This window comes from Pseudomonas flavocrustae (genome assembly GCF_029872515.1).
Classification (GTDB): domain Bacteria; phylum Pseudomonadota; class Gammaproteobacteria; order Pseudomonadales; family Pseudomonadaceae; genus Chryseomonas; species Chryseomonas aestiva.
In genome coordinates this window covers 591,271-647,514 of record NZ_JAPDIQ010000002.1, presented here as the reverse complement: position 1 = coordinate 647,514, position 56,244 = coordinate 591,271, and the positions used below count along the sequence as shown (strand labels likewise).

Annotated in this window: 50 protein-coding genes and 1 pseudogene (2 of these 51 cut by a window edge); 18 read left to right on the top strand and 33 right to left on the bottom strand. The window is 66.1% G+C overall.

What is annotated here, in order from left to right:
- Positions 1-948, top strand: the 3' portion of a protein-coding gene (locus OMP44_RS07760; protein WP_280307242.1) for a glutathione S-transferase family protein. The gene continues 54 nt to the left of window position 1, outside the view; only the last 948 of its 1,002 coding nucleotides appear in the window; its start codon lies beyond the left edge, outside the window; it ends in the stop codon at positions 946-948.
- Positions 949-950: 2 nt separating this feature from the next.
- Here OMP44_RS07760 and cysG read toward each other — a convergent pair whose 3' ends face one another.
- The 5 genes from cysG to OMP44_RS07735 are packed head-to-tail and all read right to left on the bottom strand — an operon-like array spanning position 951 to position 8,132.
- Positions 951-2,345, bottom strand: coding sequence for a siroheme synthase CysG (gene cysG / locus OMP44_RS07755; RefSeq protein WP_280307240.1), 1,395 nt, complete (start codon positions 2,343-2,345; stop codon positions 951-953).
- Positions 2,345-3,622, bottom strand: coding sequence for a serine--tRNA ligase (gene serS, locus OMP44_RS07750; RefSeq protein ID WP_187979147.1), 1,278 nt, complete (start codon positions 3,620-3,622; stop codon positions 2,345-2,347). Before serS ends, cysG begins: the two co-directional genes overlap by 1 nt.
- A 47-nt stretch (positions 3,623-3,669) precedes the next feature.
- A complete protein-coding gene (locus OMP44_RS07745; RefSeq protein ID WP_280307239.1) occupies positions 3,670-4,998 on the bottom strand; it encodes a replication-associated recombination protein A in 1,329 nt (442 codons plus the stop codon).
- Between the two features lie 9 nt (positions 4,999-5,007).
- The gene (gene lolA, locus OMP44_RS07740; RefSeq protein ID WP_007162303.1) at positions 5,008-5,631 is read right to left on the bottom strand and encodes an outer membrane lipoprotein periplasmic chaperone LolA; all 624 of its coding nucleotides are present in this window, start codon (positions 5,629-5,631) and stop codon (positions 5,008-5,010) included.
- 17 nt (positions 5,632-5,648) lie between these two features.
- Positions 5,649-8,132 (bottom strand): DNA translocase FtsK, encoded by a 2,484-nt coding sequence (locus OMP44_RS07735; protein WP_187979144.1) that lies wholly within the window; start codon positions 8,130-8,132, stop codon positions 5,649-5,651.
- Positions 8,133-8,388: 256 nt separating this feature from the next.
- Here OMP44_RS07735 and aat point away from each other — a divergent pair, with 256 nt between their 5' ends.
- From aat to infA, 3 genes are all read left to right on the top strand, one after another.
- A complete protein-coding gene (gene aat, locus OMP44_RS07730; RefSeq protein ID WP_158895064.1) occupies positions 8,389-9,078 on the top strand; it encodes a leucyl/phenylalanyl-tRNA--protein transferase in 690 nt (229 codons plus the stop codon).
- Between the two features lie 35 nt (positions 9,079-9,113).
- Complete coding sequence (locus tag OMP44_RS07725; RefSeq protein WP_133859225.1) at positions 9,114-9,821, top strand: arginyltransferase; 708 nt, start codon at positions 9,114-9,116, stop codon at positions 9,819-9,821.
- Positions 9,822-9,915: 94 nt separating this feature from the next.
- Positions 9,916-10,134, top strand: a complete 219-nt coding sequence (gene infA, locus OMP44_RS07720; protein WP_002553999.1) for a translation initiation factor IF-1 — start codon at positions 9,916-9,918, stop codon at positions 10,132-10,134.
- Between the two features lie 71 nt (positions 10,135-10,205).
- On the opposite strand, the gene clpA is transcribed toward infA, so the two are convergent.
- Positions 10,206-12,476 (bottom strand): ATP-dependent Clp protease ATP-binding subunit ClpA, encoded by a 2,271-nt coding sequence (gene clpA, locus OMP44_RS07715; RefSeq protein WP_133859226.1) that lies wholly within the window; start codon positions 12,474-12,476, stop codon positions 10,206-10,208.
- Positions 12,477-12,524: 48 nt separating this feature from the next.
- Complete coding sequence (clpS, locus tag OMP44_RS07710) at positions 12,525-12,881, bottom strand: ATP-dependent Clp protease adapter ClpS (RefSeq protein ID WP_007162298.1); 357 nt, start codon at positions 12,879-12,881, stop codon at positions 12,525-12,527.
- 221 nt (positions 12,882-13,102) lie between these two features.
- Between clpS and cspD the strand changes: the two genes are divergently transcribed.
- Positions 13,103-13,378, top strand: coding sequence for a cold shock domain-containing protein CspD (cspD, locus tag OMP44_RS07705; RefSeq protein WP_133859227.1), 276 nt, complete (start codon positions 13,103-13,105; stop codon positions 13,376-13,378).
- A 2-nt stretch (positions 13,379-13,380) separates the two neighbouring features.
- On the opposite strand, the gene OMP44_RS07700 is transcribed toward cspD, so the two are convergent.
- On the bottom strand, positions 13,381-13,701 hold the full coding sequence (locus tag OMP44_RS07700; RefSeq protein ID WP_280307237.1) for an Rdx family protein: 321 nt from the start codon (positions 13,699-13,701) through the stop codon (positions 13,381-13,383).
- 71 nt (positions 13,702-13,772) lie between these two features.
- Here OMP44_RS07700 and OMP44_RS07695 point away from each other — a divergent pair, with 71 nt between their 5' ends.
- Positions 13,773-15,971, top strand: coding sequence for a patatin-like phospholipase family protein (locus OMP44_RS07695; RefSeq protein WP_273861727.1), 2,199 nt, complete (start codon positions 13,773-13,775; stop codon positions 15,969-15,971).
- On the opposite strand, the gene OMP44_RS07690 is transcribed toward OMP44_RS07695, so the two are convergent.
- The 3 genes from OMP44_RS07690 to recQ all read right to left on the bottom strand — a co-directional run bounded on the left by OMP44_RS07690 (position 15,972) and on the right by recQ (position 21,063).
- Entirely contained in the window at positions 15,972-18,173 is a 2,202-nt protein-coding gene (locus tag OMP44_RS07690; protein ID WP_280307235.1) for a FimV/HubP family polar landmark protein, read from the bottom strand.
- Between the two features lie 240 nt (positions 18,174-18,413).
- On the bottom strand, positions 18,414-18,851 hold the full coding sequence (locus tag OMP44_RS07685) for a MarR family transcriptional regulator (protein ID WP_007162293.1): 438 nt from the start codon (positions 18,849-18,851) through the stop codon (positions 18,414-18,416).
- A 73-nt stretch (positions 18,852-18,924) separates the two neighbouring features.
- Entirely contained in the window at positions 18,925-21,063 is a 2,139-nt protein-coding gene (gene recQ, locus OMP44_RS07680) for a DNA helicase RecQ (RefSeq protein WP_273861725.1), read from the bottom strand.
- Between the two features lie 162 nt (positions 21,064-21,225).
- On the opposite strand from recQ, the gene OMP44_RS07675 reads away from it, so the two are divergent.
- Together OMP44_RS07675 and OMP44_RS07670 are read left to right on the top strand one after the other, a co-directional pair.
- Positions 21,226-21,810, top strand: coding sequence for a UPF0149 family protein (locus OMP44_RS07675; protein ID WP_133859232.1), 585 nt, complete (start codon positions 21,226-21,228; stop codon positions 21,808-21,810).
- A 3-nt stretch (positions 21,811-21,813) separates the two neighbouring features.
- Positions 21,814-22,212, top strand: coding sequence for a YbaN family protein (locus OMP44_RS07670; protein WP_133859233.1), 399 nt, complete (start codon positions 21,814-21,816; stop codon positions 22,210-22,212).
- Positions 22,213-22,279: 67 nt separating this feature from the next.
- Here OMP44_RS07670 and OMP44_RS07665 read toward each other — a convergent pair whose 3' ends face one another.
- From OMP44_RS07665 to OMP44_RS07650, 5 genes and pseudogenes are all read right to left on the bottom strand, one after another.
- Positions 22,280-22,456, bottom strand: coding sequence for a hypothetical protein (locus OMP44_RS07665; RefSeq protein ID WP_187979140.1), 177 nt, complete (start codon positions 22,454-22,456; stop codon positions 22,280-22,282).
- A 57-nt stretch (positions 22,457-22,513) separates the two neighbouring features.
- Positions 22,514-23,125: a tRNA-uridine aminocarboxypropyltransferase gene (locus tag OMP44_RS07660; protein ID WP_187979139.1), complete on the bottom strand. Its 612-nt coding sequence runs from the start codon at positions 23,123-23,125 to the stop codon at positions 22,514-22,516.
- A gap of 60 nt (positions 23,126-23,185) precedes the next feature.
- Positions 23,186-24,328, bottom strand: a complete 1,143-nt coding sequence (locus OMP44_RS07655) for a methyl-accepting chemotaxis protein (RefSeq protein WP_405046469.1) — start codon at positions 24,326-24,328, stop codon at positions 23,186-23,188.
- A gap of 93 nt (positions 24,329-24,421) precedes the next feature.
- Positions 24,422-24,751, bottom strand: a pseudogene (locus OMP44_RS24910) (PAS domain-containing protein); the annotation flags it as partial.
- Positions 24,752-25,098: 347 nt separating this feature from the next.
- Positions 25,099-26,796: a dihydroxyacetone kinase family protein gene (locus OMP44_RS07650; RefSeq protein ID WP_280307232.1), complete on the bottom strand. Its 1,698-nt coding sequence runs from the start codon at positions 26,794-26,796 to the stop codon at positions 25,099-25,101.
- Positions 26,797-27,009: 213 nt separating this feature from the next.
- Between OMP44_RS07650 and msrP the strand changes: the two genes are divergently transcribed.
- Both msrP and msrQ read left to right on the top strand, forming a co-directional pair.
- The gene (gene msrP / locus OMP44_RS07645) at positions 27,010-28,020 is read left to right on the top strand and encodes a protein-methionine-sulfoxide reductase catalytic subunit MsrP (protein WP_183630263.1); all 1,011 of its coding nucleotides are present in this window, start codon (positions 27,010-27,012) and stop codon (positions 28,018-28,020) included.
- Positions 28,020-28,631 (top strand): protein-methionine-sulfoxide reductase heme-binding subunit MsrQ, encoded by a 612-nt coding sequence (gene msrQ, locus OMP44_RS07640; RefSeq protein ID WP_280307230.1) that lies wholly within the window; start codon positions 28,020-28,022, stop codon positions 28,629-28,631. The genes msrP and msrQ overlap by 1 nt, the downstream gene beginning before the upstream one ends.
- Before the next feature lie 170 nt (positions 28,632-28,801).
- Here msrQ and OMP44_RS07635 read toward each other — a convergent pair whose 3' ends face one another.
- On the bottom strand, positions 28,802-29,401 hold the full coding sequence (locus OMP44_RS07635) for an START domain-containing protein (RefSeq protein WP_280307228.1): 600 nt from the start codon (positions 29,399-29,401) through the stop codon (positions 28,802-28,804).
- Between the two features lie 50 nt (positions 29,402-29,451).
- Positions 29,452-29,706 carry a YkgJ family cysteine cluster protein gene (locus OMP44_RS07630; protein ID WP_027597778.1) on the bottom strand — a complete coding sequence of 85 codons (255 nt, stop codon included), beginning with the start codon at positions 29,704-29,706 and terminating at the stop codon, positions 29,452-29,454.
- A gap of 186 nt (positions 29,707-29,892) precedes the next feature.
- On the opposite strand from OMP44_RS07630, the gene OMP44_RS07625 reads away from it, so the two are divergent.
- Together OMP44_RS07625 and ppnP are read left to right on the top strand one after the other, a co-directional pair.
- Positions 29,893-30,444 carry a 3'-5' exonuclease gene (locus OMP44_RS07625; protein ID WP_273861721.1) on the top strand — a complete coding sequence of 184 codons (552 nt, stop codon included), beginning with the start codon at positions 29,893-29,895 and terminating at the stop codon, positions 30,442-30,444.
- Positions 30,445-30,526: 82 nt separating this feature from the next.
- Positions 30,527-30,808, top strand: a complete 282-nt coding sequence (gene ppnP, locus OMP44_RS07620) for a pyrimidine/purine nucleoside phosphorylase (protein WP_027597776.1) — start codon at positions 30,527-30,529, stop codon at positions 30,806-30,808.
- A 108-nt stretch (positions 30,809-30,916) separates the two neighbouring features.
- On the opposite strand, the gene pdxB is transcribed toward ppnP, so the two are convergent.
- Positions 30,917-32,080, bottom strand: a complete 1,164-nt coding sequence (gene pdxB, locus OMP44_RS07615) for a 4-phosphoerythronate dehydrogenase PdxB (RefSeq protein WP_280307225.1) — start codon at positions 32,078-32,080, stop codon at positions 30,917-30,919.
- A gap of 130 nt (positions 32,081-32,210) precedes the next feature.
- Here pdxB and OMP44_RS07610 point away from each other — a divergent pair, with 130 nt between their 5' ends.
- The 3 genes from OMP44_RS07610 to OMP44_RS07600 all read left to right on the top strand — a co-directional run bounded on the left by OMP44_RS07610 (position 32,211) and on the right by OMP44_RS07600 (position 36,547).
- Complete coding sequence (locus OMP44_RS07610; protein WP_273861720.1) at positions 32,211-33,587, top strand: MATE family efflux transporter; 1,377 nt, start codon at positions 32,211-32,213, stop codon at positions 33,585-33,587.
- A gap of 70 nt (positions 33,588-33,657) precedes the next feature.
- The gene (locus OMP44_RS07605) at positions 33,658-35,811 is read left to right on the top strand and encodes a mechanosensitive ion channel family protein (protein WP_273861719.1); all 2,154 of its coding nucleotides are present in this window, start codon (positions 33,658-33,660) and stop codon (positions 35,809-35,811) included.
- An 85-nt stretch (positions 35,812-35,896) separates the two neighbouring features.
- Positions 35,897-36,547, top strand: coding sequence for an SGNH/GDSL hydrolase family protein (locus tag OMP44_RS07600; RefSeq protein ID WP_187979131.1), 651 nt, complete (start codon positions 35,897-35,899; stop codon positions 36,545-36,547).
- A gap of 267 nt (positions 36,548-36,814) precedes the next feature.
- Here OMP44_RS07600 and tusA read toward each other — a convergent pair whose 3' ends face one another.
- Both tusA and rlmM read right to left on the bottom strand, forming a co-directional pair.
- The gene (tusA, locus tag OMP44_RS07595; RefSeq protein ID WP_027597771.1) at positions 36,815-37,054 is read right to left on the bottom strand and encodes a sulfurtransferase TusA; all 240 of its coding nucleotides are present in this window, start codon (positions 37,052-37,054) and stop codon (positions 36,815-36,817) included.
- 56 nt (positions 37,055-37,110) lie between these two features.
- A complete protein-coding gene (gene rlmM / locus OMP44_RS07590) occupies positions 37,111-38,172 on the bottom strand; it encodes a 23S rRNA (cytidine(2498)-2'-O)-methyltransferase RlmM (protein ID WP_133859245.1) in 1,062 nt (353 codons plus the stop codon).
- A 197-nt stretch (positions 38,173-38,369) separates the two neighbouring features.
- Here rlmM and acnA (OMP44_RS07585) point away from each other — a divergent pair, with 197 nt between their 5' ends.
- Entirely contained in the window at positions 38,370-41,069 is a 2,700-nt protein-coding gene (acnA, locus tag OMP44_RS07585) for an aconitate hydratase AcnA (protein ID WP_273861715.1), read from the top strand.
- 48 nt (positions 41,070-41,117) lie between these two features.
- Here acnA (OMP44_RS07585) and OMP44_RS07580 read toward each other — a convergent pair whose 3' ends face one another.
- From OMP44_RS07580 to OMP44_RS07525, 12 genes are all read right to left on the bottom strand, one after another.
- Positions 41,118-42,011 carry a LysR family transcriptional regulator gene (locus tag OMP44_RS07580; RefSeq protein ID WP_280307219.1) on the bottom strand — a complete coding sequence of 298 codons (894 nt, stop codon included), beginning with the start codon at positions 42,009-42,011 and terminating at the stop codon, positions 41,118-41,120.
- A 121-nt stretch (positions 42,012-42,132) separates the two neighbouring features.
- On the bottom strand, positions 42,133-43,314 hold the full coding sequence (locus OMP44_RS07575) for an acyl-CoA dehydrogenase family protein (RefSeq protein ID WP_280307218.1): 1,182 nt from the start codon (positions 43,312-43,314) through the stop codon (positions 42,133-42,135).
- Positions 43,315-44,640, bottom strand: coding sequence for an LLM class flavin-dependent oxidoreductase (locus OMP44_RS07570; protein ID WP_280307216.1), 1,326 nt, complete (start codon positions 44,638-44,640; stop codon positions 43,315-43,317).
- Entirely contained in the window at positions 44,637-45,584 is a 948-nt protein-coding gene (locus OMP44_RS07565) for an ABC transporter substrate-binding protein (RefSeq protein WP_280307215.1), read from the bottom strand. Before OMP44_RS07565 ends, OMP44_RS07570 begins: the two co-directional genes overlap by 4 nt.
- 70 nt (positions 45,585-45,654) lie before the next feature.
- Positions 45,655-46,743 (bottom strand): LLM class flavin-dependent oxidoreductase, encoded by a 1,089-nt coding sequence (locus tag OMP44_RS07560; RefSeq protein WP_280307214.1) that lies wholly within the window; start codon positions 46,741-46,743, stop codon positions 45,655-45,657.
- Positions 46,744-47,275: 532 nt separating this feature from the next.
- Positions 47,276-48,142 carry an ABC transporter permease gene (locus tag OMP44_RS07555; protein WP_158896882.1) on the bottom strand — a complete coding sequence of 289 codons (867 nt, stop codon included), beginning with the start codon at positions 48,140-48,142 and terminating at the stop codon, positions 47,276-47,278.
- Positions 48,143-48,157: 15 nt separating this feature from the next.
- Positions 48,158-49,039 (bottom strand): ABC transporter ATP-binding protein, encoded by an 882-nt coding sequence (locus tag OMP44_RS07550; protein WP_187979124.1) that lies wholly within the window; start codon positions 49,037-49,039, stop codon positions 48,158-48,160.
- Between the two features lie 158 nt (positions 49,040-49,197).
- The gene (locus OMP44_RS07545; protein WP_273861709.1) at positions 49,198-50,079 is read right to left on the bottom strand and encodes a TauD/TfdA dioxygenase family protein; all 882 of its coding nucleotides are present in this window, start codon (positions 50,077-50,079) and stop codon (positions 49,198-49,200) included.
- A gap of 26 nt (positions 50,080-50,105) precedes the next feature.
- Positions 50,106-51,113 carry an ABC transporter substrate-binding protein gene (locus tag OMP44_RS07540; protein WP_280307211.1) on the bottom strand — a complete coding sequence of 336 codons (1,008 nt, stop codon included), beginning with the start codon at positions 51,111-51,113 and terminating at the stop codon, positions 50,106-50,108.
- 136 nt (positions 51,114-51,249) lie between these two features.
- Entirely contained in the window at positions 51,250-51,915 is a 666-nt protein-coding gene (locus OMP44_RS07535) for an aspartate/glutamate racemase family protein (RefSeq protein ID WP_187979121.1), read from the bottom strand.
- A gap of 57 nt (positions 51,916-51,972) precedes the next feature.
- Positions 51,973-52,446 carry a ribonuclease E activity regulator RraA gene (gene rraA, locus OMP44_RS07530; RefSeq protein ID WP_187979120.1) on the bottom strand — a complete coding sequence of 158 codons (474 nt, stop codon included), beginning with the start codon at positions 52,444-52,446 and terminating at the stop codon, positions 51,973-51,975.
- 30 nt (positions 52,447-52,476) lie between these two features.
- Complete coding sequence (locus OMP44_RS07525; RefSeq protein WP_187979119.1) at positions 52,477-53,160, bottom strand: TerC family protein; 684 nt, start codon at positions 53,158-53,160, stop codon at positions 52,477-52,479.
- Positions 53,161-53,392: 232 nt separating this feature from the next.
- On the opposite strand from OMP44_RS07525, the gene acnA (OMP44_RS07520) reads away from it, so the two are divergent.
- Both acnA (OMP44_RS07520) and phbB read left to right on the top strand, forming a co-directional pair.
- Complete coding sequence (acnA, locus tag OMP44_RS07520) at positions 53,393-56,080, top strand: aconitate hydratase AcnA (protein WP_280307210.1); 2,688 nt, start codon at positions 53,393-53,395, stop codon at positions 56,078-56,080.
- A gap of 159 nt (positions 56,081-56,239) precedes the next feature.
- On the top strand, positions 56,240-56,244 hold the 5' portion of the coding sequence (phbB, locus tag OMP44_RS07515) for an acetoacetyl-CoA reductase (protein WP_187979117.1). The gene runs 739 nt beyond the window's last position; the window shows 5 of its 744 coding nt (coding positions 1-5); the start codon lies at positions 56,240-56,242; its stop codon lies beyond the right edge, outside the window.

Genomic DNA, 56,244 nt, shown 5'->3' with positions numbered 1-56,244 from the left:
GATGGCCATTTCAAACGGGAAGAAGCCCAGCGTCGCGACTGGATCGCCCGCCCCGAGCAAGCCATTCCGCAAGGCGCTGCACGCCATGCCCCGGAAGCCGGTCGCTACCACCTCTATGTGTCCCTGGCCTGCCCCTGGGCGCACCGCACCCTGATCTATCGCCAGCTCAAGGGCCTCAGAGATCTGATCGGCGTCTCGGTGGTCAGCTGGCTGATGCGTGAGGAAGGCTGGACCTTCGACCTGGCCAGGGGCGCCAGTGGTGACGATCTCTATCACCTCGACCGCCTCTACCAGCTCTATCAGCGCGACCAGGCCGACTACACCGGGCGGGTTACCGTCCCGGTGCTCTGGGATCGCCAGCAAGAGCGCATCGTCAGCAATGAATCCGCCGAGATCATCCGCATGTTCAATGGCGCCTTCGATGACCTGACCGGCAATCGCCTGGATCTGTACCCAGAGGCCCTGCGCGGTCGCATCGATACCCTCAACGACCGTATCTATCCAACGGTCAACAATGGTGTCTACCGGGCCGGTTTCGCCACCACCCAGGAGGCCTACGAAGAGGCCTTCGACGAGGTCTTCGCCACCCTGGACAACCTGGAAAAGCTGCTGCAGACCCAGCGCTATCTCACCGGCGAATGGCTGACCGAAGCCGATTGGCGCCTGTTCACCACCCTGATCCGCTTCGACGCCGTCTATCACGGCCACTTCAAGTGCAACCTGCGGCGCATTCGGGATTATCCGGCGCTACAGGGATGGCTGCGAGAGTTGTATCAGTGGCCGGGTATCGCCGAGACCGTGGACTTCCAGCACATCAAGCACCACTACTACGGCAGTCATGCGCAGATCAACCCGACCGCTATCGTGCCCAAGGGGCCGGCCCTGGAGCTGGACCTTCCCCATGGCCGCGAGGCCCTGAGCAGTGCCGGCATCCAGGGCGCAGCCTGAGATCAGACCGCCGCCTGGTCGCCTTCGAACCAGGCCAGCTTCTCGCGTAGCGCGACCACCTCGCCGACGATCACCAGGGTCGGCGCGTGGACCTCGTGCTCGGCCACCAGTTGCGGCAGATCCTGCAGGGTACCGGTGAACACCCGCTGATTGAGCGTGGTGCCCTGTTGCACTAGCGCCGCCGGCGTCGCCGGATCCTTGCCATGGGCAGTGAGTTGCGCGCAGATGGTCGGCAGCCCCACCAGGCCCATGTAGAACACCAGGGTCTGCCCCGGCGCCACGAGATCGGTCCAGGGCAAATCGGCCGAGCCGTCCTTGAGATGGCCGGTAACGAAGCGCACCGACTGGGCATGGTCTCTGTGGGTCAGGGGAATGCCGGCATAGGCGGCACAACCACTGGCCGCGGTGATGCCCGGCACCACCTGGAAGGGAATGCCTTCGGCTGCCAGTTCTTCGATTTCTTCGCCACCGCGGCCGAAGATGAAGGGATCACCTCCCTTCAGCCGTAGCACCCGCTTGCCCTCCCGGGCCAGCTTGACCAGCAGGCGATTGAGATCGTCCTGGGGCACCGCATGTTCGGCGCGCCGCTTGCCGACATAGATGCGATCGGCATCGCGCCGGCACATGTCGAGGATGGTCGGCGCCACCAGGCGATCGTAGAGCACCACGTCAGCCTGCTGCATCAGCCGCAGGGCGCGGAAGGTCAGCAGGTCCGGATCACCGGGACCGGCGCCGACCAGATAGACCTCGCCGCGAAAACTGGCCGTTTCGCTGCTCAGCTTGGCTTCCAGCAGTTGCTCGGCAGCCTGGGGCTGGCCGGAAAAGACCTTTTCCGCGACCTCGCCCTGGAACACCTCTTCCCAGAAGATCCGCCGCGCCTGCAGATCGGCGAAGCGGGTCTTCACCCGGGCGCGAAAGCGCTGGGCCAGTTGTGCCAGCTCGCCATAGGTCGCTGGAATCCAGCTCTCCAGCTTGGCGCGCACCAGGCGCGCCAGCACCGGGGCGTCACCGCCGCTGGAAATGGCGATCACCAGGGGCGAGCGATCGACGATGGCCGGGAAGATCACGGTGCACAGCTTGGGCGCATCCACCACGTTGACCGGCAGGCCCAGGGCCTGGGCGTCGTGGGACACGGTCTCGTTGACCTCGTCATCGTCGGTGGCCGCAATCACCAGGCAATGCCCGGCGAGATGGCCAGCCGCATAGCGCTCGACCCGGCAACTGCCGCCCCGCGCCTCGACGAAGGCACGTACCTCCGGCTCGATTTCCGGCGCCACCAGGGTGATGCGTGCGCCGGCTTCGGCCAGCAGCACGCTCTTGCGCAAGGCGATATCGCCCCCGCCGATCACCAGTACCGGACGACCATCGAGCTTGTGGAAGAGCGGCAGGTAATCCATCAGCCGATGACCTCGAGGCCACCCATGTAGGGCTTGAGCACCTCGGGGACGCGGATGCTGCCGTCGGCCTGCTGATAGTTCTCCAGCACGGCGACCAGCGTACGACCCACGGCCAGGCCGGAGCCGTTGAGGGTGTGCACCAACTCGGGCTTGCCCTCGGCGTTGCGGTAGCGGGCCTGCATGCGGCGCGCCTGGAAGTCACCGCAGTTGGAGCAGGACGAGATCTCGCGATACTTGCCTTGGCTCGGCACCCAGACTTCCAGGTCGTAGGTCTTGGTGGCGCCGAAACCCATGTCGCCGGTGCACAGTGACAGCACCCGGTAGGGCAGTTCCAGCCGCTGCAGCACGGTCTCGGCGTGGCCGGTCAGCTCTTCCAGGGCCTGGAAGGAGGTGCTCGGCTCGACGATATGGACCATCTCCACCTTATCGAACTGGTGCTGACGGATCATGCCGCGGGTGTCGCGACCCGAGGCCCCGGCTTCGCTGCGGAAGCACGGGGTATGGGCGGTGAACTTCAGCGGCAAGCGCTTGGCATCGAGGATCTGGCCGGCGACCAGATTGGTCAGGGTCACCTCGGCGGTGGGGATCAGGTAGAGATCGCTCTCGCCTTCGCGGCCGATCTTGAACAGATCTTCCTCGAACTTGGGCAGCTGACCGGTGCCCTGCAGGGTCTCGGCCTGCACCAGATAGGGGGTATAGGTCTCTTCGTAGCCATGCTCACCGGTGTGCAGGTTGAGCATGAACTGCGCCAGGGCACGGTGCAGGCGGGCAATGGGGCCGCGCATCACGGCGAAGCGGGCGCCGGAGAACCGTGCAGCGGTCTCGAAATCCAGCCAGCCGTGGGTCTCGCCCAGGGCAACGTGGTCCTTGATCTCGAAATCGAAGTCGCGCGGGGCGCCCCAGCGACGGACCTCGACATTGTCGTCTTCGTCCTTGCCGACCGGCACCGAGGCATCGGGCAGGTTGGGCAGGCCCAGCAGCAGGGCATCCAGTTCGCCCTGGACCAGATCCAGCTCGCGCTTGGCTTCTTCCAGTTCACTGCCCATGCGATCGACCTCGGCCAGCAGCGGCGCGATGTCCTCACCACGCGCCTTGGCCTGGCCGATCCCCTTGGAGCGGGCATTACGCTCGGCCTGCAGGGTCTCGGTGCGGGTCTGCACGGCCTTACGACGGGCTTCCAGCGACTCCACCAGGCTGACGTCGAGAACGTAGCCACGGGTCGCCAGACGTGCGGCCACCTCCTCGGTTTGGGTGCGAACCAGTTTCGAATCAAGCATGTCCGTGTCTCTTGCTTAGGAATGGGGGCAGCCGCGCGGGCGGGGCGTCAGGAACGCGGTCGGCGCTGGCGCGGGCTGGACCGGTCGAGGTCCGCCAAGTGCTGCAGTTTATCGCGGATCTTCAGCTCCAGCCCACGGGGAACCGGCTCATAGTAGCGGCGCGGCTCGAGTTCTTCGGGAAAGTAGTCCTCACCCGCGGCATAGGCTTCGGGCTCATCGTGGGCATAGCGGTATTCGTCGCCATAGCCGAGGTTCTTCATCAGCTTGGTCGGCGCATTGCGCAGGTGCAGTGGCACCTCGCGCGAGCCGTTCTGGCGCACGTCGGCCAGGGCGGCCTTGTAGCCCATATAGACGGCGTTACTCTTGGGCGCGCAGGCCAGATAGACGATCGCCTGGGCGATGGCCAGCTCGCCTTCCGGACTGCCCAGGCGCTCCTGGACATCCCAGGCCTCCAGGCACAGGCTCAGGGCGCGCGGATCGGCGTTGCCGATGTCTTCGCTGGCCATCCGCACCACGCGCCGGGCGATGTACAGCGCATCGCAGCCGCCGTCGATCATCCGGGCGAACCAGTAGAGGGCGCCATCGGGATTGGAGCCGCGCACCGACTTGTGCAACGCGGAGATCTGGTCGTAGAAGGCTTCACCGCCCTTGTCGAAGCGGCGGCGCTGATCGCCCAGCAGACTCTGGAACAGTTCGGCGTCCAGGACGCCACCGTCCTCGGCCAGGTCCGCGGCATTCTCCAGCAGATTGAGCAGCCGCCGGCCATCGCCGTCGGCGGCGGCCAGCAGCAGCGCCAGGGCGTCGTCCGGCAGACTCAGCCGTCGCTCACCCAGCCCCTTGGCACTGGTCAGAGCCCGGCGTGCCAGGCCGCCGAGGGCCTCGTCGTCCAGACTCTTGAGCACATAGACCCGCGCCCGCGAGAGCAGCGCGTTATTGAGCTCGAAGGAGGGATTTTCAGTGGTCGCCCCGATGAAGATCAGGGTGCCGTCTTCGACATAGGGCAGGAAGGCATCCTGCTGCGACTTGTTGAAGCGATGCACCTCGTCGACGAAGAGGATGGTGCGGCGGCGATACTGGGCGGCCTGCTGCTTGGCCACCTCCACCGCATGGCGGATCTCCTTGACCCCGGAAAGCACCGCCGAGAGCGTTTCGAAATGGGCATCGGAAACCTGGGCCAGCAGCCGCGCCAGGGTGGTCTTGCCCACCCCTGGCGGCCCCCAGAAGATCATCGAATGCAGCGCGCCCTGCTCCAGCGCCTCGCGCAGAGGTTTGCCCCGCGCCAGCAGGTGTTGCTGACCCGCGTATTCATCGAGGCTCGCGGGACGCATGCGGGCAGCCAAGGGCTGCCCGACGGGTGCGCTGCTGAAGAGATCCATGGGGTGCGATCACTCCTGGATGACGTCGGCTCCCTTGGGCACCTGGAAGGTGAACTGGGACGCGGCCACCGGCTCGTTGAGCTTGACGTTGAAGAAAAGGATGTTGGTTCTCTGACCGGCACCGTCGATCAACTGCATGTCGTTGATCACGCCGTTGCGGAACGACAGCCGCAGGCTGTCGAACAGGGTGTCCTTGGTCTTGGGCTTGAGCACGAAGTCGACGACGTTGCCGGCATCCTTGCTGGTGACGTCGAAGCTGCTTTCGATCTTGGAAATGTCACCCGACAAGAGCAACGCCGGCGTCTGGGTCAGGCGCAGGTCCAGCTTGCGGATGGTGACCTGTTCCAGGTCCGGATCGTACAGCCAGACCTGCTTGCCGTCGGACACCAGCAGCTGCTCCTGGGGCGCATCGGAATGCCAGCGGAACAACCCGGGACGCTTGAGGCTCATGTTGCCGGCGGTTTCCTGCAGGCGAGTACCCGAACCATCCAGGGTCAGCTGCGAGAAGCGCGCGGTCAGGGTCTGGGCCTTGTCCAGCAGTTGCGACAGGCGACCCACCGACGCCTGGTCGGCATGGGCGGAAAAGCTTACGGCGGCCAGGGCGGCCAGGGCGAAGCAACGCAGCTTGTGCATCGAGGTCCTCATGGATGTCAGTCTCTCACCGGGGCAGGCGCTGTGACCTCGCGCGAGCCGTTGGTGTTCATGGGCGATACGACACCGGCCATTTCCATGGTTTCGATCATCCGTGCCGCCCGGTTGTAACCGATCTTGAGCTTGCGCTGGACCGCGGAGATCGAGGCCCGACGACTCTCGGTGACGAAGCGCACGGCCTCGTCATAGAGCGGATCGTCCTCGTCGCTGTCGCCACCCTCGCCGCTGCCGCCGTCGAAGCCCGCACCACCGCCCTCGTCCGGACCGCTGAGGATGTCTTCGATGTAGTCGGGGGCGCCGCGCTCCTTCCAGGCCTCGACGACGCGATGGACCTCGTCGTCGGACACGAAGGCGCCATGGACGCGGATCGGCAGGCCGGTACCCGGCGGCAGATAGAGCATGTCACCGTGCCCGAGCAACTGTTCGGCGCCGCCCTGGTCGAGAATGGTCCGGGAGTCGATCTTGCTCGACACCTGGAAGGCCATCCGCGTCGGGATGTTGGCCTTGATCAGACCGGTGATGACGTCCACCGAGGGCCGCTGGGTGGCCAGGATCAGGTGGATGCCGGCCGCCCGCGCCTTCTGCGCGATCCGCGCGATCAGCTCTTCGACCTTCTTGCCGACGATCATCATCATGTCGGCGAATTCGTCCACCACCACCACGATGGTCGGCAGCGTCTTCAGCAGCGGTGCCTCGTCGTCCATGCTCTCGCGACGATAGAGCGGATCGGTCAGCGGCGTACCCGCGTCCTCGGCGTCCTTCACCTTGCGGTTGAAGCCGGCCAGGTTACGTACGCCCATGGCCGCCATCAGCTTGTAGCGCCGCTCCATCTCCGCCACGCTCCAGCGCAGGGCGTTGGCGGCCTCCTTCATGTCGGTGACCACCGGACACAGCAGGTGTGGAATGCCCTCGTAGATCGAGAGCTCCAGCATCTTGGGATCGATCATGATCAGGCGAGCGTCTTCCGGGCTCGACTTGAACAGGATCGACAGGAGCATGGCGTTCACGCCCACCGACTTACCGGAACCCGTGGTACCGGCCACCAGCAGGTGCGGCATCTTCGCCAGGTCGGTGATAACCGGCTTGCCACCGATGTCATGACCCAGGGCCAGGGTGACGGGCGACTTGGCCGCCGCGTACTCGGGCGATTCGAGGACCTCGGAGAAGCGCACCATCTGGCGATCCTCGTTGGGGATCTCGATACCCACGGTGGTCTTGCCGGGAATGACTTCCACCACCCGGACACTGAACACGGCGAGCGAACGCGCCAGGTCCTTGGCCAGGTTGGAAATGCGGCTGACCTTGACGCCGGCCGCCGGCTGAATCTCGAAGCGGGTGATCACCGGACCGGGATGCACGCTCTCCACGATGACCTCGACACCAAACTCCTTGAGCTTGACCTCGAGCAGGCGCGACATGTTCTCGAGGAATTCCGGCGAATAGCTCTGCTGTTTCTTCTCCGCGCGATCCAGGATCGACAGCGGCGGCAGGGTACCTTCCAGATCCGCGTCGACCCGGACCACGACAGCCGCGGGCGAATAGGACGCCGCAGCCGGTACAGGCGCCGCCTTGCGCGGCGGCGGCGTGGGCATGGCGACACTGGCCGGCGCTGGGACAGGCGCGGCAGCCACAGGCGCGGACTCGGGTGCTTCGGCGACAAAGCGACTGGGCGCGGGCATCTCGATGCGCGGCGCAGCACGCTCCACCCGTGGCGGCGGCGCGACATCGAGCAGATCGTCGAGGTCTTCATCGGCGACGGGAATCGGTACCTCGCGGGCCTTGCTCTTGCGCGCAACCGGCGGCGACACCGGCTCGTCGAAGACGTCAAGTTCCGGAGCCTGACGGCGACCGCCGGCCAGGCGGCTGAAGCCACCCTGCACCAGGTCCAGCAAGTCGAGTACGACCTTGCCGGTGAAATCCATCACCTTGAACCAGGACAGATCGGTGAAGACCGTCAATCCCAGCAGGAAGAGCGCGAGGAACAGCAGCGTGCTGCCCTGGACATTGAGGGCGGCGACCGACAGCTGCCCCAGGCTCTCGCCCAGCGCGCCGCCAGCGGACGCCGGCAGCGCCGAGACCGCATGGAAATGGATATAGGCCAGTACCGAACCCGAGATCACCAGCAGGACCAGACCGGTCAGCCGCCAGGAAAACAGCCAGCCGCTCCACTCCCAGGGCAGGTGCCGTTTGCGGAAGATCTGCCAGGTCTTGACGGCGAGCAGGACGGGGAACACGAAGGCAAAGTAGCCGAGTGCCATGAACAGCACGTCGGCCAGCCAGGCGCCGGCGCGGCCTGCGGTGTTATGGACCTGATCGATGCGGCTGGTGTGGGTCCAGCCCGGATCGGAGGGGTCGTAGCTCAGCAGAGCCATGAGCAGATACAGGCACAAGGCGGCCAGTGCGATGAGCACCACCTCCTTGAGACGATAATGCAGATGCTCACGCCATTGGTTGACGTGGCTGACAGAACTGGATTGCTTCAAGCGCGCTTTTCCCGCACACGGAACGTGTGACCGTGAATCAAAAACAGTGCGCCATTCTAGATCGCCCGGGCCCTGCTTCTACAGTCCCGCGGCGAAACATGGCACGATAGCGGACGGCCGTACCGGAACCGCCTTCAGGCACAACATTGGAGCATTCTTTCGTTGTCCTGACAAAGAGTTATGACGATTTCTTGAGCTTGTTACGCACAAGCCGCACCCCTTCGGCTCCACCCATCAGAAGGCGCCCTCCCCTACCATGGTGAAATGGCTGACCCGCGCAAGCCCTGACTTCCCGCCCCTGCAGCAGGCGCTGCGCGAACCCAACGGCCTCCTGGCCATCGGTGGCGACCTGAGCGCGGCACGCCTGATCGGCGCCTATCGTCACGGCTGCTTTCCCTGGTACCAGGCCGGTCAGCCCTTGCTCTGGTGGTCGCCGGATCCCCGCACGGTACTGTTCCCGCCGGACCTGCACGTCTCCCGCAGCCTGGCGAAGACGCTGCGCAAGACGCCGCTGCGCGTCACCTATGATCAGGCCTTCGCCAGGGTAATCCAGGCCTGCGCCGGTCCGCGACGCGATGCCGACGGCACCTGGATCACCGTGGAGATGCGCCAGGCCTACCAGGAGCTGCACGCCCAGGGCTGGGCTCATTCCGTGGAAGTCTGGGACGGCGACCAGCTTGTCGGCGGTCTCTACGGCATCGCCATGGGCAAGCTGTTCTTTGGCGAGTCCATGTTCAGCCACGCTGACAACGCTTCCAAGATCGGCTTCGTGACCCTGGTACGGGACCTGGCCGCCTGGGGCTTCGTGATGATCGACTGCCAGATGCAAACCGCGCACCTGGAGAGTCTCGGCGCGAGCAGTCTCTCTCGGGAACGCTTTGCCGAATACCTGGCCAAATACCTGGATCAGGCCAGCATGGCCGCCTGGCCTACCTTCCACGGGTGACTTACACTCAAGCCAGGCTTATGTAGAGATTCGACATGACCGAGCTGGCGAGACTCAAGTTTTACGCAACCCAGCCTCACGCTTGCAGTTACCTGTCCAACGAGCAGGCGACCACGCTGTTTCTCGACCCCTCGCAGCCCATGAACGGTCAGATCTACGCCGAGTTGTCCGAACTGGGCTTCCGCCGCAGCGGCGATCACCTCTACCGCCCCCACTGCCAGCTCTGCAAAGCCTGCGTTCCCGCCCGCATCCCCGTCGCTCGCTTTCGCCCCAGCCGCAAGCAGACGCGCGTACTCAAGCGCAATCTCGACATCAGGGTCACGCGCTGCGACCCGGGTTTCACTGAAGAGCGCTATCAGCTCTACGCCCGCTATATCAGCGAACGCCACGCCGACGGCGACATGTTCCCGCCGAGCCGCGGCCAGTTCTCCACCTTCCTGGTCAGCCACCTGCCCTACGCCTTCTTCTACGAGATGCGGGTGGAAGACCGCCTGATCGGCATCGCGGTGACCGATGTGCTGCCCAACGGCATGTCGGCGGTCTACACCTTCTACGACCCTAGCGAAGAGAAGCGCAGCCTGGGTGTATTCGGCATCCTCTGGCAGGTCGCCGAAACCCGCCGCCTCGGTCTCGATGCGGTTTATCTCGGCTACTGGATCAAAGGGTGTCGCAAGATGTCTTATAAGACCGAGTATCGCCCCATTGAGCTCTTCGTCAATCAGCGCTGGGTTGCCCTAGCCTGACGAAATAGCGCTTTTTCTGAATTTCTGTCAGAATATGGGCCTTTTTCGCCCGGACTGCTCTGGGCCTATCTTGTCACCGAGGGCTTTTCTATATATGTCGAAAGAAGACAGCTTCGAAATGGAAGGTACTGTCGTCGACACCCTTCCCAACACCATGTTTCGCGTGGAGTTGGAAAATGGGCACGTCGTCACCGCGCACATCTCCGGAAAGATGCGTAAGAACTACATCCGCATCCTGACCGGCGACAAGGTTCGCGTGGAGCTGACGCCTTACGATCTGAGCAAGGGCCGGATCACTTACCGCGCGCGTTAAGCGAATCCTTTCATGAAAAAGCCCGGCTATGCCGGGCTTTTTCATGAGCGATTGTAAATCGCGACCTGCCCTCAGGCAGGTTCGGCGGTGGTCTCGAACTCGAATTCCAGCTCGTCGTTCACCGCGTCGATGTGGACGATACCGCCGTGGTCGGCCAGGTCCCCGAACAGGATCTGCTCGGCCAGCGGCCGCTTGATCTTGTCCTGGATGAGGCGCGCCATGGGACGAGCACCCATCTGCACATCGTAGCCACGCTCCGCCAGCCAGCTGCGGGCGGCATCTGTGACTTCGAGCTGGACACGCTTGTCCTCGAGCTGCGCCTGGAGTTCGGTGAGGAACTTGTCGACGATGCTCTTGATGACTTCCGTGCTCAGGCGGCCGAACTGGATGATGGTATCCAGACGATTGCGGAACTCGGGCGTGAAGCTCTTCTTGATGACTTCCATGGCATCCGTGGTGTGATCCTGCAGCGTGAAACCGATGGAGGCACGGGAAGCGGTCTCGGCACCGGCGTTGGTGGTCAGGATCAGGATCACGTTGCGGAAGTCGGCCTTGCGACCATTGTTATCCGTCAGGGTGCCGTGGTCCATGACCTGCAGCAGCAGGTTGAAGACCTCGGGGTGGGCCTTCTCGATCTCATCAAGCAGCAGCACGCAGTGCGGCGTCTTGGTGATGGCTTCGGTCAGCAGACCACCCTGGTCGAAACCGACATAGCCGGGAGGCGCACCGATCAGGCGCGACACGGTATGCCGCTCCATGTACTCGGACATGTCGAAGCGCACCAGCTCGACACCCATGGCCTTGGCCAGCTGCCGGGCAACCTCGGTCTTGCCCACGCCGGTAGGGCCGGCGAAGAGGAAGGAACCAACCGGCTTGTCCGGTGATTTCAGCCCCGCACGGGACAGCTTGATGGCGGTGGACAGGGATTCGATGGCCAGGTCCTGACCAAAGACGGTCAGCTTGAGGTCGCGCTCCAGGTTGCGCAGCAGCTCCTTGTCGGAACTGTTGACGGTCTTCGGGGGAATCCGCGCAATCTTGGCGACGATGTCCTCGACCTGCTGCACGTCGATCCGCTCGGCACGACGGTCTTCGGGCTGCAGGCGCTGGTAGGCACCGGCTTCGTCGATGACGTCGATGGCCTTGTCGGGCATGTGCCGGTCGTTGATGTAGCGCGCAGCGAGCTCGGCTGCTGCACGCAGCGCCTCGTCGGTGTACTCGATGTGGTGATGCTGCTCGAAGCGCCCCTTGAGGCCGCGCAGGATGCCGTAGGTATCATCCACCGAAGGCTCGACGACATCGACCTTCTGGAAGCGCCGAGCCAGTGCCCGATCCTTTTCGAAGATGCCGCGGAATTCCTGGAAGGTGGTGGAGCCGATGCAGCGAATCTCACCGGAGGACAGCAGCGGCTTGAGCAGGTTGGAGGCATCCATCACCCCACCCGAGGCCGCGCCGGCACCGATGATGGTATGAATCTCGTCGATGAAGAGCACGGCATGGGGCCGCTTCTTCAGCTCCGCCAGCAGAGCCTTGAATCTCTTTTCGAAATCGCCGCGATATTTGGTCCCGGCCAGTAGCGCGCCGAGATCGAGCGAATAAACCACGCTGTCGGCCAGCAGATCAGGGACCTGACCGTCGACGATGCGCTTGGCCAGACCTTCGGCGATGGCGGTCTTGCCGACGCCAGCCTCGCCCACCAGCAGCGGGTTGTTCTTGCGGCGCCGGGCAAGGATCTGGGCTACGCGCTCGACTTCCGACTCACGCCCCACCAGCGGATCGATACGGCCCTGGCGAGCCTGCTCGTTGAGGTTGCTGGCATAGGCTTCCAGCGGATTGTTGGAGGAGCTGGGTTCGGCACCCTCCTCCTCGGCAGCGTCCTGATCCTGCTCGGCTTCGGGTGCTGCCCCTGGCACCTTGGAGATGCCATGTGCGATGAAATTGACCACGTCGATCCGCGCCACGCTCTGCTGCTTGAGCAGGAACACCGCCTGGCTTTCCTGCTCGCTGAAGATGGCGACCAGGACGTTGGCCCCGGTCACTTCGCGCTTGCCCGAGCTCTGGACGTGGAAGACCGCACGCTGGAGAACACGCTGAAAACCCAGCGTCGGCTGGGTTTCGCGCTCGTCGTCCTGCTGTGGGATCAGGGGTGTGGTGGAATCTATGAATTCCAACAGATCGCGTCGCAGACGATCGATGTTGGCGCCGCAGGCTCTCAACACGGTGGCCGCCGCTTCATTGTCCAGCAGCGCCAGCAGGAGGTGCTCAACGGTCATGAATTCATGACGCTTCGTCCTCGCCTCCTTGAAGGCGAGATTCAGGGTGACTTCGAGCTCACGATTCAACATAGCTTCACCTCATAGCCCAAGCAGCACAGTAGCCCAAGCAGCACAGATCTAACTTTCGATTTCGATTTCACACAGCAGCGGGTGGTTGCACTCCCTGGCATATTGATTGACTTGCATGGCCTTGGTTTCAGCGACATCGCGAGTAAATGTTCCGCAGACTGCCTTTCCCTGAGTATGCACAGTAAGCATCACCTGGGTAGCCGCTTCGCGGTTCATGCTGAAGTAGCGCTCCAGCACCTCGACGACGAACTCCATCGGGGTGTAGTCATCGTTATACATCAGAACTCGATATCTGGCTGGCCGTTTTAGTGCAGGTTTTGCCTCCTGCACCGCCAGGCCGCCGTTGTCGCCGTCCTGATGTTCGTTGTCGTCCGCCGCCAGTCGGATGGGGTCGATTACACGCATTCTGATCGATTCCGAATTACGGGATGAATAGCAGGAAAAAAAGAGCTTGATCCACGTCTCAGCCGCCTAGTGCCTTGCCTTGACTAAGGCTGAAAGGGTGTTACAAACATCCTGTACCGACGAGGTACCAAGGGTTCCGTTGTAGTGGCGTCTGTGTGGATTCACTGGAACTGTAGTCGAATGATACTCCAGGCTTGGAGTCCTTTGCAGAGGGAGCCGGTATGCTCAGTGGCAAGGTCAAATGGTTCAATAACGCCAAAGGATATGGCTTCATCGTTGCAGATAACAGTGATGAAGACCTATTCGCTCATTACTCGGCCATCCAGATGGACGGTTACCGCACGCTGAAGGCGGGCCAAGCGGTCAACTTCAATATCGTGCAGGGCCCCAAGGGCCTGCACGCGGTCGAGATTCGCGCGGCCGAAGTGAGCGCACCCGCCGCAGCGCCGGCCACCAATACCCTCGATGTGCGGGATACGGTCAGTACGGAAGCCTGATCTCACGCCCCTTCGGGGGCGCCATCTCCCCCTTCGCGCCGCTGACCTTCGCTGTGCCCCAGGTCGCGCTCCGGAAACAGCAGGTTCCTGACCCGATTCTTCAGCGCTCTGGCATCGGTAAAGCCGCCATCCCTCTTCCGCTCCCAGAGCACCTCTCCGCCACAGGCGACCTCGAACACGCCACCGGTTCCCGGTAGCAACGTCACTCCACCCAGATCGGTACCGAAGGTGCTGAGCAGCTCCTGGGCCAACCAGCCCGAGCGCAGCAGCCATTGGCACTGGGTGCAGTAGTGGATGGTGATGATAGGTCTGGCGTCCGCCACGGTACACCTCGCAAGGCCTGGGCTCCCTATAATACGCAGCCCCCGATTCCATCCGCCACGTGGTCCGTCCTATGCGCCTGTTGCTGCTGGTAGCCTGCCTTCTCCTGTCCGCCCTGGCCTGGAGTGCTCCGCCGCCGAAGGTCGGCCTGGTGCTGTCTGGCGGTGCCGCCCGGGGACTGGCGCATATCGGCGTGCTGAAGGCCCTGGAGGAACAGGGCATCCAGGTCGACGCCATTGCCGGCACCAGCATGGGTGCGGTAATCGGCGGCCTCTATGCCGCCGGCTACAGCGCCGAGGAACTGGAACGCATCGCGCTTGACATGGACTGGGGCCAGGTACTGTCCGACCAGCCGCCACGCAAGGACGTGCCCTTCCGGCGCAAGCAGGATGACCGGGACTTCCTGGTCAAACAGAAGCTCAGCTTTCGGGATGACGGCACCCTGGGCCTGCCCATTGGGGTGATCCAGGGCCAGAACCTGGGGATGATGCTGGAAAAGCTGTTCGTGCATACCAGCGATACCCGGGACTTCAACCAATTGGCCATCCCCTTCCGCGCCGTGGCCACGGACATCACCACCGGCGAGAAGGTGGTCTTCGATCATGGTCATCTGCCCCGAGCGATCCGCGCCAGCATGTCGATTCCGGCGGTATTCGCGCCGGTGGAAATCGACGGTCGGCTGCTGGTGGATGGCGGCATGGTCGACAACATCCCCATCGACGTGGCGCGGGACATGGGCGCGCAGCGGGTAGTGGTGGTCGACATCGGCACTCCCCTGCTCAAGCGCCGGGACCTGACCACGGTGCTGGACGTGCTCAATCAGTCCACCACCCTGATGACGCGCAATAATTCCCAGGCGCAGCTGGCGACTCTGGGCAAGCAGGACCTGCTGATCCAGCCGCCATTGGCCAGCTACACCAGCGCCGACTTCAGCGAGGTCAGGGCGCTGATCGATGCCGGCTATCGGGCGACCATGGCCATGGCGAGCGAACTGGCGGTGTTGCGCAAGGACGCGAAAAGCGAGCGCTCCACGGCCGTGGCCGCGGCTCGCGCGCCCAGCAGCCGCACTCCGGTCATCGACGCCATCCGCATCGAGAACGACTCCAAGGTCGAAGACGAGGTCATTCGTCACTACATCCGCCAGCGCCTGGGCGAACCCCTCAATGTCGAGCGGCTGCAGGACGACATGAGCACCCTCTACGGGCTGGATTATTTCGACCAGGTGGAATACCGCATCCGCCGGGACGGCCCTGGCGACAACGTGCTGGTGATCTATGCCCGCGGCAAGCGCAGCGGTACGGACTTCCTGCGGCTGGGCCTGAATCTGTCTGACGACCTGCGGGGCGACAGCGCTTTCAACTTCGGCGCCAGCTATCGCATCAACGGCCTCAACCGCCTGGGCGGCGAATGGCTGACCCGGATGCAGATCGGTGATCACCAGGAACTCTACAGTGAGTTCTACCAACCCCTGGATGTGGGCTCACGCTACTTCATCGCACCCTACGTCGGCGGCGAGGCCCGCAACATCGAGCAACTGGAGCGCAACGACCCCATCGCCGAATACCGCCGCGAGCGCTATGGCTTCGGCCTCAACGTGGGTCGGCAGATCGGCAACAAGGCCGAGGTGCGCCTGGGTATCGGCCATGACTGGGGCAGTACCAAGGTGCATGTCGGACCGCGCGACACGCCGGAGGAATCCTTTACCGAAGGCTTCTACGAGTTGCGCTATTCGTTGGACGATCTGGACGACGTGAACTTCCCGCGGGAGGGCCAGGACCTGGCATTGACGCTCAAGCAGTTCGATCCGAGTCTGGGCTCGGATTCGCGTTACCGGCAGCTGGACCTGCACCTGAACAAGGCGCTCAGCTATGGCTACAACACCTTCGTGCTGGGGGGCGGCCTGGGGCGCACCCTGTCGACGGACAGCGACACCAACGTGGTAACCAGCAGCTTCCTGCTGGGAGGTGCCTGGCAGCTCTCGGGCTATCGGCAGGATGCCCTGTCCGGCCAGAACTACGGCCTGGCGCGGCTGATCTACTACCACCAGCTTACGCAGCGCTCGCTGTTCCCGCTGGACACCCCGGTCTATCTGGGCGGCAGCCTGGAACAGGGACGCATCTGGAATCGGGATGACGACTACGACAGCGGCAACATCAGCGCGGCCAGCCTGTTCCTCGGACTGGACACGCCGCTGGGACCACTCAGGTTCACCTATGGCCTGAGCGACCAGGGCGAACATGCCTTCTACATCAACCTGGGCAATAGCTTCTGATCAGGCGATGCGCGAGAGCAGGATCTCGGCCCGCTCGCGCTGACTGTCGCTACCTTCGCTGACGATTTCCTGCAGCAGCGAGGTGGCGTGCTGGACGTCGCCCTGATCGAGACAGGCCTCGGCCTCGGCAAACCGCCGGGCAATGGCATCGGCCATGAAGTGCTCGTCGAGACTCAGGTCCAGCTCCATGACCGCCGGCAACTCGCCTAGGCCTTCAGGGAAGTCGTCTTCCAGGGAGACTTCCAGGGCATCGACCTGCTTCCACCCGGAATCGGCGTCCAGCTCTTCGGTCAGGGCGATGGCTTCATCGAGACTCAGATCCGCCAGATCCAGATCGTAGTGCTCTTCGGTCACCGGCGCAGGTACCGCCGGCTCGGCAAACTGCAATTCCGCCGACCATTCACTGGCCGGCGCATCGAAGGCCGGCAGGTCGAGATCCAGATCGTCCTCCAGCAGGGGCTCCACCGGATCGGCGGACATCCCGGGAAACTGGGCGTGCAGCACCGCCAGACTCGCCGCCACGCCTCCCAGCGCCAGAAAACGCTGTTCGTGCTCTCTGAATGCCGGAGCCTCGCCCAGGGTGGCCAGCACCCGGAGTAGCAGCAGCCGCAGATCCTGGCGCCGATCATCTTCGGCCAGGCCGCTTTCCAGCACTTCCCGCGCCTGGCCGTAGCGGCCATAGGCGATGTAGATCTCCGCACGACCGGCATGATCGTCGACCGGCGCCGGGGTGGCGGCGACGGCTGCAGGCTTGGCCCTGGACTTGGCAACCACCGGCTGGGTAGCGGCCAGCACCGGCTCGGGCAAGGGCTCGACCATTTCGACATTTTCGACGTCATCCGCGTCGTCGAAGACGACGCCTTCCGCCTTCCGCCGGCGCCACCAGAGCACACCGGCCAGGGCCAGCAGGGCCGCGCCACCCGCCAACAACAGCGAGCGCAGTGACAACAGACCTTCGTCGGTACTGCCCGCGGCAGGACTGGAGGCGGCGGGCGCCGCCTGAGCGGCAGGGCTTTCCGGTGACGGCGGCGCGGGGGCGGGCGTCGGCGTGGACAGGGCCACCGAACGCGCCTGCTTCAATTGCTGCTGCAGACCTTCACGGTCCTGCTGGAGCTGCTCGATCATCACCTCTTTCTGGGCCAGCAGTGCGTCGTAACGCTCCTGCAGCTGAGTCAGCTGACCTTCCAGATCGCCGACCTGACGCCCGAGATCCTGCGTCACCAGCAGGGGCTTGGTGTCTTCCGCAGAGCTTCCAGCCGGCTGCGGCGCCGCTACTGGCGGCGCCACTGATTCCGGTGCCGGTGCCGGCGCAGCGACAGGTGCTGCGGCAGGCGCTGGCGCAGCAGGTGCCGGTGCCGGTGCCGGTGCCAGGGCGGGTGCCGTGGCGACCGGTGCGGCGGGTACCGGGCTGGGCGCGGGCGGCGTGGTCCTGGCCGCTACCGACTGTCGCGGCGCAGGTTCGCTGACACCCACGGGCAGGCGCAGGCGCTGGCCAGCCTTGAGCCGTCCGGGATCATTGTTGGCGAAGGACGCCGGATTGAGGGCGAACAGATCGGCCATGAGCTGCTCGGCCGATCGATTGGCCATTGGCCCCAGGCGCTTGGCGATGCTCCAGAGGGTGTCCCTGGGACGCGTCTGATAGACGCCCTCCCCGGCGGCCAGGTCTGGCGAAGGCGTCAGCCCCTGGCGCGGTGCAGATACGGTTTGGCGGACCACCGGATCGGCGGCCGGGGCGGCGGCGCGAGCGGGCGCCGCCGGGACGGTACTGGCAACGCTGGTGGGTGCGCCACCACTGCGCGGCGGATCCACCAGCAGGGTGAACTCGCGCAGCTGTTTGCCGCCCGGCTGTTCCAGTTGAACGATGAAACCCAGATAGGGCTCGACCAGGGAGCGGCGCGAGGTCACCTCGACATAGCTGCCCGCCGCCGTGCGCAGGTGTGGGGTGAACTTCAGATCGTCGAGGAACTGGGTGCGATCCACGCCGGCCTGGGCGAAGGCCTCGTTCGCCGCCAGATGGATGCGGAAGTCCTCGGCACCGGCATCGCCGATATTGACCAGCTCGATCCGCGCACGCAGAGGTTCGTTGAGCGAAGACTGCAGGGTGATGCCCCCCAGGCCGAGCGCGAACGCCGCTTGAGGAAGAGGGGTCAGCGCGGCGGCCGACAGAAGAACAAAGGCAAGGGGACGGCGTTTCGCGACCATGGATACCGCTGCGTCAGGTATTCGAGGAAACCGGTGTTTTAGCGCGGTGGCTCACAAAAATCGCCTCCGCTACGCTGGAACGTAGCATCGATACCGACAGACGGCAAACCGATGGCCCCGCACGCAATAAAGCGGCCGGGGGGTGGCGTCTGGCGCCAGTAGCGATGCCAGACGCTCCGGCCAGATCCGACCCCGTGGCTGGGCAGAGGCACCCGGGCGACGCCAGCCGCCAGACGGCGGTCAGCCGCGCTCGAGATTGGCCAGGACGCGCTGATGCACCTGCTGGCAGATGGCGATCTCTTCATCATCGAGGCCGCTGAGCAGTTCCTTGCGCAGGGCTTCGGCGATGGTCTCGATCTTCTCGATCAGCGGACCGGCTTCCTGGGTCAGCATGATGCGCTTGGCGCGACGGTCCTCGGTGACCGCCAGACGCTTGACCAGACCCTGCTTTTCCAGGCCGTCCAGCAGCCGTGCCAGGGTCGGCCCCTCGATGCTGATGCTCTGGGCAAGCTCACGCTGGGTAGGCTGGACACCCTTCATCCGGGCCAGGTTCAGCAACACCTGCCAGCGCGCCTGAGACAGCCCCAGGTGGCTCAGGCGCCGGTCTAGCTCGGCGCGCCAGGCACGGGAGACGTGGAAGATCTGGCGGCCAAACAGGTGTGGATCGGTAGGGGTCATTCAGGCTAAACCTTGTACTTGGATTTTCTCATTATTCTGGTTACAGGCAGGGCGGGGCAACCGCCGCGCCTCGCTAGTCCGCCAATTCCGCCTGCAAGGCTGCCCGCACACAGTACAGCGCGCCACTCGCCACCCGCCCCTCGAAGCGCGCGGCGACATGGGCGACCGGCGGCAACTCGCCCTCGTCTTCGAGGAAGGCATCCTGGATTTCCGCCAGCAGATCCTCTGGCAGGTCGAGGGCCTGTTCCAGGGCGATCTGCTGCCCGGCGATGGCTTCGGCCAATAGTGCATAGACATTCTTTTCCGAGCAATTGAGCTGCCGCGCAGCCTGCTCGGGCGTCATGCCGGCGCGTACCAGCGTCAGCACCTCGTGGCGCACGTCAGCGACCGGAGGCGGCGCGGCGTCGCCGTCATTGAGGACGTCGAGGAAAGCCTGGCCATAACGCTCCAGCTTGCGCGCGCCCACGCCGCTGACGCGGCTCATCTCGTCCAGCGAGCGCGGCTGGCTGCGCAGCATCTCCAGCAGGGTGGCGTCGGGGAAGATCACATAGGGCGGCACCGAATGCTCTTCGGCCAGCTTGCGTCTCAGGGTGCGCAGGACCTCCCATAGTTCGCGCTCGTCGGCGCGCACCAGCTGGCTGGCGGCACTGGCTGAGCCGCTGCCACTGCTGCTCCGCCCACGCTGGGGCTTGGGGTCACGGCGCAATTCGATGCGCACCTCGCCGCGCAGCAGCGGCCGGCAACTCTCGGTCAGGCGCAGGCCGCCATAGCCGTCGACATCCACCTCGGCCAGGCCGCGGGCCACCAGCTGGCGGAACAGGGTGCGCCACTCGTCTTCGCCACGGGCCTTGCCCAGGCCGAACACGGCCAGCCGCTGGTGGCCGAGGCTGGTGATCTTTTCGGTCTCGCGACCGAGCAGGATGTCGACCAGGTGCCCTACCCCATAGCGCTGACCGCTGCGGTAGATGGCCGACAGCGCCTGGCGCGCCGGCTCGGTGGCATCCCAGGTCTCGACGGTGTCGATGCAGTTGTCGCAATGGCCACAGGGCTGGGGCAGGTGCTCGTCGAAATAGGCTAGCAGCACCTGGCGCCGGCAACGGGTTTCCTCGCACAGCGCCAGCATGGCTTCGAGCTTGTGCCGCTCGATGCGCTTGTGGCGCTCGTCGCCCTCGGAGTTCTGCATCATCTGCCGCAGCAGCAGCACATCCTGCAGGCCGTAGGCCATCCAGGCGTCAGCGGGCAGGCCATCGCGACCGGCCCGGCCGGTTTCCTGGTAGTAGGCTTCCAGACTCTTGGGCAGATCGAGGTGGGCGACGAAGCGCACGTTGGGCTTGTCGATGCCCATGCCGAAGGCGATGGTGGCGACCATGATCAGCCCTTCCTCGTTGAGGAACCGCTTCTGGTTGGCGGCGCGCACGTCGTTGGGCAGGCCGGCGTGATAGGGCAAGGCGGGGAAGCCCTGGTTGCTGAGCTGCTCGGCCACCTCCTCGACCTTCTTGCGCGACATGCAGTAGACGATGCCAGCATCGCCGCGACGCTCGGCGAGAAAGGCCAGCAGCTGCTTGCGCGGCGCTTCCTTGGGCACGATGCGGTAGAAGATGTTGGGGCGATCGAAGCTGGAGAGAAAACGCTCGGCCTCTTCCAGATGCAGGCGGCTGGCCATCTCTTCGCGGGTGCGGGAATCCGCGGTGGCGGTGAGCGCCAGGCGCGGCACGCCGGGGAAGTGTTCGGCCAGTTGTCCGAGCTGCATGTATTCCGGACGGAAGTCATGCCCCCACTGGGATACGCAGTGGGCTTCGTCGATGGCGAACAGGGCGATCGGCAGGCGCTTGAGGAAGTCCAGCATGCGCGGCTGGACCAGGCGCTCGGGCGCGAGATAGAGCAGCTTGATCTCGCCGCGCTCCAGCTGCGCGGCGACGGCTCGCTGCTGTTCGCCGGTCATGGTGGAGTTGAGCGCGGTCGCCGACACACCCAGTTCCAGCAGGGTGGCGACCTGGTCGTCCATCAGCGCGATAAGCGGCGAGACCACCACGGCCACGCCGGGCCGCAGGAGCGCCGGCACCTGGTAGCACAGGGACTTGCCGCCGCCCGTGGGCATCAGCACCAGCGCATCGCCACCGCTGGCCACACGCTCGATGATCCGGGCCTGGTTGCCACGGAACGCGTCGTAGCCAAAGACGTCTTTAAGGATGCGCAGCGCGGGTTCTGACATGAAGCCTCCTCGAATGGAAAGGCCATTATACGGATGCCGGGGTCACTGCGGCGGTGCTTTTCCGTCGGCCGGCCCCAGGCCGTCGAGTTCGACGTGACCCGGGCGCTCGTCTACAATTCCGGCCGTTCTGCCCTTTCGAATCCTTTCCGAGGTAAGTAGCCGATGTCCTTCGCCGAACAATTGACCCGTCTGCGCGATTTTCTCGATGCAGACGATCTGCACGAAGAAGCGCTCGACTACGTAGCCGCCCATGGCTACCTGACCGCCCTGTCCATCTGCCCGGAAGAGGTTCCCGAACGCGAGTGGATCGATGCGCTCTTCGCCGAGCCACCGCAGTATCGCGATGCCGCCCAGCAGGAAGAGATCGAGCGCTCCCTGGTGCAGCTGAAGGCGCATATCCTGCGCGTGCTGGGCAGCGACGAAGAGCTGGACCTGCCGTGCGACCTGGAGCTCGGTCCGGAGCCGGACGATTCCGAGTTGCGCGGCTGGTGCATCGGTTTCATGGAAGGGGTGTTCCTGCGCGAAGCCGTGTGGTTCGAGGACGCCGAAGACGAAGTCAGCGAGCTGCTGCTGCCGATCATGGTGGGTTCGGGTCTGTTCGATGAGCAGCCGGAATTCGCCGAGATCGCCCAGGACCGCCGCCTGGTTGCCGACATGATGGTGCAGATTCCGGAATTGCTGACCCAGCTGTTCCTGCTCTGCCATTCCCCCGATGAAAAGCCGGCGCTGCTGAAGCCGCGTCACTGAGCAATGGATGAGGCCACTCCGAGACCCCGCCAGCGCAAGGGCTGGGTCCGCTACCTGCTGCTGGGCATCGGCTGGCTGAGCGTGGCCCTGGGCATCATCGGTGCCTTTCTGCCGCTGCTGCCCACTACGCCCTTCCTGCTGCTGGCCGCAGCCTGCTTCATGCGCAGTTCGGAGCGGTTCTACTTGTGGCTGATTAACCACAGGTGGCTGGGGCCCTGGGTCAAACCCTATCTGGAAGGCGACGGCATCCCGCTCAAGGGCAAGGTTTACGCCATTGTCGCCATGTGGATCAGCGTCGGGTTTTCCTGCTGGCTGGTGCCCTACGTCTGGGCCCGGGTGGCGGCTTTCACCAGTTGCGCGGCGGTAACGGTCTACCTGCTCCGGCAGAAGACCCGGCGCTAGCCACCGTCAGGCATGAAAAAGGGCGATCAGCGATGATCGCCCTTTTTCGTGGGTGACGCTGGCGGCGTCAGGCGGCCCTGGCCATGGGGGTGGGCGGTGCCTGATCGGGAACGGTGGGCTCGCCCGGCTCGCTGGGCTGGATGGGCGCCGGATCAGGTTGATCGGGCTCGCCGCCGGCACGGGGCATGGCAAGGGCGACAAAGCGGGAGAAAGCGTCGAGCTGGCGGATCGGAAAGCGGGACATGGGGTGACTCCTCTGCTGACTCTCTAGGTAGAGTGGTCCGGCACCCGGGTAATTCCCTCAGTCGCGCGGCTCTGCTCCGCCATGATTGCGTGCAAAGGTTTCCGGGCCCATGGCGGCGATCTGGCCGTCGATTAGCGCCTCGAACGGCGCCAGCAGGGCATCGAAGCGGCGCGGCGCCTCCAGCGCATTCAACGCCGCGACCACGGCCTCCACGGTCGACAGCGCATCCGGCGCCGGGGCCTTGCGCACCCGGTAGCGCGAGGGCGCGCCAGGCGGCAGGGTGAGCCTGGGCAGGGCCGCCAGCAGTGGATTGACGTGCAGCAGCAAGCGCGCCTTGCGCCAGGTGCCGTCGGGAATCACCAGCAGCCGTGGTGCCTTGGTCACGGCAGCAGGCGGCAAGAGATCGACCGTGATCGCCTCGGGGCCGGGAAACAGCAGCCAGGCGTCATGATCGGCGAGCCAGAGCGGCAGGTCGGGAAAGGTCTCGCCAATCTCCAGCTGCGCATTGCCGAGCCCCAGGGCGGCCAGGCGCGCCGTATTGAGCGGATGGCGCCGCTCGCTGGGATGCTGCAGCAACAGCACCCGCGTGCGGCTGGTCAGCGACGGGATCAGCGCGCACAGGCAGAGTGACAGGGGACGCTGACAGCGCGCGCAAGCGGGACGGGACATCGGGACTTCCGGAGCGAATCGGGGCGGCGATCATACCGGATCACCGCCGCCCTCCCTGACTCAGCGATTGAAGCGGGCAGTGAGGTCGTGCAGGTAGTCGGCCATGCCTTCCAGTTCACGACTCAGCTCCGAGCCGCGACGGGCCTGGGCCGAGCTGTGATCGGAAAGATCGGCGATGCGGCTGATCTGCCGGTTGATGTCTTCGGAGACGTGGCTCTGCTCTTCCACCGCGGTGGCCATCTGCTGGCTCATGGCGGTGATGAGGCTGACCGATTCGCTGATGCCTTCCAAAGACTCGCGTACCGCCGCCGAATGGCGTTCGCTCTGGCGCGAGGTCTCTTCGCCGCGACTGGCGGTGGCCACGGCGCGGTCGGCATTGGCCTGCAGGTTGGCGATGATCTGATGGATCTGCTCGGTGGATTCACGGGTACGCGAGGCCAGCGAGCGGACCTCGTCGGCCACCACGGCGAAGCCGCGACCGGCCTCACCGGCACGGGCGGCCTCGATGGCGGCGTTGAGCGCCAGCAGGTTGGTCTGTTCGGCGATGGCGGTGATGACATCGGCGACGCTGCCGATGCTCTGGGTCGAACTGGCCAGCTCGCCTACGGCCTGGCCGATGTCGCTGACCGCCGCGCCGAGTTCGCGCATGGACGTCAGGCTCTCTTCGGCCTTGTCACGCCCGGAGTGCACCAGGCTCTCGGCGTTGGCCGCCGCCTGAGCGGTCTCCTGGACGTTCTGCGAGACCTCGTGGATGGTGGAGGTCATCTGGGTGATGGCCGCGGCGGACTGGTCGGTCTCGTGGCGCTGCTGATCCAGCAGTTCGGCCTCGGACTGGGCCAGTTGGGAGGATTCGCGCGCCTTGACGCGCACGCTGTCGCCCACGTCGGCCAGCCGGGTCAGGGCCGTCTGCAGGCGCGCGGCTTCGCTGTGCAGCGCCAGATCCAGGCGTGCCGGGGCACCACACTGGTCGCTGTAGGTCGGGGCCACGACGGCACTGGAAAACATCTTCGGATGATCGGCGAGGATGCGCTCGATGCTGGCGCGCTGGCGATAGAGCTGATGACCGCTGATACCCAGGAGCGCCGCGACGATGAGGACCGCTTGAGTCGTGTCGTCGAGCAGGAAGTGGCCGCTCAGGATCACCCCGGTGGCCGCCACCGTCGACCAGCAGGCGGCGATGGCGCTGCCCAGGCGGCGCGTCATGGGCACGGGGGCCTTGCCGGCATTGATGCGGGCATAGAGCTCGCCGGCGCGACGGACTTCGCTGGTGCTGGGCAGCGAACGCACGGATTCGTAACCGATCACCCGGCCCTGTTCGAGGATCGGGGTGACATAGGCGCTCACCCAGTAGAAATCGCCGTTCTTGCAGCGATTCTTGACGATGCCCATCCACGGCTTGCCCTCCTTGAGGGTCGCCCACATGTGGCCGAACACCGGTGGCGGCATGTCGGGATGACGCACCAGATTGTGCGGACTGCCGATCAGCTCCTCCCTTGTATAGCCACTGATGGCGATGAAGGCCTCGTTGCAGTAGGTGATGTTCCCCTGCAGATCAGTGGTGGAGATGAGTCGTTCCTCTTGCTTGAAGGTACGGCCTTGCTGGGTGACCGGCAAATTCGTGCGCATGCGAGTGCCTTATCTAGCGGGTTATCTACTCCGTGCGACATCAACCAGTTCAATGGTGGCCAACTGCCGGCACAGGCGCCAACGGTAACCATTTGGTTATCGTCATACTAACTATCGGCATGTTGCATCTGGGCTTTAAGGATGCGCTGAAATGTTTTGATAAGCGGTTCGCTCAGGCCCCTGGATGACCCGCGGCCAGGCGAGGCACGCGGCTTTTCACGAGGAGGTCCAGGGCCTGACCGGATAGCGCAGCTGGCCGAGCGCCGGTAGCCCTGGACTGCGTGTCGACCTTCCTGAGCGCCCTGGCTGTCCCGATCGCCACGCGACCCGCCAGGGCGATAAATGGCCTAGCCGGTGATCACGGGCTCCAGGGCCTCCAGCCAACAGACCACCGCTACGGCGCCGCCATCGGGAATGCCGCGGACGCGTTCGCCCAGGTAGCTGGCGCGGCCCTGGGCCGGCAGCATCTCCGCGGTGGCCTCGGCGCCCTGGCGGGCGGCGGCGAACGCCGCGGCAAAGGCCTGTGCCGGGCTGGCGCCCGCCTGGGCAGCGGCCAGCAGGGCATCCGCTGCCGGGCGCAAGGCATCGAGCATGGTGCGCTGGCCCGGCTGGGCGCCACCCAGTTCGGCCAGGGCCTGGACGCCACCATCCAGGGCCTGGGCCCATTGCGCCAGCGTGGGTCGTTCCACCCTGTCCAGCAGTTGAGCGGCGCGGATCAGGGCGCAGGCGTAGAAGGGTCCGGAGCTGCCACCGATGGCCCGGCGCAGTGCCTGACCCGTGGCTGCCAGGGCGCTGGCCGGGGTGTACCAGACGCTGGCGGGCAAGGCGCGCATGGCTTCAGCGCCACGGGCCAGGCTGGTGCCCAGGTCGCCGTCCCCGGCGCGGCTGTCCAGTTCGGTGAGGCGGGCTTCGTTGGCCAGCAGGCTGGCGACGACAGCATCTGCCGTCGCCTGCAGCCGCTCCGCCAGGGGACCTGGGGTGCGAGGGGTCGTTTCGGCTGCTGCCGCGGGTGCGGGCAACAGGGTGGGCGCCGCCGGGACCCGGCCGTCACCCGGCCAGGCTCGCGCCCGGGTCGGCGCATCGAGCAGCGCCAGGCGCGCCTCGTCTACCGGCAGCAGCGACAGCGAACAGCCGGGCATGTCCAGGGCGCTGAGGAAGGTACCGGTCCAGGCGCGTTCCACCACCAGGCCCCGCTGGCGCAACTGGCTCAGCGCCGCCCGCGCCACCAGGGCGAGTTCCAGCGGCGGCGTCGCGCCCAGGCCATTGACCAGCAGCGCCAGGCGCGTGCCAGCGGGATAGCCGCCGTCTTCGATGAGGGTATCCAGCAGCCGCGCCACGGTGCCGTCGGCGCCCAGTCGGGGACCGCGCTGGACGCCCTGCTCGCCGTGGATGCCGAGGCCCCATTCCACCTCGTCGTCCGCCAATTGGAAACCCGGATGCCCCACCGCCGGCACCGTGCAGGCACCCAGGGCGACACCCATGCTGCGCAATTCGGCACTCGCGGCGCGGGCCAGCGCAGCTACCTCGGCCAGGGGGCGCCCGGCGGCGGCCGCTGCGCCCGCGAGCTTGTGGATCAGCACGGTACCCGCGATACCGCGGCGCCTTTCCGGCGCCACGGTATCGCGCAAGGCGGCGTCGTCCGCCACCAGCACCGTCTCGACCGGAATGCCTTCGCTGCGCGCCAGTTCGGCGGCCAGGCCGAAGTTGAGACGGTCGCCGGTGTAGTTCTTGACCACCAGCAGGGCGCCCGCGGGACCGGCCGCCGCCCGGATGGCCGCCAGCACGGCATCGACGCTGGGCGAGGTGAAGACGTCTCCCGCCACCGCGGCGGTCAGCATGCCCTCGCCCACATAGCCGGCATGGGCCGGTTCGTGGCCGCTGCCGCCGCCGGAAATCACCGCGACCGGGCGATCTCCCGTAGCGGCCAGGGGCTGGCGCAGGATGACCTGCTCCTCGGCCAGCAGGGCCAGGCCGGGATCCAGGCTGACGAGGCCTTCGAGCAGTTCGCGAACCACAGCGGTGGGGCTATTGATCAGCTTCTTCATCGGGGACTCCTGAGGGCGAGAGGTCGCCGCAGTATGGCACGGGGTCCCGGGCCTGCCTGGCAGCGACCTGAACGGCCGGCTGACAGGCGCGCAACGGCCTTCCGCCGGACCGGGACGGCAGGCTATCGTTGGCGTCGGAAGCTTTTCACGACCGGGATGTCTCACGCTGTTAGCCAGCCGCTCTCCTGCGAGCGCACCCCACCGAGGTCCGTCATGCCGATCAAGATCGTTCCGCGCTCTGCCTGCCTGGGGTCGGAGATCACCCCCGAAGCCGTCTACCTGTCCCGGCGCCAGCTGCTCGGTGCCAGCGGCGCCCTGCTCGCCGGCGCCGCCCTGCCCGGCTGGGCGCTGGCGGCCGCTTCCAGCTATGGCGACGTCGAAGCCGCCAAGGGCCCGGACTGGTTCGAACGCAAGCTGCCTGATACCCGCTGGCAGGCGGCCACGGTCAAGGGCGAGGACATCACGCCCTTCAAGGACGCTACCCACTACAACAACTTCTATGAATTCGGGCCGGACAAGAGCGATCCCGCCGCCCATGCTGCGCAGTTGCCCACCCAGCCCTGGAGCGTGGTAGTCGATGGCGAGGTGGGCAAGCCCGGCACCTACGGGCTGGAAGACCTCTTCGGCCCCGACACCCTGGAAGAGCGCATCTACCGCATGAGGTGCGTCGAGGCCTGGTCCATGGTCATCCCCTGGCTGGGCTTTCCGCTGGCCAGCCTGCTCAAGCGCGTCGAACCCACCGGCAAGGCGCGCTACGTGAAGTTCGAGACGCTCAAGGACCCGCAGCACATGCCCGGCATGAACTCCAGCTTCGCCCTGCTGGACTGGCCCTATGTGGAAGGCCTGCGCCTGGATGAGGCCATGCATCCGCTGACGCTGATGACGGTGGGCATGTACGGCCGCGTGCTGCCCAACCAGAACGGCGCGCCGCTGCGGCTGATCGTGCCCTGGAAGTACGGCTTCAAGGGCATCAAGTCCATCGTCCGCATCAGCCTGGTGGCCGAGCAGCCACGCACCACCTGGCAGGGCATGGCGCCCAACGAGTACGGCTTCTATGCCAACGTCAATCCGGAAGTGGACCACCCGCGCTGGAGTCAGGCCCGCGAACGGCGCCTGCCCAGCGGCCTGTTCAGCCCCAACGTGCGGCCGACGCTGATGTTCAACGGCTATGGCGAGGAAGTGGCTTCGCTCTACAGCGGCATGGATCTGCGGAGAAACTACTGATGGGACTGCTGCTCTGGCGGGTCGCGGTGTTTGTCGCCGCACTCTGCCCGCCGCTGTGGTGGCTGTACCAGGCCTGGATCTTCGCCCTAGGTCCGGACCCGGGCAAGGCGCTGGTGGACAAGCTGGGGACCGGCGCCCTGGTGCTGCTGCTGCTGACGCTGAGTCTGACGCCGCTGTCGCGCCTCACCCGCTGGAAGCTCTGGCCGGTGATCCGCCGTCAGCTCGGCCTCTGGACCTTCACCTATGCCCTGCTGCACTTCCTCGGCTACCTGGCGTTCGTGCTGGGCTTCGACCTGTCGCAACTGGGCGTGGAGTTGCAGCGCCGGCCCTACATCATCGTCGGTGCCGCGGCGCTGCTGATCCTGCTGGCTCTGGCCGTCACATCCAATCGCCCCGCCATGCGCCGCCTGGGCAAGCGCTGGAAGGAGCTGCACCGGCTGGCCTACCTGGTGCTGGGCCTGGGGCTGCTGCACTACCTCTGGATCGTGCGCTCGGACCTGGAAGAGTGGGCGCTCTACGCCGCCATCGGCGCCGCGCTGCTGGCCTTCCGGCTGGTGGATGGCTGGCGCCGTAAGAGACGCAGTCGGACAACGACCGTATCTGCTCATTGATTGCCACCGCCAAGCCAGAGGGGTTCGCCCTTCATGCCTCAACACCATAGGGGTGGTATTAAGGACGTCTGCGTAGGAATGCGGGCGGACCCCCACTACTTGTTGGCACAGGGGTGGTAAGAAACAGGCCTGGCGTCAGCGAGCCAGGCCGTTGCCCTGGAAACGGTCGATCAGCGCTGCGCGGCCTGGCGCAGGCCCTTCAGGGTGTTGAGCGGGGCATCCACCACGAAGCTGTTGGCCAGCCAGGACGGCACGCTGCCACCCGGCTCGCTCTGGGCCTCGTAGGTCACTTCCGAGCCGCCGTTCTTCGGCACCACGCGCCACTGGCCCTGGAAGCTCGCGACCCGTACGTAACCGTCGGCAGCGGGACGATAGTCCGACTGGCCTTCGAGGGTGCGGGTGAAGCCGCCATCGGGAGTCTTCTGCTCGGTGATGTGCAGCACCACGTCACGGGCGGTCACCGGCCAGGGCATGTCGATGCGCATGTAGGTCCAGGCCTGATTGTCCTGACGCTTGAGCACCTGCAGCGACTGGCAGCGGAAGATCCATTTGCAGGAACCGACGGGGTCGTCCTGCAACTTGGCGATGGTGGCCGGATCGGCCTTGATCTGGACCACGCCGCGGTAGGCCTTGTACTTGGACCCGGCGACGGCGCGGGTATAGACCTGGATGCCATCTTCCTGCTTGGCGAGTTGCCAGTCCTCGGCCTGGGCCAGGCCGGTGGCTGCGAGCAGGGTCAGGGCGAGGATGGAGCGAAGCGGCTTGTGCATGGGACGTCCCTTGTTGTTGTGGTTGTCGGAGAGCGCAATTCAAAACCGGATCAGGCGGCGGTTTCACCTTCGAGGCGCAGCAGGATGGCCATGGCCTCGGCACTGCTGGTGCCGCAGAACGCCAGCTCGGCCTGGAAGCCGCCGCACACCGCCGGGCGCAGCGGCGAGCCGAACAGGTCGCAGCGGTTGGTGCTGTCCAGATGGGCGCAGCGCACCCCGGAGGGCTTGCCCTGGGGCATGCGTGGCAGCGGTGAGGAGATCGAGGGCGCGATACAACAGGCGCCACAACCCGGACGGCACTCCATGGGTGAAACTCGCAGATAAAGAGGCTTCAAGCTTAAGAGCAAGGCCGGGGCCTCACAAGCGAATCGTGACCAGATGCTGCCATCGAGTCATGAATGTAACATTCATTCGCACCTCGCCACGCAACCCCGCGGCCTTTCCACCGTCTTATCTGCGATGAGCGAGGCGGCTGGCCCGAGGGCGTGACGATGAAGCATTGGCTGGTGCTGGACCTGGAAGCGACCACCGACGAAGGCGGCTGGCCACTGGAGTTGATGGAGATCATCGAGATCGGCGCGGTGATGGTGGATGCGGCGGGCCAGGAGCTCGATCGCTATCAGAGTTTCGTCCAGCCCCGGCGGCTGCCGCTGCTGACGCCCTTTTGCCGCGACCTCACCCATATCAGCCAGGCCGATGTCGATGGCGCAGAGCCTCTGGAAAGCACCTGGCCGACCTTCGAGGCCTGGCTGGGCGCCTATGAGACCACCCTCGCTGGCTGGTGCAGCTGGGGCGATTTCGACCGCCGTCTGCTGGAGCGGGCCTGGCGCGAATACGATCTGCACACCCACCTCGCCCGGGTCCCGCATCGCAATCTCAAGCAGGCCTTCGCCAAGGCCCGTGGTCTGGCGCGTCCGCTGGGTCTCACCGCCGCCCTGGAATCGGCGGGACTGGCCTTTACCGGGGTACTGCACCGCGCCGAGACCGACGCGCGCAACACCGCCAAGCTGATACCCGCCAGCCTGCCGGCCCTCGCGCGCTAGCCTCGTCTGGAGCGGTGACAGTGGGCCTCGGCCTTGGGCATACTCGCCGACGGTCCCAACCGCTCTCGCACAAGGAAATCCGATGTTCAAGGTCAACGAATACTTCGACGGCACCGTCAAATCCATCGCCTTCAGCCTCAAGTCCAAGCCTGCCACCCTGGGCGTCATGGCCCCCGGCGAATACGAATTCGGCACCAGCCAGCTGGAAGTCATGCACGTGGTGGCCGGCGCCCTGACCGTCAAGCTGCCGGGCAGCGAGACCTGGGAAACCTTCGCCGCGGGCAGCCAGTTCACCGTGCCGGCCAATGCGAAGTTCCAGCTCAAGGTCGCGGAAGACACCGCCTATCTCTGCGAATACCACTAAGCTCGGGGAGCCGTACGGCTCCCTCGTCTTGGGCTCCGTCATTCGGCCGCGTGGGCCGGGTGGCGGGAGTCCGTTGTCCCGCCTGAACGCTTCCGCTTCGCCTCGGTCCTAAGCGACACCGCCGCTTTCGGAGTCGTCGCCATGTCGCCAGTCGCAGCCCAGGGCCCTCGCCAGCCGAGCCACGCCCGTCCCTTCGAGCACCAGCCCCGGAATCTCCCGACGCACGGGATAGCCCTTGCGCAGGGCGTCGAACGCCTGAGCCCGCGCCTGGGCCGGCAAGGCGAGGGTCGCGCGTAGCGCCGCATCGTCGTCGCGCGGGTCATAGACCGCACGACAGACGCGCCTGAAGGCCGTCGCCTCGGGCGTATCCGCACCAAACACCAGGCGCTCCAGCTGCTGCGGCGGCAACAGGTCGCTCAGACCCAGCCGCGGTGTTTCCCCGGTCCAGGCGCAGAAGGCCGCGTAGATCTGCGCCGTGCCGCGCCATTTGCCTTCCAGGCTGTGCCCGGCGATATGGGGCGTCACCAGCTGACAGAGACGGGCCAATTCAGGATCGATACCCGGCTCGCCTTCCCAGACATCCAGGGCCACCGCCAGCTCGGCGCCACCAGCCAGATGGGCACGTAGCGCGGCGTTGTCGACTACCTCGCCCCGGCAGGCATTGAGCAGCCAGCTGCCCGGACGCAACCTCGCCAGGCGCGTCGCCTCGAACAGGTGCAGGGTGCGCTGTTCGCCGTCACGGATCAGCGGGGTATGCAGACAGAGCACGTCGCAGCGCTCCAGTAACTCGTCCAGGCTGTGGAAGTCGCCCTGCTCGGTCGCCTGACGTGGTGGATCGCAGACCAGCACCGTCCAGCCCAGTCCGCGCAGCGCCTCGGCCAGGCGGCCCCCGACTTGGCCGGCGCCGACGATGCCATAGGTGCGCCGGGCCAGGTCGGCGCCAGCGCCATCGGCCAGCGCCAGCAAGGCGCCGAGCACCCAGTCCACCACGCCGCGGGCATTGCAGCCAGGCGCATTGCTCCAGCGGATACCCGCCTGATCCAGATAGCCGAGGTCCAGATGATCGGTACCTATGGTGCAGGTGCCGACGAAGCCGACCCGAGATCCGGCCAGCAGCGTCTCGTCGACGCGGGTGATGGAGCGCACCAGCAGCGCATCGGCGCGACTCACGGCGGCGCGGTCGAAGGCGCGACCGGGAAGGCGTTCGAGGGTGGCGTGGGGGCCGAAGAAGGCGTCCAGCAGCGGTATGTTTTCGTCGGCGAGAATGTGCATGCCTGGGCACTCGCAAGGGCGGGGACCGGCACTTTAGCAGGCCAGCGGCAGCCGGCAACGGTCGCCGCGAGGGTTGCCACCCGGGCCATGAGGACTAGACTATCGGCCCCGAAGCTGACCGAACGATCAAGTGACCGCCTCCCTGCCCCGCATCAGACGTGAATTCGGCGCCCTGCTCTCCCTGGCCGCGCCCATCGTCATCGCCCAGCTCTCCCATTCGGCCATGGGCTTCGTCGACGCCGTCATGGCCGGCCGTGTCGGCCCGCTGGACCTCGCCGCCGTCGCCCTGGGCAACTCCGTGTGGATTCCGGTGTTCCTGCTGATGACCGGCATCCTGCTGGCGACCACGCCCAAGGTGGCCGAGCGCCACGGCGGCGGGCGCAGCCAGGAGATCGGTCCGCTGGTGCGCCAGGCGCTCTGGCTGGCCCTGGGGTGTGGCCTCATCGCCAGCCTGCTGCTGCTCAATGCCCGACCGCTGCTGGTGGCGATGCATGTCGACGCCCAGCTGATCGGCCCGACCCTGCTCTATCTCAAGGGCATCGCCCTGGGCCTGCCCGCCACGGCCTTCTACTATGTGCTGCGCTGCTTCAGCGACGGCCTCGGGCGTACCCGGCCGGCGATGCTGGTGGGCCTTGCCGGGCTGGCACTGAACGTGCCGCTGAACTGGATCTTCATCCATGGGCACCTGGGCCTGCCAGCCCTGGGCGGCGCCGGGTGCGGCTTCGCCTCGGGCACGGTGATGTGGGCGATGCTGCTGGCCATGCTGGCGATCATCCGCACCGAGCGATATCGCGCCTGCGCCATTTTCGCCCGCTTCGAGCGACCGCACGGACCAACGCTGCGCGCCCTGCTGGCCATCGGCGTGCCCATCGGCATCGCGGTGTTCGCCGAATCCAGCATCTTTTCCGTGGTGGCCCTGCTGATCGGCGAGCTGGGTCCGACCGTGGTCGCCGGGCACCAGGTGGCGCTCAACTTCTCCGGTCTGGTGTTCATGGTGCCCCTGGCCCTGGGCATGGCGGTGACAGTGCGGGTTGGCCAGGCGCTGGGGCGCGGCGAGCCGCGCGAGGCGCGCTTTTCCGCCGGGGTCGGCATGGCCGCCGGGCTGCTCTGCGCCTGCGTTTCCTGCACCCTGATGCTGACCGCGCGCACGGCTATCGCCGGCCTCTATTCCCAGGACCAGGCGGTGATCCAGCTGGCGGCCTCGCTGCTGGTGTTTGCCGGCATCTTCCAGTTCTCCGATGCCATCCAGGTGACCGCCGCGGGCGCCCTGCGTGGTTACCAGGACACCCGCGCGACCATGGTCATCACCCTGCTGGCCTACTGGGGCGTGGGCCTGCCGGTGGGCTGGGCGCTGGGGCTGAGCGACTGGTTCGGGGCACCGCGGGGTCCGGCCGGCCTCTGGCAGGGTCTGGTACTGGGACTGACCTGCGCGGCCATCCTGCTGTCGGTGCGGCTGGCGCGCAGTGCCCGGCGACGCATCCACAGCGCCAAGCCCTTGCTACACTGACCCCCTCTCGTCGGACGGCCCCAGGCCGTTCAGGACGGGCGTTTCCCCCTTTCGCGAGCGTGCGGCTTCGATGATCTTTCGCCTGCTACAGCTGTTTTGCCTCTGCTTCCTGCTCATCGGCCCGGTCCAGGCTGCCCTCCCCGGGCTGCCGGGCGCCCAGAAGGATCAGGTCGATCCGCAATTCGGCCCGTCCCTAGACCAGGTGATCAAGACCCTGGAAAGCGAGCAGCAGCGCAATCGTCTGCTGGCGGATCTCAAGAAGCTGCAGGCGGCCCAGGCCAAGGCCGAACCCAGCGCCTCCCAGGGCGTGATCGGGTTGATCACCGACACCATGACGGTGGTCGAGCAACAGCTGCAGCGTGACAACCTGCGCGAGCGCTGGCAGTACCAGCTGGACCAGGCGGGCGCCGAGCTGGCCGCCCTGGCGCCGGCGCCCGAGCAGCGCCTCAACCTGCTTTCGGGTTTCGTCATCACCCTGGCCTTCTGGGCCGGTTGCGCCCTGGGCCTGAAAAGCATCAGTCATCGGCTGCGCATCAGGTTCAGGCTCTCCGAGGAGCTTCCGCTCAGACCGCGGACCCTGGACCTGGTGCGTTTCGCCCTGCGCAAGCTGGCACCCTGGCTGCTGGCGTTCGTCATCACCCTGCTGGTATCCCTGTGGATGCCGGACTCCCTGGGCAAGACGGTGGCCGTCACCCTGGCCTATGCCGCCGTCATCGGCCCGCTGTTCGCGGCAACGGTGGTGGTGATCTGCTCCCTGCCCAGCGGCGCCCATCGCAGCCGGGCGCTGTTGATCCTGCGCCGCCGCGCCTTTCGCCCGCTATGGATCATCGGCAGCCTGGCCGCCCTGGGTGGCGCCGCCAGCGATCCGCACCTGGCCGAGACCCTGGGGCCACACCTGGCGGCGGTCATCGCCATCGGCGCCAACATCTGCGCGGCGCTGCTCACCGCCCAGTTCGCCCTGAGATTCCGCCGGCCCATCGCCCACCTGATCCGCAATCAGCCGCTGGCCAAGCGTCAGGCGCTGCACGGTCTGCAGGGCGTGCGCCATCTGATCGCCCGCCTCTGGCACCTGCCGCTGCTGATCCTGGTGGCGGTCTCGGTGGTGGCCACCTTCGTCTCCGCCGGCGATACCAGCGACGCCCTGCGCCGGGCGCTGCTGTTCGCCGTGACCATGGGCGCCGCCCTGGGCCTCAACGCCCTGGTGCGGGCGCGGCTGCTGCGCCGGCGACCGCACGGCCGCATCCAGGAGGCCTATGCCGAACGGCTGCGGGCCTTCTTCGTGCTGGTGCTGGGCATCGTCATCTGGCTGGTGGGGATCGAGCTGGCCCTGCGCGCCTGGAATCTCTCGCTGCTGAGATTCAGCCAGGGCGACGGCCATGCGGTCGCCAGCAAGTTCTTTGGCCTGGGTGGCACCCTGTTGCTGGCCTGGCTGGTGTGGATCCTGGCCGACACCGCCATCCACCGCGGCCTCAATCTGCATCGCGTCAGCCCGAACAATGCCCGCGCCCAGACCATGTTGCCGCTGATCCGCAACGTGCTGTTCCTGACCATCTTCGTCATCGCCCTGATCGTCGCCCTGGCCAACATGGGCGTGAACGTCACCCCGCTGCTGGCCGGTGCCGGCGTCATCGGCCTGGCGGTGGGCTTCGGCGCCCAGAGCCTGGTGGCCGACCTCATCACCGGGCTGTTCATCATCATCGAGGACTCCCTGGCCATCGGCGACTACGTCGACGTCGGCAATCACCTGGGCACCGTCGAGGGCCTGACCATCCGCACCGTGCGACTGAGGGATATCGATGGCATCGTCCACACCATCCCCTTCAGCGAGATCAAGAGCATCCAGAACTACTCGCGGCAATTCGGCTACGCCATCTTCCGCCTGCCGATTCCCCAGGCGCTGTCGGTGGACAAGGCCATCGAGATGGTCCAGGAAGTGGGTCGCACACTGCGCCAGGATCCCTTCATCGGCCGAGACATCTGGTCGCCGCTGGAGCTGCAGGGGGTGGAGAGCTTCGATTCCGGCATGGCGATCCTGAGATTCCGCTTCAAGACCGCGCCGATCAAGCAGTGGGAGGTCTCGCGGGCCTTCAACCTCAGGCTCAAGCGCTACCTGGACGACGCCGGCATCGAGTTGGCCTCGCCGCGCATGAACGTGCGCTACGAGGTAGGCGGCTCGCCGCTGGATCAGGCGGCCCGGGGGAACGAAGCGCCGAGCGAAGGCTGAAGTCGCTGCCACGACCGTCGGTTCTCGCGGCGCTGCGGAAAAGCCTCTAGGGTGGACGTTACTCTGTCCTGGCGAGGTCCCCGACATGCCCCTGCGTACCCTGCTCTGCTATGGCGACTCCAACACTCATGGCACCCGCCCCCTGACCCAGCCCGGCGTGCTCGAACGCTTCGGCTGGGACGAACGCTGGCCCGGCGTACTGGCCCACGGGCTGGGCGCCGATTGGCGGGTGATCGAGGAAGGCCTGCCAGCACGGACCACGGTGCATGACGATCCCATCGACGGCCACCACAAGAACGGCTTCACCTATCTCCGACCCTGCCTGGAGAGTCAGCTGCCGGTGGACGTCCTGCTGCTGATGCTCGGCACCAACGATCTCAAGGCGCGGCTGTCGGTGACGCCCGCGGACATCGCCAGTGCGTTGCAGGTGCTGCTGGAAGAGATCAGGCGCTGCAATGCCGGCCCGGGCGGCGCCACACCCAGGCTGATTGTCATGGCGCCGGCGCCCATCGAGGAAGTGGGCTTTCTCGGCGAGATCTTCGCCGGCGGCGCGGCCAAGTCCCGCCAATTGGCCGCGCGCTATCGTCAGGTGGCCGAGGCCCAGGGCGCGGCCTTCGTCGATGCGGGCGAAATCATCCAGGTGAGTCCCGTGGACGGCGTGCATTTCGAGGCGGACCAGCATCGGCGGCTGGGGGAGCATCTGGTGGGGGTGGTCAGAACGGCCGCAAGCGCCTGAGCGTAGCGTGGACAACGGCGCAGCCTTGTCCGCGGACGCGAGACCACACAGTGGAAAACGCTGCGCGGTTTTCCACGCTACGGCTCCCTTGGCATCGGTCCGTTGGGCTTCGACGATGGAGCCGTCTCAACCCAACCTACGAGAGCCGGGCCCAAGCGGCGGTGCATCGTAGGTTGGGTTGAGCGCAAGCGAAGCCCAACAGACCGCACTCCGCATCGCACCATCGGGCTTCGACGATGGCACCCTCTCGGCCCAGGCGGACCACCCTCACTCCACCTTCTTGCGAATCCAGTACAGATAACGCCCTTCCCCTTCGCTCTTTTCCACCAGTTCATGGCCCAGGAAGACGCAGAACTTGGGGATGTCGCGCTGGGTGGAGGGATCGGTGGCGATGACCTTGAGCAGGGCGCCGGGGGCGATGTCGCGCACCTTGTTGTGCAGCATCATCACCGGCTCCGGGCAGTTCAGCCCGCTGGCGTCGAGGGTGGCATCGGCTTCGAGGGTCATGGGGTCTCCAGGGATAGAACGGTTACAGCGATCTGCATTCAGAGCCTGATGGCGGCCTAGGGTTTCCGATCCAGGCGGCGCAGATGACAGGTCACTTCCTCGCGGTCGTGGTAGAGCTGCTTGCAGCCGATGGCGACCCGCTGACCGCGATCGGCGAAATGGGCGTGCAGGCGTTCGAGGATGCCGGCCACTTCGCGATAGCGCTGCTTCATCGGCAGCTTGAGATTGACCACCGCCTCGCGGCAGTGGCCCTCGCCGATCCAGCGTTCGATCAGCGCCGCGGTGCGCGCGGGCTTCTCGACGATGTCGCAGACCATCCAGTCCACCGGGCGCTTGGGCACGAAGGCGTAGCCGTCGACCTGCAGGTGCTCGACGAGGCCGGTATCCATCAGCGCCTCGTTCATGGGGCCGTTGTCCACCGCCGTCACCAACATCTCGCGGGCCACCAGCTGCCAGGTCCAGCCACCCGGGGCGGCGCCCAGATCGACGGCGCGCATCTCGGAGGACAGGCGGGTTTCCCAATCGGCACGCGGGATGAAGTGGTGCCAGGCCTCTTCCAGCTTGAGGGTCGAACGACTGGGCGCCTCGCGGGGAAACCTCAGCCGCGGGATGCCCATGGGCCAGAGCGCGGCGTTGCCCGGTTCGACCACGCCGACGAAAACCTCGCGCCCGCTGAGAAAGGTCAGCTGCAGCCGTGGCGCCCGGGCATCATCCACCAGGCGGCCGGCCTTGCGCAGCGCCAGGGTCAGGGGACGCTCGAATTTCTTGCAGAAGGTGGAGAGCGCCTTGCCATCGTTGGTGTCGGGCATCTCCAGGGCCAGACTGCCGCAGACGGGATAGCCCGCCAGCAGCTCCAGCAGCGGGCCGATGCGGTCCTGCTCGGGCAGGCTGAGAAAGGCGCCACGGGACCACTGACGGGGAAAGATCAGCTCGGCGAAGGTGATGTTCTGCATCAACCGGGCGGCACCCTCGGCGTCGCCACAGACGAATTCGGCATAGGCCGCACCCGGCTTGCCCTTGGCATAACCGGCCACGCCGAGCAGCGCCGCCCGCTCGCCGAGCTCGGCGCAGACCTCGCCTTCGAATCCGGTACGGCACAGCAGCAACAGGGTATTCACGACGGGGCTTCCTCAAGGGGTCACGCAGGGCGCGCACTATACCCCAGCGCGCCCGCTGGGGAACGCCAGCGGCGCCTATCGGTCCAGTACTACACCTAGAAAAATCAGTCCGCCCAGCGCTAGTACGGGTCTCCTTCACGTTTCGAGGCTCGTACGGCCAGCGGGCAACCGTCGAAGCGTCGATAAGGAGACCCCTGATGCCAGCCCTGGACAGCCTCAAAAGCCTCAAGACCCTGCAGGTCGGTGAGCGCACCTACCACTATTACAGCCTGCCCGACGCGGCCCAGACCCTGGGCAATCTCGACAAGCTGCCCAAATCCCTCAAGGTGCTGCTGGAGAACCTGCTGCGCTGGGAAGACAACCAGACCGTTACCGGCGAGGACCTCCAGGCCCTGGCCGACTGGACCAAGACCCGCTCCGCCAATCGCGAGATCCAGTACCGGCCGGCGCGGGTGCTGATGCAGGACTTCACCGGCGTACCGGCAGTGGTCGACCTGGCCGCCATGCGCGAAGCCGTGGCCAAGGCCGGTGGCGATCCGCAGCGGATCAATCCGCTTTCTCCCGTCGACCTGGTGATCGACCACTCCGTAATGGTGGATCGCTACGCCAGCGAAAACGCCTACCACGAGAACGTCGAGATCGAGATGGAGCGTAATGGCGAGCGCTATGCCTTCCTGCGCTGGGGCCAGAATGCCTTCGACAACTTCCGCGTGGTCCCGCCGGGCACCGGTATCTGCCACCAGGTCAACCTGGAGTACCTTGGCCGCACCGTCTGGACCAAGGACGAGGACGGCCGCACCTATGCCTTCCCCGACACCCTGGTCGGCACCGACTCCCACACCACCATGATCAATGGCCTGGGCGTGCTGGGCTGGGGCGTGGGCGGCATCGAGGCCGAGGCAGCCATGCTCGGCCAGCCGGTGTCCATGCTGATCCCCGAGGTAGTGGGCTTCAAGCTCACCGGCAAGCTGCGCGAGGGCATCACCGCCACCGATCTGGTGCTGACCGTGACCCAGATGCTGCGCAAGAAGGGCGTGGTGGGCAAGTTCGTCGAATTCTTCGGCGATGGCCTGGCCACCCTGCCCCTGGCCGACCGCGCCACCATCGGCAACATGGCGCCGGAGTACGGCGCCACCTGCGGTTTCTTCCCGGTGGACCAGATCACCCTGGATTACCTGCGCCTGTCCGGTCGCCCCGAGGAGACCGTGCAACTGGTGGAAGCCTACACCCAGGCCCAGGGCCTGTGGCGCAATCCCGGCGACGAGCCGGTGTTCACCGACGTGCTGGAGCTGGACATGGGCGAAGTCCAGTCCAGCCTGGCCGGACCCAAGCGACCGCAGGATCGTGTGCTGCTCGGCGAGGTCGCCAAGACCTTTGGCGATTTCACTTCCCTGGCGCCGAAAAAAGCCGAGGCCCCCAAGGCTGGCAGTGGCGTGGAAGTCCAGCTCGACGGCCAGACCTTCCAGCTGGAGGACGGTGCCGTGGTGATCGCCGCCATCACCTCCTGTACCAACACCTCCAACCCCAGCGTGATGATGGCCGCTGGTCTGCTGGCGAAGAAGGCTGCGGAAAAAGGGCTGATGCGCAAGCCCTGGGTCAAGTCGTCCCTCGCCCCCGGCTCCAAGGTGGTGACCGACTACTACAACGCCGCCGGCCTTACCCCCTATCTCAACGACCTCGGTTTCGACCTGGTCGGCTATGGCTGCACCACCTGCATCGGCAACTCCGGTCCGTTGCTCGATCCCATCGAAAAGGCCATCCAGGACGCCGACCTCACCGTAGCCTCGGTACTCTCCGGCAACCGTAACTTCGAAGGCCGGGTGCATCCGCTGGTCAAGACCAACTGGCTGGCCTCGCCGCCGCTGGTGGTGGCCTATGCGCTGGCCGGCAGCGTCAAGGTCGATCTGACCCAGGAGCCACTGGGCACCGGCAATAACGGTCAGCCGGTCTATCTGAAAGACGTCTGGCCAACCCAGCAGGAGGTGGCCGACGCCGTGCAGAAGCTCGACACCGCCATGTTCCACAAGCAATACGGCGCCGTATTCGACGGTGACGAGAAGTGGCAGGCGATCCAGGTGCCAGACGCCGAGACCTATGTCTGGGATGCCGACTCCACCTACATCCAGAATCCGCCCTTCTTCGAGACCATAGCCGGCGATCCGCCGCGCATCGCCGACATCCACGATGCCCGCATCCTGGCGCTGCTGGGTGATTCGGTCACCACCGACCACATCTCCCCTGCCGGCAACATCAAGAAGGACAGCCCCGCTGGCCGCTACCTGGCCGAGCATGGCGTCGACTATGCCGACTTCAACTCCTACGGCTCGCGCCGTGGCAACCACGAAGTCATGATGAGAGGCACCTTCGCCAATATCCGCATCAGGAACGAGATGCTCGGTGGCGAGGAAGGCGGCAATACCTTCCACGTCCCCACGGGCGAAAAGCTGTCGATCTATGACGCCGCCATGAAGTACGAACTGGAAAACACCCCGCTGGTCATCATCGCCGGCAAGGAATACGGCACCGGTTCCTCCCGTGACTGGGCGGCCAAGGGCACCAATCTGCTGGGCGTGAAGGCCGTGGTCGCCGAGAGCTTCGAGCGCATCCACAGGTCCAACCTGGTGGGCATGGGCGTGCTGCCGCTGCAGTTCAAGGACGGCGTGGACCGCAAGTCCCTGGGACTGACCGGCCAGGAAAAGATCGCCGTGCTGGGCATCGACGGTGTCGAGTTGCGGCCGCACATGCCGCTAACCCTGGAAGTCACCCGCGAGGATGGCAGCCTGGAGAGCGTCGAGGTGCTCTGCCGCATCGACACGCTCAACGAGGTGAGCTACTTCAAGGCCGGCGGCATTCTGCACTACGTGTTGCGGGAGTTCCTGGCGAAGCCTGCGGCCTAAGCCAGCGTCAACGGACGCCCGGCAGCCTGGCTGCCGGGCGTTCTGCTGTCAGGAGGCTGCCAACAGCTGACTCGCCTCCCGCCCAAACCCCTCGACCACCTCCTGCAAGGGTCCGAGAAAGCGCGGGTGGATCAGCCACAGCTGGATTTCCGGCTTGAAGTCCTTCAGCGGGATCACCGCCAGGCGTTCGCGGTGGGCGCTGCAGGCCAGCAGCGGTGCCGGGACCAGGCCGAGGCCCTGACCGTCCGCCACCAGGCCGAGCTGGAGTTCGGTGCCATAGGTTTCCAAGTTGATGCGCAGCGCCTGGCCCTGCTCGGCCAGGGTCCGTTGCAGGCTGGCGCGAAAGCCACAGCCGTCGGGGTTGAGTACCCAGCCCTGGCCCTGGATATCGGCCAGCCGCTGCGCCTTGGCCGGCGCCTGGTCGCGGGCACAGACCACCTGCAGCGGCATGGCGCCCAGGGCCTGGGCCTCGATGTTGTCGGGGAACACCTTGTTGGCCGGAAACAGCACCAGGGCGCCGTCCAGCTCGCCATGCTCGATACGGCTGACCAGCACACTGCCCCAGCCCGTCGCCACCTGGGGGCGCAACTCCGGATAGCGGGCGCGGATCTCCCGTACCGCCTGCAGCAACAGCGCATCGCCCAGGGTCTGGGGCACGCCCAGGCGCAACAGCCCGGACGGCGGGGCATCGCCCGCCACCCGTTCGCGCAGGGCGTCCATCTCGCGCAGGATGGCGCGGCAGTGGCCGTAGACCTCCTGACCCAGACGGGTTGGCTTGAGCGGCTTGGTGTGGCGGTCGAGCAACTCGACACCCAGATCCTGTTCCAGGCTCTGCAGCCGGCGGGTGATGGCCGGCTGAGTGAGCCCAAGGGACAGGGCAGCGGCATTGAGGGAGCCGCTGCGGAGCACCGCGACAAAGGCTTCGATATCGTCGGTCTTCATGAGGAGGCGTCTGACTTCCCGTGGCTGGACATGCGCCTCAAGCATAACGCAGCCCCCCTCGCCTGTTTTGGGTTTAGCGTTGCGCCAGCTAATGGGTGAATCCAGAGCAGACCAGCTTTAGTCAGGTGTAGGCAAGGATCGCAGGGTACTGACCATTGACCGCATAGCGCCCGACCTCCAGCACCTTGTAGGCCAGGGGGTCGTGCAGGCTGTGGGTGCGCACGTCGCGCCAGAAGCGATCCAGGCCCAGGCGGTTGTGGGTGGCGCGGGCACCCAGGGCGTCGAATACCCGGGTGGTGACGTCCAGGGCGGTGCGGGCGGCCAGCACCTTGGCGCTGGCCACGGCGATGGCCGTCTCGCCGCGCAGGTCGGTGGTAAAGGCGGCATCGGCGTCGAGCAGGTCATCCACCCGCCGTGCCGCCACCTCGGCGAGGGCCACGGCGCCCTGCAGGGCGATCCAGAGTTCGCCCACCTGGCTCAACACCAGTTGATCCTCGCTGGCGCTGGCGGCGAGGGAATGCACCCAAGGCCGCGCTTCTGCATGCAGATAGCGCCGCGCCTCGCGCAGCGCGCCCTGGGCGGCGCCCAGGTAGTACTGGGTGAAGGCCGACTGGTTGACCGGGGTGCGGATGACCGCGGCGAAATCGCCAGCGTCTTCCAGGTCGCAGACCTGGACCTCCTCCGCGCTGGCCCAGACGTCGTCAAGGGTGAAGCTGCCGCTGTCGCTGCGGGCCACGCCGAAGTGGTCCCAGTCACCGGCGTAGGCCAGTCCGGGCCGGTCCGCCGGCAGGGTGACCATCAGGCGTGCACCGCTCTCCCGGTCAAGGGCGCTGATGGTGAGTCGATCGGCAAAGGCGGCGCCGCTGCAGAAGCCCTTGCGCCCGGTCAGGCGATAACCGCCGCCAGGACTCGGCGTGGCGAGGATGTCGTCGTCGCGTGGATTGACCACCCCGGCCAGCCACAGCCGTCCCTCGGCGATCTCCGCCAGCAGCCGATCGCGCCGCGGCTGGGGTTCGCGGCGCAGGTTCACGGTATTGAGCAGGTGATAGCCAAAGAGCAGGCCGACCGAGCCGTCGCCGGCGGCGATCTCGCGCAGCACCCGCATGGCCAGCGACCAGGGCTGGCCGGCACCCCCGAGCCGCACGGGTATGACCAGGTTGGTCAGGCCGCTGTCCTTGAGTCGTTGCAGCTGGGCGTCGGGACGAATGCGGTCGCGTTCGTCGGCCACCACCCTCGCGGCGAATTCCGCGCCGATCTCGCGGGCTAGCGTCAGCCAGCCAGCGGCATCCTCGATCGTGCTCATCTAGTCCTCCAGGGGGCCGAGGCCCAGGTGATCTCTCAGGGTCGAACCCTGGTACTGGCGCCGGAACAGCCCGCGACGCTGCAAATGTGGCACCACGCTCTCGCTGAATTCGACGAAGGAACCCGGCAGGTAACCGGGGGAAATCACGAAGCCGTCGCAGCCGCCGGCCTCGAACCACTCGGCCAGCTGGTCGGCGATCTGGGCAGCGGTACCCACCAGCTGCGGCACCCGGACGCTGGCGGCGTAGCTGCGACCCAGTTCGGCCAGGGTGGTGCGCGGTCCCAGCTCCAGCAGCTTTTCGGCGGCGGCCGGCGGCAGGTCGCCGACCTCGACCACCTCGCCCAGGGCGGTGTCCAGGGTGAAGCGCGACAGGTCGATATTGAGCTGTGAGCAGAGGGTGATCAGCCCCACCTCCGGTTGCGCCAGGGCGTTGTGTCTTTCCTGCTTGGCGCGCGCCTCGGCTTCGCTGCCGCCGATGAAGGGCATGACCGAGGTAAGGATCTTGCAGCCATCCGGCGACCGCCCCTGCTCCAGCACCTGGCGGCGGACGTCGTCGCGAAAGGCGCGCATGGCGGCGAGATTCGGCTGGATGGTGAAGATGGCCTCGGCCCAGCGCGCGCCGAAGCGCCGGCCGCGACCACTGGAACCGGCCTGGATCAGCACCGGGCGCCCCTGGGGACTGCGCGGGATATTGAGCGGGCCTTCCACGCGGAACCAGTCGCCCTGGTGATCGAGGGCGCGCACCTGCGCGGGATCGGCCAGCACGCCGGCGTCCCGATCCAGGCGCAGCCCCGCGGGTCCCCAACTGCGCCACAGCTTGACGGCCACCTCGACGAATTCGTCGGCGCGGTCGTAGCGCAGGTCGTGTTCCAGGTGGCGCTCCTTGCCGAACAGCCGGCCCTCGCTGTCGTTCATCGAGGTGACGATGTTCCAGGCGGCGCGCCCGCGGGACAGGTGATCCAGGGTGGCGAAGGCCCGGGCGACATGGGCCGGTTCATAGTAGGTGGTGGAGCGGGTGCAACCCAGCCCGAGGTGGCGGGTGTGAGCCACCAGGAAGGACAGCAATGGCAGCGGATCGAGTCGGGTGGCGTCCTGGGCGCCCAGGCGCAAGGCGGTCTCCCGTGAGCCGCCGAGCTGGTCGCCCACGGCCAGGCGGTCGGCGAAGAACAGGAAGTCGAACAGCCCCTCCTCCAGCGCCTTGGCCGCGCGGACGTAGTAGGCCGGGTCGAGGAAATCACCCTGGGTCTCGGGGTGGCGCCAAACGACGTGGCTATGGACGACAGGACCGGCCAGCAGAAAGCCGGCGAGGTGCAGGTGGCGACTCATCGGCTGGCCTCCCGGGGCGCTTGCAGGTAGCGATTGAAACTCTGGTCATAGAGCGACTTGACGTCATAGGGCTGCGGCAGCACCCCGGCCTTGACCAGGAAGTCGGCGGTCTTCTGGCCATCGCTCAGGGTCTGGGCGCTGATTGGTTCGACCCAGGTGGCGTCGCGCCGGAACCAGCGTTCGGCGATGGCCGGATCGGAGTTGTTGCGCCTGGCCCAGGCCTGGGCATAGACGTCGACGTGGTCCCGCGCCCAGCTGCGGGCGCGTTGCAGGCGGGCGACGAAATCGCCGATGGCGGCGCGGTTCTCCTCCAGGTGCCCGGTATTGGCCACCACATAGACCGGGCCCGGCATCAGGTCCTTGGCGGTGACCAGCACCCGTCCGCCCTGGCGTTCCACCATGCTGACATAGGGCTCCCAGGTGGCGGTGGCGTCCAGGGTGCCCTGGCTCAGGGCGGCCACGGCCTCGGTCGGCATCAGGTAGCTGTAGCGCGGGGCGTCGCTGGGCAGTCCGGCCTGTTCCAGCGCCGAATAGACCAGCTGCTGGCTCCAGGAGCCCTTCCAGATGGCCACGCGCTTGCCGGGCAGGTCCGCCACCGTCTTGATCGGCGAATCCTTGCCGACGACGATGGCGGTGCCGTCCGGGCGGTTGCGGGTCACCGCCACCACCTTGACCGGTCCCCCGCGGGCGGCCAGGGCGATCACCGGGGTGTCGCCGACGATGCCCAGGTCGATGGAGCCGACATTGAGCGCTTCCACCACCGCCCCCCCGGCGTTGAATCTCTTCCACTGGATCTGGTACGGCAGATCCTTCAGCTCGCCGGCCTGCTCCAGCAGGGTACTGTTGTAGTAAAACTGGTCACCGATGGTGAGGGTGACCGCCTGGGCCAGGCTGGCGGAGGTGCCGGCCAGAAGGCCGGCGGCGAATAGCAATCCCTTGATCACGAAGGCGTCTCCTCGAAGGTATCGGGAGCGCTCCGTGGGTACGGTCGCGCGGTGGGTGGGTCAGCAGGCTTCAGCCGGTGCGACGGGCGGCGGCCAGGCGCGCGGCGACCTTCTCACGCGTCAGGGGGATCAGCTCGCGACCGTATTCGACGGCGTCGTTGAGCGGATCGAAGCCGCGGATCAGGAAGCTGTCCACGCCCAGGTCGTAGTAGTCCAGCAAGGCATCCGCCACCTGCTCGGCGGTGCCCACCAGGGCGGTGGAGTTGTGCCCGCCACCGACCAGGGCGGCGATACCGGTCCAGAGTCGGCGATCCACGCGATCGCCCAGGGCCACGGTATCGCGCAGGCGCTGGGCCCCGACCGCTTCCGGCTTGGCCGGATGCATGGCGCCTTCCGCGGCCAGGCGCGCCTTGGCCTGTTGGCGAATGGCCTCGGCCTTGGCCCAGGCAGCGTCCTCGGTGTCGCCGAGGATCACCCGGAAGGAGACGTTGAAGCTGGGGGTGCGGCCATGGCGCGCCGCCTCGGCGCGGACCGCAGCGATGGTCTCGCGGGTCTGGGCCAGGGACTCGCCCCAGAGCGCGAAGACATCGGCGTGTTTGCCGGCCACCCGCAGGGCGGCTGGCGAGGAGCCGCCGAAATAGACCGGCAGACTCGGCTGCTGCAGCGGCTTGATGGCGGAGAAGCCCTTCGCCACCCGGTAGTGCTCGCCCTCGTGGTCGAAGGGCTGGGTGCTGGTCCACTCCTGGCGCACCACGTCGAGGAATTCCTCGGTGCGGGCGTAGCGCTGGTCATGATCGAGCCAGTCACCGTCCTTGCGCTGCTCGCCGTCGCTGCCGCCGCTGATGATGTGTACCGCCAGGCGGCCGTCGAGCAGATGGTCGAGGGTCGCCAACTTGCGCGCCGCCAGGGTCGGGGCGACGAACCCGGGCCGATGGGCCAGCAGGAACTTGAGCGTCTGCGTCGCCTGCCCGGCCAGGGCAGTGACCAGGAAGCCATCGGGTTGATCAGACCAGTAGCCCACCAGGATGCGATCGAAGCCGGCCTGCTCGTGGGCCTGGGCGAAGCGGGTGACATAGCCCTTGTCGAAGATGGGACCGGAGGGGGCGATGATCTCCGAGGTGAGGCGATGGCCGATCATGCCGAGGAACTGAACGCTCATGGTGGTGAATCCCGTGCCGAGGTAAAGGGGACGCCTTCCGGGAAGGCGTTGGCTGGGGTTCACCTTAGGCAGGCAAGGCATAAGAAGGAAATTCCTTATGCGCATATCCTAATGCGAGATTTATTTATAAGGCGCATTTAAAGACATGGAGTACTAGATTTTCTATCGCGGTCTTGGTGGTCCGGCACGTGGCCGTTCCTACGAGACTTCAGCATTGTGCTGATCGCGGCCATGGGCCGCTCCTACGGGATATCCGGCTACTGTAGGAGCGGCCCACGGCCGCGATCAGCCGCCGTAGTGTGGAAAACGGCGCAGCCTTTTCCACTGGAGGACTTCGCTGCGAAGGGTGCCCTCACCCCAGCCCTCTCCCAGAGGGAAAGGGGGCGGTCCGAGCGAGCGTTGAGAGGCGTTCCTACCGCGGCAGACCCGGTGGTCTGTTGCCCTTCAACGGTGGAGCCGTCTCAACCCAACCTACGGTGCTATCCCGTAGGTTGGGTTGAGCGCAGCGAAGCCCAACAGGCCGGGGAAGACCCTACCGCTGCATGCCCCACTTCTTCACCGTCAGCCGTTCCAGGGTGGCGAACACCAGGCCTTCCACCAGCAGGCCGATGATGATCACCGCGGCGAGGCCGGCGAAGACGCGGTCGGTGTAGAGCTCGTTGCGATTCTGGAAGATGTACCAGCCCAGGCCGCCCTTGCCGCTGGAGGCACCGAATACCAACTCGGCGGCGATCAGGGTGCGCCAGGCGAAAGCCCAGCCGATCTTCAGGCCCGAGACGATGGCCGGCAGCGCCGCCGGGATGAGGATCAGCCCGACGTACCTCAGCCCCTTGAGGCCGTAGTTGCGCCCCGCCATGCGCAGGGTGTCGGAAACGCCGAGAAAGCCCGAGTAGGTGTTGAGCGCCATGGGCCAGAGCACCGAATGCACCAGCACGAACACCAGGCTGTTCTCGCCGAGGCCGAACCAGAGCAACGCCAGGGGCAGCAGGGCGATGGCCGGCAGCGGGTTGAACATAGAGGTCAGGGTGCCGAGCAGGTCGCGACCGAACTGGGTGGACACGGCCAGGGCGCTCAACGCCAGGGCCAGGACCACGCCCAGCAGATAGCCCTTGAGCAGGGTGCCGAGAGAAATGGCGACCTTGGCCGGCAATTCGCCGGTCACCAGGCCATCCCAGAAGGCCGCGGCGGTCTGCAGGAAGCTGGGTAGCAGCAGGTCGTTGCCCTGCCAGCGGGCGGCCACTTCCCAGGCCAGCATCAGGATCGCCAGGATCACCAGCTTGCGTAGCCAGGCCTGGCTCCACAGGCGCGTCACCAGGGGCAGTTCGACTGCCAGCGGCAAGTCGTCGAGGGGCGCGAGGTCGCGTTGGTATTCGGCCCGCACCGGGGGCTGTCGAGTCATGGGTCTACCTCGAAACTAGTAGGAAATGCGCCCCTGGACGATGGCCTGCTGCAGGCGCAGGCGCTCGTCGGCGACCTCCGGTGGCAGGGTCTGAACGTCGTCGGGGAACAGCAGGTTGTGGATGCGCAGCGCGGTACTCTGGAATTCGGCGCCGCCGAAGTCTTCGAGGCCGAACTGGTGGCAGTTGAGTTCCGCGCGGACCCGGCCCGGATGGGGCGACAGCAGCAGGATGCGATTGCCCACCACCAGCGCCTCTTCGATGGAGTGGGTGACGAACAGCAGGGTGAAGCGCACCTCGTCCCAGAGCGCCAGCAATTCTTCCTGCATCTTGCGCCGGGTTAAGGCATCCAGCGCAGCGAAGGGTTCGTCCATCAGCAGGATCTTGGGCTGCATGGCCAGGGCGCGGGCGATGGCCACCCGCTGCTTCATGCCGCCGGAGAGATGATGCGGATAGGCATCGACGAAGCGCGCCAGGCCGACCTTGTCGAGGTAATGCAGCGCTCGCTCGCGCGCCTCGCCACGACTGGCCTGGCGACTGGCGAGCAGCGGGAACATGGTGTTCTCCAGCACCGTCTTCCACGGCGGCAACTGGTCGAATTCCTGGAACACCACGATGCGGTCCGGTCCAGGGCCCCTGATCGGCTGGCCATCCAGGCGGATCTCGCCGTGCAGCGGCGGCAGAAAACCCGCCACCGACCTGAGCAGACTCGACTTGCCGCAGCCGGACGGCCCGAGCAGCACGAAACGGTCGGCGCCATGCACCTCGAAGGACACCTGGTGGGTAGCCCGCACCCGGCGCTCGCGGGTGTGGTATTCGAGGTCGAGATCCTGCACCTGCAGCAGCGGCTGGGTCTGCGCCAGGGTCAGGTGCGGACGGGAAGCGAGAGGGGCATTCATGGTCGTCTCCGGTATTTAAAGGTTGCTCAAAGTTTTGCGAGCTAGAGCCAAACGAGGCTAAAAGACCGGAGGAAGCGGAATTTACGGGTGGTAAATGAGCATTCCGACGGGCTTTTCAACGCGGTTTGGCCGACGCGCAGCAGACTTTGAGCAAGCTTTCAAAAAGGTGCATCGCCCTGGATGGTCGTGCGATACAGCTTGCGCCGCAGATGATTGGGGCAGCCGGCCGCCAGGTGCAGCAGCGAGCGGTTGTCCCAGAACACCAGGTCGTGGGGTTGCCACTGGTGGCGATAGAGGTGCTCGGGCTTGACGCTGTGGGCATGCAGCTCGGCCAGCAGCTCGCGACTCTCGTCTTCCGGCAGGCCGACGATGTGGGTGGTGAAGCCCTCGCTGACGAACAGCGCCTTGCGGCCGTTTTCCGGATGGGTGCGCACCACCGGATGCACCACCGCCTTGACCTCGGCCAGTTGCGCGGCGGTCAGGGTCGGCCGCCAGTTACCCTCAAACTTGGGTTTGGCGTAGGTGGCGGTGTAGGAATGCTCGGCCTGGAGACCTTCTACCTGGCGCTTCAGCGCCGCCGGCAGGGTGTCGTAGGCCAGGTGCATGTTGGCGAAGAGGGTATCGCCGCCCTCCTCCGGCAACTCCTGGGCATGCAGCATGGACCCCAGGCTCGGCAGCTCCTTGTAGGAGAGGTCCGAGTGCCAGAACTTGCCGGCATCGCCCAGGCCGATCGGCTGGCCGTCCTCGACGATGTTGGAGACGATGAGGATCTCCGGGTGGCCGGCCAGGTGGAATTGCTTGAGGACATGGATCTGCAATTCGCCGAAGCGGCGGCTGAAGGCAATCTGCTCCGCGGGGGTGATGCGCTGGTCGCGGAACACCACCACATGGTGGTCCAGGTGGGCGCGATGGACACGGGCGAAGTCTTCGGCATTGAGCGGCTGGGCCAGATCGATGCCGAGGATCTCGGCCCCCAGGTTGCCGAAGGGACGGATCTCGAAAGTCTCGCCGGCGGCCGGACGGGGGGATGCGAGGGTCATGGGAGTGTTCTCCTTGGTGGTCCAGCTCAGCTGCCGGGACGCTCGTGGGCTTCGGGGAAGAAGTAGTCCTGCCAGGCGGCAGCCTGGTGTTTCAGCACGCCCAGCTCATGCAGCTTCTGGGCGTAGACGAAGGTGCGCTGGGGCTCGACGGTGAAATCGATCTCCGGGTCCTCGACGATGCGCTGCACCAGGGCCAGCGGCAGCTTGGAATGCTCGACGCGGATATAGGCCTCGGCGGCCGCGGCCTTGTTGGCGCGGATGAAGGCGGCGGCCTCCACCAGGGCGTCATAGAAGGCGCGATAAGTCTTGGGATTCTCGTCGTGGAATTTCTCGGTGGTGTAGAGCACGTTGAAGGTGCCCGGTCCGCCGAGGACGTCGTAGCTGCTGAGGATGCGATGGACTCGGGGATTCTCCAGCGCCTGGTACTGGAACGGCGGGCTGGAGAAATGGGTGGTGATCTCCGCGCCGCCCGCCATCAGGGCGGCGCTGGCATCGGGGTGCGGCAGACTCACGCTGATGGCGTCGAATTTCTTGAACTGGGCGTCGCCGAAGACCTTGGCCGTCTCGATCTGCAGGGTGCGCGACTGGAAGCCCACGCCCGCCGCCGGCACGGCGATGCGGTCCTGGTCGGTCAGGTCGCTGATCGACCTGACCTCGGCGCGATTGCTCAACAGGTAGTTGGGCATGGCGCCCAGGGCGGCGATGGCCTTGACGTTCTGCCGGCCGCGGGTGCGATCCCAGACGGTCAGCATCGGCGGTACCCCGGCGGAGACCACGTCCAGCGCGCCGGCCAGCAGCGCCTCGTTCATGGCGGTGGCGCCGGAGATGCTGTTCCAGTCCACCTGGATGTCCAGCCCGGCGGCCTTGCCGTGCTTTTCGATCAGCTGCTGATCGCGTACCACGTCGAGGATCAGATAGCCGATGCCGAATTGCTGGGCGATGCTGATCCTGCCCTCGGCGGCGGCATTGCCCGCGAAACCCAGGGCACCCACCACCGCGGCGATAACCGCCAATCCCTTCCCTACCCTGCCCATCATCCCGCTCCGTGCCGACTGGCTACCCGAAAGCGTTATAGGCTAATGAGCTGTTATAACTTTTGGTAAAGACGGAATTTGACTAACCATATGCACGGAGATGCGGGACCGGGTGAATTCGACCGCTGGAAAGGTCCTAGCCTTCAAGCAGCTGTCGCAGGCGCCGCACGGCGCTGGCCGGCGTAGTAAGCACCGAGCCGCCCCAGGCGGCTTCGCTGGCCGATTGCGCGGCGGTCATGGAAAACTGTGCGAAACAGAGCACGTCATAGTCGCCGCGTAGCCGCTCTGCAGCCGCGGCGATAAGGGCGTCGTGGCGGGCCTGGTCTCCCGCATGCAGGGCTTCCAGCGCGCCTTCGCAAAGGATTGGTGAGATATCTACCGTCTGGCCGCGGCGGCTTGCTTCGACCTCGAAGTCGCTGACGATGGCCGCGCCCGCCGGGCCGAAGGTGGTCAGGGCGGCGATGCGACCGCCCCTGGCCAGGGCCTCCTGCACCATGGCCTCGTTGGGCTTGAGGATCGGTCGCTGATAGCGGCGCTGGCAGGCTTCGATGGCGCTGGAAAAGGCCGAGCAGGTAAAGAGCACGGCGTCGGCCTGGGCGCGAAAGGCATGCTCGGCCAGGTCCTGAATGCGCTGGTCCAGCGCTGGCGTACTGCCGCCAGCGGCGCTGGCGTCTTTCGACAGCGAATCGTCCCAGAGATCGAAGCGCAGCGCCTGGGGCCAATCCTGGGCGAAGGCCGCGTTGATGGGCTCGATGGCGATGCGGGTGGCGTGAATCAGAAAGATGCGTTTGGCGGCGGTCATGGTGATAGCGCTCCAGGAAGGGCCGCCTGAACGGCGACGGGTAGCTGGCGGAAGCGCCTAGCGGACGTCGAGGATGATCACGCCGTCGGCGTCGGCGTAGAGCTGATCGCCGCTGCGGATCGTCTGCCCGGCGAAGGTCACCGGCTCGCCGACCTGGCCTTCGTTACGCTTGACCGACTTGCGCGGCGAGACGCCCAGCGCCTTGATGGCCAACGGCAACCCGGTCAGCACCGCCTTGTCGCGAACCTGACCATAGATGAGCGCACCGGCCCAGCCGTTCTTCACCAGGTCCTCGGCAATGATGTCGCCGAGCAGCGCGCAGCGGTCGCTGCCACCGCCATCGACCACCAGCACGCGCCCCTCGCCCGGCTGCTGGCTGAGTTCCTTGATACGCGAGTTGTCCTCGAAGCACCTGACCGTCAGCGCCGGTCCGGCGAAATCGGTGCGGCCGCCCAGGTCCTGGAAGATCGGCTGCAGGACCCGCGCCTGGTCACCATGCGCGTCGCAGAGGTCGGTGGTCTTGAAGGTCATGGTGGTGCTCCTTGATGGTCGAAAGATCGGTCAGGCCGTTACCGTTCGCCGTGCCAGCAACTGGCCGGTCACGACCACGATGAAGACGCCGAGGACGCCGGCGGCATAGGGGACCCAGTGCATGTCACCGGTACCGAGCCACCCCTGCAGGAGTTCATCGCTGGCAATCAGCTTGCCGGCGATCCAGCCGAGCAGTGCCGCGCCGGCCACCACCAGCCAGCGAAACCTTTCCATGAGCTTCAGGATGAGCTGGCTGCCGAAGATGATGATGGGGATGCTGATGAGCACCCCGGTGACGGCCAGGCCCAGATGGCCTTGAGCCGCGCCGGCCACGGCGATGACGTTATCCAGACTCATCACCACATCGGCCACCATGATGATCCAGATCGCCTGGCCCAGGGTGGTACCGGCCTTGACGTCGGCCTCGTCGTCTTCGGGCACCAGCAGCTTGATGCCGATCCACAGCAGCAGCACGCCGCCCACCACCTTGAGCAGCGGCCAGCCCAGCACGTAGCTGGCGACGAACAGCAGCAGGATGCGCAGGATGACGGCCCCGGCCACGCCACCCAGGATGGCCTTGCGACGTTGCGCGTCCGGCAGGCGCCGACAGGCCAGGGCGATGACCACGGCGTTATCGCCGCCAAGCAGGATATCGATGATGACGATCTGGAGCAGACTGGTCAGGAAGACCGGATCGGACAGGGCGGTAAGCAAGGTGGACCTCGTCTATTTGGGGGCTGACGTCCCTTGGGCAGCAGCGGCCCGCAATGATTTCAGGTCATTAATATTGTCTTTTATATCAATACAGAACAATATTTGCCAAGCTTGAAATCCAGCGTTCGCGGACCGAGAACGCTGCGTTGGCCAGATACCAATTTCCGGGTGATGCCGGCTCTCCTAGCATTCCTCTACCTCTCTACCTTCTCGCAACCGGACCGGATAGCCCATGAAGTTTGCCCTGGATTCCGCCTACACCGGCCAGCTCACCCTCGGTGACCGGCAGTACGCCTATGCCGATCTCAAGCGCCTGTTCGACGCCGACACCCTGGCCCGCCTGCCCTATTCCCTGCGCCTGCTGGTGGAAAACGTCGCCCGCTGCTTTCCCGAGGCGCTACCGCCGGTGCTGGCCCGGGCCCGCGGTGAAGGCCCGCCATGCGAGGCGCCCTTCCTGCCCAACCGCCTGATGTTCCATGACACCACCTGCCTGCCCGCCCTGGCCGACTTCGCCGGCATGCGCGACATGGTGGCCGAACTGGGCGGCGATCCGAGCCGGATGAATCCGCGCATCCCGGCGGTGCTGACCATCGATCACTCGGTGATCGTCGAGCGCTTCGCCGAGCCAGGTGCGGTGGAAGCCAATCTGGACATCGACTATCGCCGCAACACCGAGCGCTACCAGTTCATCAAGTGGGCGCAGAAGAGCCTGGACAACTTCAAGGTGGTGCCACCAGGCACCGGCATCATCCACCAGGTCAACATGGAGTCCTTGGGCACCGTGGTCTGGGAGAGCGAGACCAGTGACGGCCAGCCCCTGCTGCACCCGGACGGCATGGTCGCCACCGACAGCCATACACCGATGATCAATGCCATCGGCATCCTGGGTTGGGGCGTCGGCGGTCTGGAAGGCCAGGCGGCCATGCTGGGCGAACCGGTACCGATCAGCTTTCCCGAGGTCATCGGTATCCGCGTGACCAACGCGCTGCGTCCGGGAGTGACTGCCACCGACCTTTCCTTGAAAGTCACCCAGTTGCTACGTCAGCGCGGCGTGGTGGGCAAGTTCGTCGAATTCTGCGGACCGGGCCTGTCGGGCCTGAGCTGGGCCGCCCGCGGCACCCTGGCCAACATGGCGCCGGAATACGGCGCGACCGTGGTGTTCTTTCCGTTCGACGCCGTCACCATGGAATATCTGGAGCTCACCGGTCGCAGTCCCGAGCTGCGCGAGCGGGTCGCCGCCTACCTGGAGGCCCAAACGTTATGGCGCCACGATGGAGATCCCGAACCGGTTTTCACCGAGGTCGTTCACCTGGACCTCGCCAGCATAGAGCCCAGCGTGGCTGGCCCGCACCAGCCGCACCAGTGGCAGCCACTGGCTGAAGCCGCCAACTCCTTTCGCGCCGAGCTCCGCGCCGAACCGGCTGCGGCGCTGATCGCCCGCTCCAGCCAAGCCGCAGCGGATTACTTCGAGCCGAGTTTTGGCCAGCCATTGACCCACGGCGCCATCTCCATCGCCGCCATCACCAGCTGCACCAACACTGCCAATCCGAGCCAGATGATCCAGGCCGGGCTGCTGGCGCGACGAGCACGGATGCGCGGCCTGACCCGCAAGCCCTGGGTGAAGACCTCACTCTCACCCGGCTCCCGGGTGGTGGCCGATTATCTGGGTGAAGCCGATCTGCTGAGCGACTTCGCCGCGCTCGGCTTCGAGCTGGCCGGCTTCGGCTGCATGACCTGCATCGGCAACTCGGGCACCTTCGAAGCCCATGTGGAGGCCTTCGCCGACCAGGGCCTGAAGACGGTGGTGGTACTTTCGGGCAATCGCAATTTCGAAGGCCGGGTCAATCCCAAGGCGCAGTTCGGCTACCTGGCCTCGCCGGCTCTGGTGGTCGCCTATGCCCTCGCCGGCAGCATCGACGTCGATCTCGAACAGGCCGCGCTGGGCCTGGATCAAACCGGTCAGCCGGTCTACCTGCGCGACCTGATGCCGGACGATGACGAAGTCCAGGCCCTGGTCCGCGCAACGGTGCGGCCCGAACTCTTCCGCCAGCGCAACGCCACCCTCTGGGACGGCACCCACCACTGGCAGGCGTTGTCGGCCGAGGGCAGCGTGCGCTTTCCCTGGTCGCCAAGCTCGACCTATCTGCGCCGTCCGATCTATCTGCAGGGCATAACCCCGGAACCGCCGGCGTCGCTTGCCGTGCGCGACGCCCGGGCGCTGATGGTGCTGGGCGACAACATCACCACCGACCACATCTCGCCCGCCAGTGCCATTCCCCTGGAGAGCCCGGCCGGCCGCTGGCTGGTGGACCATGGCGAGGCGCCGGAAGACCTCAATCAATACTCGACCCGGCGCAGCAATCACGAGGTGATGATGCGCGGTGCCTTCGTCAACCGCGCGGTGAAGAATCGCCTGCTGCCGGCGCATCCGGGCCAGGGCGGCTGGGCGCGAGCAGCCGACGGCGAGGTATTGCCGGTATACGACGCCGCCCTCAGCTGGGTCCGCCAAGGCACGCCGCTGGTGGTGTTCGCCGGCATCAACTATGGCGCAGGCTCCAGTCGCGACTGGGCGGCCAAGGCCCAGGCCACCCTGGGCGTCAGGCTGGTGGTGGCGCAGAGCTTCGAGCGGATCCACCGCAGCAACCTGATCGGCATGGGCATCTTTCCAGTGCGCTTCCCGGCCGGGCAAACCGCCGAGAGCCTGTGTCTGACCGGCGACGAGCGCCTGGACTTCGCTGGCCTGGATGAACTGCGGGTAGGGATCAATTCCATCACGCTGCAGATCATCCGTCCGGACGGCCGGAGTGACAGCGTGGCCCTCGAACTGCCGCTGGATTCCAGCCAGGAGCTGCTCTACCTGTGTCAGGGCGGCATCCTGCCCTATGTGATCCGCAAGAGCCTCGGCGAACAAGGGAGTTGAACCAGCGGCCTCGGTACACCGAGGCCCTAACCCTACAGCCACCTTGGACCGGTCATTCATCCCTAAATTGTATTTTGTGTATTTACAAGACAATTGGATTCATCTTACCGTGCCTTACATGGCTCACGCCCGACAAGAACGACAATAGGAGAGCAATACATGAG

Excerpts from the sequence above, each read along its gene's own strand:
- OMP44_RS07660 (WP_187979139.1), bottom strand. The coding sequence starts at position 23,125 with ATGTCCCGTCCCGCTTGCGCGCGCTGTCAGCGTCCCCTGTCACTCTGC.
- OMP44_RS07555 (WP_158896882.1), bottom strand. The coding sequence starts at position 48,142 with ATGACTCGACAGCCCCCGGTGCGGGCCGAATACCAACGCGACCTCGCG.
- OMP44_RS07535 (WP_187979121.1), bottom strand. The coding sequence starts at position 51,915 with ATGACCGCCGCCAAACGCATCTTTCTGATTCACGCCACCCGCATCGCC.
- OMP44_RS07670 (WP_133859233.1), top strand. The coding sequence starts at position 21,814 with ATGGATGAGGCCACTCCGAGACCCCGCCAGCGCAAGGGCTGGGTCCGC.
- rraA (WP_187979120.1), bottom strand. The coding sequence starts at position 52,446 with ATGACCTTCAAGACCACCGACCTCTGCGACGCGCATGGTGACCAGGCG.
- OMP44_RS07600 (WP_187979131.1), top strand. The coding sequence starts at position 35,897 with ATGCCCCTGCGTACCCTGCTCTGCTATGGCGACTCCAACACTCATGGC.
- OMP44_RS07545 (WP_273861709.1), bottom strand. The coding sequence starts at position 50,079 with ATGACCCTCGCATCCCCCCGTCCGGCCGCCGGCGAGACTTTCGAGATC.
- OMP44_RS07665 (WP_187979140.1), bottom strand. The coding sequence starts at position 22,456 with ATGTCCCGCTTTCCGATCCGCCAGCTCGACGCTTTCTCCCGCTTTGTC.
- OMP44_RS07550 (WP_187979124.1), bottom strand. The coding sequence starts at position 49,039 with ATGAATGCCCCTCTCGCTTCCCGTCCGCACCTGACCCTGGCGCAGACC.
- OMP44_RS07630 (WP_027597778.1), bottom strand. The coding sequence starts at position 29,706 with ATGGAGTGCCGTCCGGGTTGTGGCGCCTGTTGTATCGCGCCCTCGATC.
- ppnP (WP_027597776.1), top strand. The coding sequence starts at position 30,527 with ATGTTCAAGGTCAACGAATACTTCGACGGCACCGTCAAATCCATCGCC.
- OMP44_RS07655 (WP_405046469.1), bottom strand. The coding sequence starts at position 24,328 with ATGACGCGCCGCCTGGGCAGCGCCATCGCCGCCTGCTGGTCGACGGTG.
- OMP44_RS07570 (WP_280307216.1), bottom strand. The coding sequence starts at position 44,640 with ATGAGTCGCCACCTGCACCTCGCCGGCTTTCTGCTGGCCGGTCCTGTC.
- OMP44_RS07695 (WP_273861727.1), top strand. The coding sequence starts at position 13,773 with ATGCGCCTGTTGCTGCTGGTAGCCTGCCTTCTCCTGTCCGCCCTGGCC.
- pdxB (WP_280307225.1), bottom strand. The coding sequence starts at position 32,080 with ATGCACATTCTCGCCGACGAAAACATACCGCTGCTGGACGCCTTCTTC.
- recQ (WP_273861725.1), bottom strand. The coding sequence starts at position 21,063 with ATGTCAGAACCCGCGCTGCGCATCCTTAAAGACGTCTTTGGCTACGAC.
- lolA (WP_007162303.1), bottom strand. The coding sequence starts at position 5,631 with ATGCACAAGCTGCGTTGCTTCGCCCTGGCCGCCCTGGCCGCCGTAAGC.
- cspD (WP_133859227.1), top strand. The coding sequence starts at position 13,103 with ATGCTCAGTGGCAAGGTCAAATGGTTCAATAACGCCAAAGGATATGGC.
- OMP44_RS07635 (WP_280307228.1), bottom strand. The coding sequence starts at position 29,401 with ATGCACAAGCCGCTTCGCTCCATCCTCGCCCTGACCCTGCTCGCAGCC.
- aat (WP_158895064.1), top strand. The coding sequence starts at position 8,389 with ATGGTGAAATGGCTGACCCGCGCAAGCCCTGACTTCCCGCCCCTGCAG.
- OMP44_RS07560 (WP_280307214.1), bottom strand. The coding sequence starts at position 46,743 with ATGAGCGTTCAGTTCCTCGGCATGATCGGCCATCGCCTCACCTCGGAG.
- OMP44_RS07605 (WP_273861719.1), top strand. The coding sequence starts at position 33,658 with ATGATCTTTCGCCTGCTACAGCTGTTTTGCCTCTGCTTCCTGCTCATC.
- OMP44_RS07745 (WP_280307239.1), bottom strand. The coding sequence starts at position 4,998 with ATGGATCTCTTCAGCAGCGCACCCGTCGGGCAGCCCTTGGCTGCCCGC.
- OMP44_RS07580 (WP_280307219.1), bottom strand. The coding sequence starts at position 42,011 with ATGAAGACCGACGATATCGAAGCCTTTGTCGCGGTGCTCCGCAGCGGC.
- OMP44_RS07725 (WP_133859225.1), top strand. The coding sequence starts at position 9,114 with ATGACCGAGCTGGCGAGACTCAAGTTTTACGCAACCCAGCCTCACGCT.
- msrQ (WP_280307230.1), top strand. The coding sequence starts at position 28,020 with ATGGGACTGCTGCTCTGGCGGGTCGCGGTGTTTGTCGCCGCACTCTGC.
- clpS (WP_007162298.1), bottom strand. The coding sequence starts at position 12,881 with ATGCGTGTAATCGACCCCATCCGACTGGCGGCGGACGACAACGAACAT.
- OMP44_RS07575 (WP_280307218.1), bottom strand. The coding sequence starts at position 43,314 with ATGAGCACGATCGAGGATGCCGCTGGCTGGCTGACGCTAGCCCGCGAG.
- cysG (WP_280307240.1), bottom strand. The coding sequence starts at position 2,345 with ATGGATTACCTGCCGCTCTTCCACAAGCTCGATGGTCGTCCGGTACTG.
- OMP44_RS07625 (WP_273861721.1), top strand. The coding sequence starts at position 29,893 with ATGAAGCATTGGCTGGTGCTGGACCTGGAAGCGACCACCGACGAAGGC.
- acnA (WP_273861715.1), top strand. The coding sequence starts at position 38,370 with ATGCCAGCCCTGGACAGCCTCAAAAGCCTCAAGACCCTGCAGGTCGGT.
- infA (WP_002553999.1), top strand. The coding sequence starts at position 9,916 with ATGTCGAAAGAAGACAGCTTCGAAATGGAAGGTACTGTCGTCGACACC.
- msrP (WP_183630263.1), top strand. The coding sequence starts at position 27,010 with ATGCCGATCAAGATCGTTCCGCGCTCTGCCTGCCTGGGGTCGGAGATC.
- OMP44_RS07540 (WP_280307211.1), bottom strand. The coding sequence starts at position 51,113 with ATGGGCAGGGTAGGGAAGGGATTGGCGGTTATCGCCGCGGTGGTGGGT.
- tusA (WP_027597771.1), bottom strand. The coding sequence starts at position 37,054 with ATGACCCTCGAAGCCGATGCCACCCTCGACGCCAGCGGGCTGAACTGC.
- OMP44_RS07650 (WP_280307232.1), bottom strand. The coding sequence starts at position 26,796 with ATGAAGAAGCTGATCAATAGCCCCACCGCTGTGGTTCGCGAACTGCTC.
- clpA (WP_133859226.1), bottom strand. The coding sequence starts at position 12,476 with ATGTTGAATCGTGAGCTCGAAGTCACCCTGAATCTCGCCTTCAAGGAG.
- OMP44_RS07685 (WP_007162293.1), bottom strand. The coding sequence starts at position 18,851 with ATGACCCCTACCGATCCACACCTGTTTGGCCGCCAGATCTTCCACGTC.
- acnA (WP_280307210.1), top strand. The coding sequence starts at position 53,393 with ATGAAGTTTGCCCTGGATTCCGCCTACACCGGCCAGCTCACCCTCGGT.
- serS (WP_187979147.1), bottom strand. The coding sequence starts at position 3,622 with ATGCTTGATTCGAAACTGGTTCGCACCCAAACCGAGGAGGTGGCCGCA.
- OMP44_RS07690 (WP_280307235.1), bottom strand. The coding sequence starts at position 18,173 with ATGGTCGCGAAACGCCGTCCCCTTGCCTTTGTTCTTCTGTCGGCCGCC.
- OMP44_RS07675 (WP_133859232.1), top strand. The coding sequence starts at position 21,226 with ATGTCCTTCGCCGAACAATTGACCCGTCTGCGCGATTTTCTCGATGCA.